The sequence below is a fragment of the Streptomyces sp. NPDC050743 genome (assembly GCF_044456925.1).
Taxonomy (GTDB): Bacteria; Actinomycetota; Actinomycetes; order Streptomycetales; family Streptomycetaceae; genus Streptomyces.
Map to the genome: position 1 here is coordinate 1 of NZ_JBITGJ010000064.1, position 48650 is coordinate 48650.

The 48650-nt window shown below is 71.6% G+C and carries 44 protein-coding genes and 5 pseudogenes; 23 read left to right on the top strand and 26 right to left on the bottom strand.

Features of this window, described 5'->3' with window-relative positions; genetic code table 11:
* On the top strand, positions 1-289 hold a 289-nt coding region (gene tnpA / locus ACIBJF_RS37840; protein WP_399180817.1), incomplete at its 5' end, for an IS200/IS605 family transposase.
* Positions 290-389: 100 nt separating this feature from the next.
* On the opposite strand, the pseudogene ACIBJF_RS37845 reads toward tnpA, so the two are convergent.
* Positions 390-659: pseudogene (locus ACIBJF_RS37845) on the bottom strand (LLM class flavin-dependent oxidoreductase); the annotation flags it as partial.
* A gap of 137 nt (positions 660-796) precedes the next feature.
* Positions 797-2455, bottom strand: coding sequence for a penicillin-binding transpeptidase domain-containing protein (locus tag ACIBJF_RS37850; RefSeq protein ID WP_399180818.1), 1659 nt, complete (start codon positions 2453-2455; stop codon positions 797-799).
* A gap of 253 nt (positions 2456-2708) precedes the next feature.
* Between ACIBJF_RS37850 and ACIBJF_RS37855 the strand changes: the two genes are divergently transcribed.
* Together ACIBJF_RS37855 and ACIBJF_RS37860 are read left to right on the top strand one after the other, a co-directional pair.
* On the top strand, positions 2709-5045 hold the full coding sequence (locus tag ACIBJF_RS37855; protein WP_399180820.1) for a glycosyl hydrolase family 95 catalytic domain-containing protein: 2337 nt from the start codon (positions 2709-2711) through the stop codon (positions 5043-5045).
* A gap of 24 nt (positions 5046-5069) precedes the next feature.
* The gene (locus ACIBJF_RS37860) at positions 5070-6968 is read left to right on the top strand and encodes a glycoside hydrolase family 97 catalytic domain-containing protein (RefSeq protein ID WP_399180821.1); all 1899 of its coding nucleotides are present in this window, start codon (positions 5070-5072) and stop codon (positions 6966-6968) included.
* Positions 6969-7065: 97 nt separating this feature from the next.
* Here the strand turns inward: ACIBJF_RS37860 and ACIBJF_RS37865 are convergent, their stop codons facing one another.
* A complete protein-coding gene (locus ACIBJF_RS37865) occupies positions 7066-7632 on the bottom strand; it encodes a TetR/AcrR family transcriptional regulator (RefSeq protein WP_399180822.1) in 567 nt (188 codons plus the stop codon).
* Between the two features lie 85 nt (positions 7633-7717).
* On the opposite strand from ACIBJF_RS37865, the gene ACIBJF_RS37870 reads away from it, so the two are divergent.
* Positions 7718-8641 carry an SDR family oxidoreductase gene (locus ACIBJF_RS37870; protein WP_399180824.1) on the top strand — a complete coding sequence of 308 codons (924 nt, stop codon included), beginning with the start codon at positions 7718-7720 and terminating at the stop codon, positions 8639-8641.
* 15 nt (positions 8642-8656) lie between these two features.
* Here the strand turns inward: ACIBJF_RS37870 and ACIBJF_RS37875 are convergent, their stop codons facing one another.
* The 5 genes and pseudogenes from ACIBJF_RS37875 to ACIBJF_RS37895 all read right to left on the bottom strand — a co-directional run bounded on the left by ACIBJF_RS37875 (position 8657) and on the right by ACIBJF_RS37895 (position 11659).
* A complete protein-coding gene (locus tag ACIBJF_RS37875; protein ID WP_399180825.1) occupies positions 8657-8788 on the bottom strand; it encodes a hypothetical protein in 132 nt (43 codons plus the stop codon).
* 8 nt (positions 8789-8796) lie between these two features.
* A pseudogene (locus ACIBJF_RS37880) lies at positions 8797-9334 on the bottom strand (AAA family ATPase).
* A gap of 37 nt (positions 9335-9371) precedes the next feature.
* Positions 9372-10043, bottom strand: a complete 672-nt coding sequence (locus tag ACIBJF_RS37885) for a hypothetical protein (RefSeq protein ID WP_399180827.1) — start codon at positions 10041-10043, stop codon at positions 9372-9374.
* 40 nt (positions 10044-10083) lie between these two features.
* Entirely contained in the window at positions 10084-10923 is an 840-nt protein-coding gene (locus tag ACIBJF_RS37890; protein ID WP_399180828.1) for an LLM class F420-dependent oxidoreductase, read from the bottom strand.
* A gap of 4 nt (positions 10924-10927) precedes the next feature.
* Positions 10928-11659 carry a TioE family transcriptional regulator gene (locus tag ACIBJF_RS37895; protein WP_399180830.1) on the bottom strand — a complete coding sequence of 244 codons (732 nt, stop codon included), beginning with the start codon at positions 11657-11659 and terminating at the stop codon, positions 10928-10930.
* Positions 11660-11761: 102 nt separating this feature from the next.
* Between ACIBJF_RS37895 and ACIBJF_RS37900 the strand changes: the two genes are divergently transcribed.
* The 3 genes from ACIBJF_RS37900 (at position 11762) to ACIBJF_RS37910 (ending at position 14736) form a co-directional block, all read left to right on the top strand.
* On the top strand, positions 11762-12919 hold the full coding sequence (locus tag ACIBJF_RS37900) for an erythromycin esterase family protein (RefSeq protein WP_399180832.1): 1158 nt from the start codon (positions 11762-11764) through the stop codon (positions 12917-12919).
* Positions 12920-13003: 84 nt separating this feature from the next.
* Entirely contained in the window at positions 13004-13402 is a 399-nt protein-coding gene (locus tag ACIBJF_RS37905; protein WP_399180834.1) for an ACT domain-containing protein, read from the top strand.
* 377 nt (positions 13403-13779) lie between these two features.
* Entirely contained in the window at positions 13780-14736 is a 957-nt protein-coding gene (locus tag ACIBJF_RS37910; protein WP_399180835.1) for a MerR family transcriptional regulator, read from the top strand.
* A gap of 39 nt (positions 14737-14775) precedes the next feature.
* Here the strand turns inward: ACIBJF_RS37910 and ACIBJF_RS37915 are convergent, their stop codons facing one another.
* Positions 14776-15429, bottom strand: coding sequence for a DUF7003 family protein (locus tag ACIBJF_RS37915; RefSeq protein WP_399180837.1), 654 nt, complete (start codon positions 15427-15429; stop codon positions 14776-14778).
* A gap of 166 nt (positions 15430-15595) precedes the next feature.
* Between ACIBJF_RS37915 and ACIBJF_RS37920 the strand changes: the two are divergent.
* Positions 15596-16578 (top strand): annotated as a pseudogene (locus ACIBJF_RS37920) (aldo/keto reductase).
* 32 nt (positions 16579-16610) lie between these two features.
* Here the strand turns inward: ACIBJF_RS37920 and ACIBJF_RS37925 are convergent.
* Both ACIBJF_RS37925 and ACIBJF_RS37930 read right to left on the bottom strand, forming a co-directional pair.
* On the bottom strand, positions 16611-17099 hold the full coding sequence (locus ACIBJF_RS37925) for a GNAT family N-acetyltransferase (RefSeq protein WP_399180839.1): 489 nt from the start codon (positions 17097-17099) through the stop codon (positions 16611-16613).
* Positions 17100-17150: 51 nt separating this feature from the next.
* On the bottom strand, positions 17151-18008 hold the full coding sequence (locus ACIBJF_RS37930; RefSeq protein ID WP_399180841.1) for an alpha/beta fold hydrolase: 858 nt from the start codon (positions 18006-18008) through the stop codon (positions 17151-17153).
* Between the two features lie 240 nt (positions 18009-18248).
* Between ACIBJF_RS37930 and ACIBJF_RS37935 the strand changes: the two genes are divergently transcribed.
* Positions 18249-18899 carry a hypothetical protein gene (locus ACIBJF_RS37935; RefSeq protein ID WP_399180843.1) on the top strand — a complete coding sequence of 217 codons (651 nt, stop codon included), beginning with the start codon at positions 18249-18251 and terminating at the stop codon, positions 18897-18899.
* Positions 18900-19043: 144 nt separating this feature from the next.
* Here ACIBJF_RS37935 and ACIBJF_RS37940 read toward each other — a convergent pair whose 3' ends face one another.
* Positions 19044-20000, bottom strand: a complete 957-nt coding sequence (locus ACIBJF_RS37940; protein ID WP_399180845.1) for a hypothetical protein — start codon at positions 19998-20000, stop codon at positions 19044-19046.
* A 102-nt stretch (positions 20001-20102) separates the two neighbouring features.
* Between ACIBJF_RS37940 and ACIBJF_RS37945 the strand changes: the two genes are divergently transcribed.
* Positions 20103-20618: a GNAT family N-acetyltransferase gene (locus tag ACIBJF_RS37945; protein WP_399180847.1), complete on the top strand. Its 516-nt coding sequence runs from the start codon at positions 20103-20105 to the stop codon at positions 20616-20618.
* Here ACIBJF_RS37945 and ACIBJF_RS37950 read toward each other — a convergent pair.
* Positions 20615-21823 (bottom strand): MFS transporter, encoded by a 1209-nt coding sequence (locus ACIBJF_RS37950; protein WP_399180891.1) that lies wholly within the window; start codon positions 21821-21823, stop codon positions 20615-20617. The two genes, ACIBJF_RS37945 and ACIBJF_RS37950, sit on opposite strands and share 4 nt — an antisense overlap.
* 56 nt (positions 21824-21879) lie before the next feature.
* Between ACIBJF_RS37950 and ACIBJF_RS37955 the strand changes: the two genes are divergently transcribed.
* Both ACIBJF_RS37955 and ACIBJF_RS37960 read left to right on the top strand, forming a co-directional pair.
* A complete protein-coding gene (locus ACIBJF_RS37955) occupies positions 21880-22476 on the top strand; it encodes a CGNR zinc finger domain-containing protein (protein ID WP_399180849.1) in 597 nt (198 codons plus the stop codon).
* Between the two features lie 106 nt (positions 22477-22582).
* Positions 22583-23322 (top strand): annotated as a pseudogene (locus ACIBJF_RS37960) (SDR family oxidoreductase).
* 60 nt (positions 23323-23382) lie between these two features.
* Here the strand turns inward: ACIBJF_RS37960 and ACIBJF_RS37965 are convergent.
* The gene (locus tag ACIBJF_RS37965) at positions 23383-24447 is read right to left on the bottom strand and encodes a YihY/virulence factor BrkB family protein (RefSeq protein WP_399180851.1); all 1065 of its coding nucleotides are present in this window, start codon (positions 24445-24447) and stop codon (positions 23383-23385) included.
* Between the two features lie 178 nt (positions 24448-24625).
* Here ACIBJF_RS37965 and ACIBJF_RS37970 point away from each other — a divergent pair, with 178 nt between their 5' ends.
* Together ACIBJF_RS37970 and ACIBJF_RS37975 are read left to right on the top strand one after the other, a co-directional pair.
* On the top strand, positions 24626-25018 hold the full coding sequence (locus tag ACIBJF_RS37970; RefSeq protein WP_399180893.1) for a DUF2267 domain-containing protein: 393 nt from the start codon (positions 24626-24628) through the stop codon (positions 25016-25018).
* Positions 25019-25144: 126 nt separating this feature from the next.
* Positions 25145-25699 (top strand): YdeI family protein, encoded by a 555-nt coding sequence (locus tag ACIBJF_RS37975; RefSeq protein ID WP_399180853.1) that lies wholly within the window; start codon positions 25145-25147, stop codon positions 25697-25699.
* Positions 25700-25826: 127 nt separating this feature from the next.
* Here the strand turns inward: ACIBJF_RS37975 and ACIBJF_RS37980 are convergent.
* A pseudogene (locus ACIBJF_RS37980) lies at positions 25827-26390 on the bottom strand (IS607 family transposase); the annotation flags it as partial.
* A gap of 34 nt (positions 26391-26424) precedes the next feature.
* Between ACIBJF_RS37980 and ACIBJF_RS37985 the strand changes: the two are divergent.
* Positions 26425-27483 carry a DUF3533 domain-containing protein gene (locus ACIBJF_RS37985; protein ID WP_399180855.1) on the top strand — a complete coding sequence of 353 codons (1059 nt, stop codon included), beginning with the start codon at positions 26425-26427 and terminating at the stop codon, positions 27481-27483.
* A gap of 86 nt (positions 27484-27569) precedes the next feature.
* On the opposite strand, the gene ACIBJF_RS37990 is transcribed toward ACIBJF_RS37985, so the two are convergent.
* Complete coding sequence (locus ACIBJF_RS37990) at positions 27570-29024, bottom strand: phytoene desaturase family protein (protein WP_399180857.1); 1455 nt, start codon at positions 29022-29024, stop codon at positions 27570-27572.
* 372 nt (positions 29025-29396) lie between these two features.
* On the opposite strand from ACIBJF_RS37990, the gene ACIBJF_RS37995 reads away from it, so the two are divergent.
* Positions 29397-29873: a GreA/GreB family elongation factor gene (locus ACIBJF_RS37995; protein WP_365328586.1), complete on the top strand. Its 477-nt coding sequence runs from the start codon at positions 29397-29399 to the stop codon at positions 29871-29873.
* Positions 29874-29884: 11 nt separating this feature from the next.
* On the opposite strand, the gene ACIBJF_RS38000 is transcribed toward ACIBJF_RS37995, so the two are convergent.
* From ACIBJF_RS38000 to ACIBJF_RS38010, 3 genes are all read right to left on the bottom strand, one after another.
* Complete coding sequence (locus ACIBJF_RS38000) at positions 29885-30097, bottom strand: hypothetical protein (protein ID WP_399180859.1); 213 nt, start codon at positions 30095-30097, stop codon at positions 29885-29887.
* A 20-nt stretch (positions 30098-30117) separates the two neighbouring features.
* Entirely contained in the window at positions 30118-32649 is a 2532-nt protein-coding gene (locus ACIBJF_RS38005; RefSeq protein ID WP_399180861.1) for an ATP-dependent Clp protease ATP-binding subunit, read from the bottom strand.
* 122 nt (positions 32650-32771) lie between these two features.
* Positions 32772-33710, bottom strand: coding sequence for a Dyp-type peroxidase (locus ACIBJF_RS38010; protein ID WP_399180863.1), 939 nt, complete (start codon positions 33708-33710; stop codon positions 32772-32774).
* A 684-nt stretch (positions 33711-34394) separates the two neighbouring features.
* Between ACIBJF_RS38010 and ACIBJF_RS38015 the strand changes: the two genes are divergently transcribed.
* Positions 34395-35324, top strand: coding sequence for a LysR family transcriptional regulator (locus ACIBJF_RS38015; RefSeq protein WP_399180865.1), 930 nt, complete (start codon positions 34395-34397; stop codon positions 35322-35324).
* A gap of 81 nt (positions 35325-35405) precedes the next feature.
* Here the strand turns inward: ACIBJF_RS38015 and fdhD are convergent, their stop codons facing one another.
* Together fdhD and ACIBJF_RS38025 are read right to left on the bottom strand one after the other, a co-directional pair.
* Positions 35406-36242: a formate dehydrogenase accessory sulfurtransferase FdhD gene (gene fdhD, locus ACIBJF_RS38020; protein ID WP_399180866.1), complete on the bottom strand. Its 837-nt coding sequence runs from the start codon at positions 36240-36242 to the stop codon at positions 35406-35408.
* 33 nt (positions 36243-36275) lie between these two features.
* Positions 36276-38567, bottom strand: a complete 2292-nt coding sequence (locus ACIBJF_RS38025) for an FdhF/YdeP family oxidoreductase (protein ID WP_399180868.1) — start codon at positions 38565-38567, stop codon at positions 36276-36278.
* A 180-nt stretch (positions 38568-38747) separates the two neighbouring features.
* Between ACIBJF_RS38025 and ACIBJF_RS38030 the strand changes: the two genes are divergently transcribed.
* Positions 38748-40010, top strand: a complete 1263-nt coding sequence (locus ACIBJF_RS38030; protein WP_399180870.1) for a molybdopterin molybdotransferase MoeA — start codon at positions 38748-38750, stop codon at positions 40008-40010.
* Between the two features lie 100 nt (positions 40011-40110).
* The gene (locus ACIBJF_RS38035; protein WP_399180872.1) at positions 40111-40482 is read left to right on the top strand and encodes a thioesterase family protein; all 372 of its coding nucleotides are present in this window, start codon (positions 40111-40113) and stop codon (positions 40480-40482) included.
* A gap of 12 nt (positions 40483-40494) precedes the next feature.
* On the opposite strand, the gene ACIBJF_RS38040 is transcribed toward ACIBJF_RS38035, so the two are convergent.
* The 3 genes from ACIBJF_RS38040 to ACIBJF_RS38050 form a co-directional block, all read right to left on the bottom strand.
* Positions 40495-40872, bottom strand: coding sequence for an NUDIX hydrolase (locus ACIBJF_RS38040; RefSeq protein ID WP_399180874.1), 378 nt, complete (start codon positions 40870-40872; stop codon positions 40495-40497).
* Positions 40873-40939: 67 nt separating this feature from the next.
* On the bottom strand, positions 40940-41821 hold the full coding sequence (locus tag ACIBJF_RS38045; RefSeq protein WP_399180876.1) for a diacylglycerol kinase family protein: 882 nt from the start codon (positions 41819-41821) through the stop codon (positions 40940-40942).
* A 48-nt stretch (positions 41822-41869) separates the two neighbouring features.
* On the bottom strand, positions 41870-43462 hold the full coding sequence (locus tag ACIBJF_RS38050; RefSeq protein ID WP_399180877.1) for an FAD-binding oxidoreductase: 1593 nt from the start codon (positions 43460-43462) through the stop codon (positions 41870-41872).
* Positions 43463-43583: 121 nt separating this feature from the next.
* Here ACIBJF_RS38050 and ACIBJF_RS38055 point away from each other — a divergent pair, with 121 nt between their 5' ends.
* Together ACIBJF_RS38055 and ACIBJF_RS38060 are read left to right on the top strand one after the other, a co-directional pair.
* Positions 43584-44183, top strand: coding sequence for a TetR/AcrR family transcriptional regulator (locus ACIBJF_RS38055; protein WP_399180879.1), 600 nt, complete (start codon positions 43584-43586; stop codon positions 44181-44183).
* The gene (locus tag ACIBJF_RS38060) at positions 44180-45766 is read left to right on the top strand and encodes a glycerol-3-phosphate dehydrogenase/oxidase (RefSeq protein ID WP_399180881.1); all 1587 of its coding nucleotides are present in this window, start codon (positions 44180-44182) and stop codon (positions 45764-45766) included. The genes ACIBJF_RS38055 and ACIBJF_RS38060 overlap by 4 nt, the downstream gene beginning before the upstream one ends.
* A gap of 75 nt (positions 45767-45841) precedes the next feature.
* On the opposite strand, the gene ACIBJF_RS38065 is transcribed toward ACIBJF_RS38060, so the two are convergent.
* Positions 45842-47293: a WGR domain-containing protein gene (locus ACIBJF_RS38065; RefSeq protein ID WP_399180883.1), complete on the bottom strand. Its 1452-nt coding sequence runs from the start codon at positions 47291-47293 to the stop codon at positions 45842-45844.
* 114 nt (positions 47294-47407) lie between these two features.
* Here ACIBJF_RS38065 and ACIBJF_RS38070 point away from each other — a divergent pair, with 114 nt between their 5' ends.
* Together ACIBJF_RS38070 and ACIBJF_RS38075 are read left to right on the top strand one after the other, a co-directional pair.
* Positions 47408-47827, top strand: coding sequence for a hypothetical protein (locus ACIBJF_RS38070; protein ID WP_399180885.1), 420 nt, complete (start codon positions 47408-47410; stop codon positions 47825-47827).
* 42 nt (positions 47828-47869) lie between these two features.
* Positions 47870-48133, top strand: a complete 264-nt coding sequence (locus ACIBJF_RS38075) for a transposase (RefSeq protein WP_399180887.1) — start codon at positions 47870-47872, stop codon at positions 48131-48133.
* A gap of 97 nt (positions 48134-48230) precedes the next feature.
* Here ACIBJF_RS38075 and ACIBJF_RS38080 read toward each other — a convergent pair.
* Positions 48231-48650 (bottom strand): transposase (locus tag ACIBJF_RS38080; RefSeq protein WP_399180889.1); only part of this gene is annotated, 420 nt, incomplete at its 5' end.

Sequence of the window (48650 nt, forward strand, 5' to 3'; positions counted from 1 at the left end):
GCGGGAGGTCTGCACGGACTTCGAGGCCGACCTCAAGCAGTTCAACGGCGAACAGGACCACGTCCACCTGCTCGTGCACTACCCGCCGAAGGTCCAGCTCTCCAAGCTGGTCAACTCCCTCAAGGGCGTCTCCGCCCGCCTGCTGCGCAAGGAGTACGACGCACACGTACGCCGGTACCTGTGGGGCGGACACTTCTGGTCCGGCTCCTACTTCGCCGGAAGCTGCGCCGGGGCGCCACTCACCGTCGTACAGCAGTACATCGAGCGGCAGCAGCGCCCCGTGAGCTGAGGTCAACAGTGCGGACCCGTGCCCCTGGTGCGGGTCACCCCTATTTTGAGATGGCCTTCACCATCCGCCCTGAAGGCCGGAGCACTGGCCAAGATCAAAGGTAGAAGGAGAGCGTCTCGGTCGCGGCCTCGCGTACCGCCTCGACGGCGGCGGTGACGACGCCGGGCACGAAGGCGACGACACGCGGCGCCGGCCGGCCCGCGGCCTCGGCCGCGGCGGTGACGGCGGGGACGATGCGGTCGGCCAGGGCACGCGGGCCGGCCAGCAGGGGAAGGATGCCGTCCGCCAGTTCGCCGGAGACGCGCAGGGCCTGCGGTCCCATGGCGGCGACCAGGACGGGCACCGGCGGCTCGGCGCCCGGTACCACGGCTTCACCCTCGCCCTCGTCACCGAGTGAGCAAGTGACCGGCGGGGCGAGCAACCGCCTGCCGGCGGCGGCACGCCGGGTGCGGCCAAGGACACGGCCCCCGGGCAGGAAGGATCACCATCCTGCCCGGGGGCCGACGTTCAGCTGCCGGTCAGCAGTCGTCGTACGACATAACCCGCCGAGTCCACGCCCGAGCTGCCGCCTTCGACGAGCGCCGCGACCGAGATGCGGGAGTTGTAGGCGGTCAGCCAGCCGTTGGTGTGGTCGGCTTCCTCCGCGGTGCCGGTCTTGGCGCCGACACCCACCAGTCCACCCAGGCGAGGTGCCGCCGTACCGCTGGTGGCGACGTCGCGCATCATCGACTGCAGATAGCCGGCCGTGCGGGCGGAGATCGGCCGGGACGCCGTCTGCTGGTGCTGGCCCGGCAGGATGATCGGCTGATGGAAGCCCGCGCCCCGGACGGTGGCCGCCACGGAGGCCATGAACAGGGGCGTGGCGGTGACCTTGCCCTGGCCGATGAACTGGGCCGCCTGGTCACCGCCCTGGACGTCCGGCGGGATGCTCGGGTCGGTGGTGGCGACCCCGCCGCCGATGGACCAGCTGCCCATGCCGAAGACGTTCACCGCCTCGTCGTTCAGGGCGGAGGCGTCTCCGTCGTGCACCAGGTAGCGGAAACCGTCCTTGATGAAGGACGTGTTGCACGACACCGTGAACGCCTGGGCGAGCGAGGAGCCGGGATTGGCCCGCACCCCCGAGTCGTTGTGGAACAACTGGCTGTTGGCCATCTGCGAGTCCTGGCACGGCGCCGGGCTGCTCGGTGTGAGACCCGCCTTGTCGAAGAGGGCCGCCGAGGTGATGATCTTCATGGTGGAGCCGGGGGACTTGATGCCGTTGATGGCGATGTCGCCGTCGTCGCCCGAGTGCGCGATCGCCAGGATGTGGCCGTTGCGCCAGTCCAGCGCCACGGTACCGGCGGGCTTCTGCTGGAGGTGGGCGTCCTTCACGGCGCGCTCGGCCACCGCCTGGAGGCCGGCGTCGATGGTGGTCCTGACGACCGCCGGGCGGCCCTTGGCGAAAACCTTCAGCGTCTCCACGCCCGTGCCGCCGCCGTCGACGACCGCCACGCCCGTCCCGGGGCTGCCGCCCGTGGGCTTCGCGTTCTCGCCGATCGTGGCGGCGATGCCCCGCAGTGACGCGAAGCCGGACAGGTCGGTCTTGCCGTCGCTCGCCACTACCTTGGTGCCGCCCGCGCCGGCCGGCAGCTTGCCCGCGGTCAGCGACTGGCCGTCGGCGAGGCCCGGGTAGAGCACCGAGTTGTTCCAGTGGACCGCCGACCGGCCGTTGGCGCTCTTCAGCACGGCCACCGCGCTCGGGTAGCTCCAGGTGCCGCCCGCGACCTCAGCGGTCACGTCGAAGGTGACCTTGGTGGCACCCGGCGTCACCGACGAGGCGCCCACCGACACGATGTGACCGAACGACAGCTTCTTCAGGTGCAGTCCGTCGGCGTACTCCCGCAGTGCCTGCGAGGCCGTACCCGGTACGTCGGTATCGCTTGCGGCGCCGTCCAGGTGCTGCCGGGACCAACTGTCCAGGAACGCGCGCGCCAGCTTCACCGCCTCGGCGTCCGACGGGGGCGTGCTCGACAGCGCCGACGGGTCGAACGCGCGCGCGTCCTGGGAGCCTGCGTCACCCGACGAGCCCGAGGTCAGGCTGTGCAGGATGTTGTACGTACCTAATCCCCCAAGAGCGAGCAGCGCGGTGCAGGTACCGGCCAGGCCGATCTTCACAGCTCTGTTCATGCGCAGGATCGTATGTATGTTCCATGAAAGCGCGTGCCGATCGTCGGTAGATCGTTATCGGAATGTCAAGCTTCCTCGCGGCACGGGCACGGGCTCGCCCGAAAGGCGCCGTCCTGACGCAACGCAACTACCGCCATACATCGGAGGTGTTGACCAGTAGCGGTTGCCGAAATCATTGACACACGCCCTAGCCATCCCTACGGTCCCCGATACACCCGATGTTTCGATGAGCCGTCAGGTTTGGAGGGCGCCGATGACCTCGCAGCCGGAGAAACGCTCACCGGTTCCCCGCAGATCCGTACTCGGCACCACGCTGGGCGGAGCGGCGGTGGCGGCGCTGCCCGGGACGGCCCGGGCGGCGCAGTCCGAAGGGACGGGGCCGTCCGGTGGCGCCGGATCGGCGGACGAAGGCACCGGCCGGCCCTGGAGACTGCGCGACACCATGACGTCCGACAGCGCGTGGGAACGGTTCCTGCGCGGCCAGGACCTGCTGTGGACCAGGCTGCCGACGCTCTGGTACGAGGGCCCGTTCCTCGGGGACGGACTGCTCGGCAGCATGGTCTACCAGGAACCGGGCGCCAACCGGATCCGTTTCACCGTGCAGCACGGCCGAGTCCAGGACCACCGGCCCGAGTTCGGCAGCGGGTGGGGCACCTGCCGGCTGCCGGTCGGACATCTCATGCTCGATCCGGTCGGCACCATCACCGCCGTCGACTGGCGGCTGAGCCTGTGGAACGCCGAACTCACCGGCACCGTCACCACCACCGCCGGCACCCTCACCCTCTCCGCCCTCATCCACGACGAGGTCTTCGCCGCCCGAGTGACGGCCACCGACGGCGAGAAGGTCACCTGGACGTTCCACCCCGAGGAGGCCATCAGCCCCCGGAAGATCCAGGAGGCCCCGCCCGCCGGCTACACCGGCAACCCGCCCTGGACCACCCGGACCACCGACGACGGCACCGCACAGGTGCTCCAGCCCCTGACCGGAGGCGGCCAGACCGCGACCTCCTACCGCCGTCTTGGCGACGACCTCCTGCTCAGCGTCGGGCACAGCTACCCCTCCGCCACCGCCGCCGAGGCCGACTCGCTGCGCAACCTGCGGCGCGCGCCCTCGTACGACGTCCTGCGGCGCCGGCACACCGGCTGGTGGCACGCGTTCTACCGGAAGAGCTTCGTGTCGTTCCCCGACCAGCGGCTGCAGAGCTTCCACTGGATCCAGCTCTACAAGGTCGCCTCCGCCAGCCGCGCGGGCGGCCCCGTGATGGCCACCTCCGGGCCGTGGCTGGAGCCCACGCCCTGGCCCGCCGTCTGGTGGAACCTCAACGTCCAGCTGGAGTACTGGCTCATCCAGGGCTTCAACCACCCCGAACTCGACTCGCTCGCCACCACGCTGCGCCAGAACCAGGAACAGCTCGTCGCCAACGTGCCCGCCGCCTACCGCTCGGACAGCTCCGGCATCGGCCGCAGCTCCGACATGTTCGCCGACCGCGAGGTGGGACAACCGGGCACCGGTGCCGAGACCGGGGACCTCACCTGGGCGCTGCACAACGTGTGGCTGTCGTACCGGCACTCCATGGACAAGTCCCTGCTGCGCGACACGATCTACCCCGTGCTGCGCCGGGCGATCAACTACTACCTGCACTTCCTCACCCCGGGCAGCGACGGCAAGCTCCACCTGCCCAGCACGCTCTCACCGGAATATCCCGTGGTGCCGCCGCAGGACACCAACTACGACCTGGCCCTGATCCGCTGGGGCTGCCAGACGCTCCTCGAGTCCGCTCAACTGCTGGGAATCGACGACGAGTCGAAACCGCGCTGGCAGGAGGTGCTGGCCCGGCTCACGCCGTACCCGGTCGACGACAACGGCTTCATGATCGGTGCCGACACCCCGTACGCCCAGTCCCACCGGCACTACTCGCACCTGCTGATGGTGTACCCGCTCTACCTCGTCAACTGGGACCAGCCCGAGAAGCGCGACCTGATCACCAAGTCGGTGGTGCACTGGCACGCGCTCACCGGAGCCCACCGGGGCTACAGCTACACCGGCGCCGCCTCGATCTACGCGATGACCGGGGACGGTGACACCGCGATCGGCTACCTGCGGAAGTTCTTCGACCCCAGCACCCGCTACCCGTGCCGCGCCAACACCCACTACACCGAGGCCGGTCCGGTGATCGAGACACCGCTGTCCGCCTCGCAGTCCCTGCACGACATGTTCTGCCAGAGCTGGGGCGGCGTGGTCCGGGTGTTCCCGGCCGTGCCGTCCGCCTGGAAGGACCTGACCCTGCACAACTTCCGCACCCAGGGCGCCTTCCTGGTCAGTGCCGTGCGCAAGGCCGGTGCCACCCGGTTCATCCGGGTCAGGAGCCTGGCGGGCGAGCCGCTGAAACTCCGGCACGGTCTGAGCGGGACCCTCACCGCGGTGCTGGACGACGGCACCCCGGCCCACACCCGGGACCTGGGCGACGGCACCCTGGCCATCGACCTGCCCAAGGGCCGCGAGGTGCTCGTGTACGCCGGTTCCCGGCCCGACCTCGTCATCGCCCCCGTCGCCGTCAGCGAGCCGGGCGCGGCGTGGGGCCTGCCCTAACCACCGACCAGAAGGAGGGTTCTCATGGTTGTACCACCGACCAGAGCGAGAGCCGTGGTCGCCGCGCTGTGCGCCGGGCTTGCGGCCACGCTCCTTACGACCGTGCCCGCCCGGGCCGAGCAGCACGAGCACGTCTGGGCCGTGTCCGAAGCGGCGCACGCGCCCCGGGCCCGGATATCCCTGGACGACAGCACCGGCACGCTGACCCTGTCGGAGTCCCGCGAGGGCCGCACGGTCATCGAGCCGTCACCCCTCGGAATCGTCACCGAACAGGCCGACCTGTCACAGGGGTTGCGCTTCGTGCGGCGCTACGACCGTACGATCGATGAGCGTTACCGGGCGAAGTCCGGAAAGCGCCTCGACCGCAGGGTCCATATGCACGAAACCCGGCTGTCCTTCGCCTCCGCCGCCGGCGCCCGCCTCGACCTCGTGGTCCGCGCCTCCGCCGACGGCGTCGCCTACCGGTACGTCCTGCCCACCGGGTACGGCGACGTCCTCGGCGAGACCTCCGCGTTCAACCTGCCGCCGGACGCGAGCGCCTGGCTCGGCACCTACCGGGTGGACAACGAGGGCCGGTTCAACCAGTACACCGCCGCGACCGCACCCACCGGCGAGTACTCCGACCAGGCCCTCTTCGCCACCGACGGCGGATACACCCTGCTTGCGGAGTCCGACCTCACCGGCACCTACTCCGGCGCCCGGCTCGCCCACACCCAGGGTACCGGCACCTACCGCGTCAAGCTCGCCGACGACCGGGTCCACACCGGCGGCCCCCTCATCACTCCCTGGCGCGCGATGGTGACCGGCGATCTCGCCACGGTCACCCGGTCCTCCTTCACCGACGACCTCGCCCCCGCTTCCCGGGTCGCCGACACCTCGTGGATCCGCCCCGGAACCGTGCTGTGGACCTGGCTCGCCGGCGGCCGCGAGGCCGGCCAGAGCCTCGCCGCGCAGAAGGCGTACGTCGACTACGCCGCCGAGCGGCACTGGCCGTACGAAGCCGTCGACGCCGGCTGGTACTTCAAGTCCGACGCCTGGGACACCACCGATCCTGACTGGCAGACGGACAGCTGGCTCCCCCAGCTCGTCGACTACGCACGCGCCAAGGGCGTCGGGATCGTCGTCTGGATCCACCAGCGCGACCTGGACACACCCGAGGAACGCGCCCAGTGGCTGCCCACTCTGGAGCGGTGGGGCGTCAAGGGAGTCAAGATCGACTTCATGAACTCGGAGTCGCAGTCGATGCTCCAGTGGTACGACACCGTCCTCCGGGAGACGGCCGCCCACCACCTCATGACCGACTTCCATGGCTCCACGATCCCCAAGGGCATCCAGCGCACCTGGCCGCAGGTGATGACCATGGAGGGCGTCGGCGGCGAGGAGAAGCGCACCAACACCGCCGTCCACCTCACCACCCTGCCCTTCACCCGAAACGTCATCGGCTCCATGGACTTCACGCCGGGCGGCTTCCAGCGCGTCGGCCAGCGCCCCGACTCCGACGCGGCCGAGGCCGGACTCACCGTCGTCTACGAGTCGGGGCTCCAGATGTTCGCGGGCACACCCGAGTCGTACGACGCCCGGCCACTCGCCCGCGGCTTCCTCGAACAGGTCCCGGCGGCCTGGGACGACACCCGGCTGCTCGCCGGCCATCCCGGTCAGGAGGCGGTCCTCGCCCGGCGCAGCGGCGACCGCTGGTTCCTCGGCGGGGTGTACGCGGGCGCCGCACGCACGGCCGAGGTACCGCTGTCGATCGGCCCTGGGCGCTGGCTGGTGGAGACGATCCGGGACGGCGCCGACGGACTCGTCCAGGACCGGCGGGTGCTGAGCGGCGGTGACACGTTCAGCGTCGACGTCACTGCGAACGGCGGTTTCGCCGGCATCGCCTGTCCCTGGCATCCGGGCATCACCACCTGCTACCGCTGAGCCCTCCCGTCCCCAACGGCCGAACTGCCCTGCTCCGACAAGGCAGTTCGGCCGCACGCACGAGGGGGACGGGGCAGCGCCGGCTGCCGTGTGCCGCCTAGACGCCCGAGGTCACGGCCTTCAGTTCGGTCAGTGACTCCCGGATCAGCTGCCGCATGGGGCGTTCCTCGCCCGGTGCGATCCAGCGTTCGAAGGCGACCTTGAAGACGGCGACGCCCGCCTCGGCGGCCAGGCTCGCGGTCGGCTCCGCGATGCCGCGGCCGCGCAGGCTGGCGGCGAGGGCGGCCGCCATCGAGGCGAGCTTGATCAGCTCGCGCTCCTGGAGTTCGGGGTTGGCGGTGATCACGGCATGGCGCCGGCGCGCGAACTCGCGCCGGTCGGTGAACGCCTCGGCGACCGCGTCCAGGCCGGCGGACAGCGCGTCGAGCGGCACCGCGCTCTCCGGGGCGTCGGCGACCGTGCGCACGATCAGCTCCTCCAGTTCACCCGCGCCGGAGAAGAGCACCTCGCGCTTGTCGGCGTAGTGCCGGAAGAAGGTCCGCTCCGTGAGCCCGGCCCGCTTGGCGATCTCCGCGACGGTGGTCTGCTCGTACCCGTACTCGGCGTAGAGCTCCAGTGCGGCTTTCGCCAGGCGTCCGCGCGCGTCCGGCTCCCATCTACCCATGCCGAGATCTTACGTGATGACAGAGACTGACATCAGGTGTAGCGTCTATGACAGTCACTGACATCGAACTGTCTGGGGTCTCCTCATGCGCATCTTCGTCACCGGCGCTTCCGGCTGGATCGGATCCGCCGTCGTACCCGAGCTCATCGAGGCGGGGCACCAGGTCGTCGGGCTCGCCCGCTCCGACGCCTCCGCCGCCGCGCTCACCGCGGCGGGCACGGAGGTCGTCCGCGGCACGGTCGACGACCTCGACCTGCTGCGGGACACGGCCGCCGCGTCGGACGGGGTGATCCACCTCGCCTTCAAGCACGACATCGCCTTCAGCGGCGACTTCCAGGGCGCCGCCGAGTCCGACCGCCGCGCCGTCGACGTCTTCGGCGAGGCGCTCGCCGGCAGCGACCGGCCCTTCGTCATCGCCTCCGGCCTGGCCGGTCTCGCACCCGGACGGGTGGCGACCGAGCGGGACATGGCCGCGTTCGACGGCTCGACCGTCTCGATCCGCGCCACCACCGCACAGGAGGTGCTGGCTTTCGCCACACGCGGCATCCGCTCCTCCGTGGTACGGCTCTCGCCGACCTGTCACGGCGAGGGGGACAACGGATTCATGTCGACACTGGTCGCCATCGCCCGCGAGAAGGGCGTCTCCGGCCACATCGGCGACGGCGCCAACCGCTGGCCGGCCGTCCACCGCCTCGACGCCGCGCATCTGTTCCGCCTGGCGGTCGAGCAGGCCCCGGCCGGATCGGTGCTGCACGGGGTCGCGGAGGAGGGCGTCGCGATCCGTGACGTCGCCGAGGTGATCGGCCGGCACCTCGACGTGCCGGTGGTCTCCGTGGCACCCGAGGCGGCGGCCGGGCACTTCGGCTGGCTGGCCGGCTTCATCGGCCTCGGCCTCCCGGCGTCGAGCGCGCTCACCCGCGAACTGCTGGGCTGGAAGCCGACCCACCCGGGTCTCCTCGAAGACCTCGACAAGGGCCACTACTTCCACGCCCCTGCCGCCGGCGTCTGACGGGACCTCGCCGCCTCACGGGAGGGCGATCGGCACATCGACGGGCTCGGCGGCCCGGCCCTGCATGCCGATCGCCACCGGGTCGGGGCCTGCGACGGCCGCCCAGGGGGCCTTCCCCACCTGCAGGTTCTCGAACTCGGGGAACACCGACGGAGTCAGAAGTCCCGGGGCGGAAGGGCGGCCAGCCCGGTGTCGTGCAGGATGCGCTCGACCGTCTCCGGCAGGGAGCTGTCGGAGCCGATGACCGTCTCCACTCCCCCGGGCAGCAGGTCGCCCTGCCGGTACCAGTCCCGCAGGTCGGCCTCGCTCACGTGGCCGGCGATCGGCTTGGTCGCGTGGCGGGCGAGGGTCTCGTCGAACGGCACGTCGAGGTAGTAGCCGTGGGTCGGCCTCCGGTGGTCGGCGCGCAGCCGGGCGAGCATGTCGCCGTAGCGGTCGGCGTAGAGAATGCCCTCGACGACCACGTGGTAGCCGGCGTCCAGGGCATAGCGGGCCACGGTGTCGATCAGGGCCGATGTTCGCCGCTCCCGGCCGGTCCCGTTCACGCAGCACGATGCGGCGGAGGTTGTCCTGTGACACCAGGGCCGGCCCACGGCCGAACCGGTCGCGGATGCCCGCCGCGACGGACGACTTGCCCGAGGCGCTGTTGCCGCACAGCACCACCAGCCGGGTCTGTTCGCTACCGACTCCCATCTGCCGCAGGGTACCGGCGGCGCCGTCCGGGCCAAGGTCACCAGTCGACGTGTGCGGTGATCCATCCGGCCAGGCCGTCCTCGTCGCCCGCCGGGGGCAGGTCCGGACCGCAGGCGAGTGGCGTGCAGGACAGTTGCAGATGCGTGAGGTAGCCGTACGGGCCGTTGTCGGCCGACGGTCCGAGGACGAGGGCGTGGGTGGGAGTGCGCCAGATGCGATGCGTCAGCGCGGGCCCCGTGACCACGGTGGCGGATGACACGATCGTCCGTCGAGCGGCGGCGCCCAGGCACTCGGTCACCGCCTGCGCCGCCTGGGCGAGCACGGTCTCGCAGTCCTGGTCCGTGCACGGCTCTCGGGTACTCCAGCCGGGCAGTCGCCGCCAGCCGTCCATGTAGCCGGACACCCACGCGTCGTTGCTCCGGGACTCGTCGTCCGGGTCGACGGGGTACATCTCGCCGAAGACGAGGAAGTACCGTGCGTCGAGGCTTCCGAACGGACTGATGCCGTCACAGCACAACACATGCTCGTGAGCGGTGCGGAAGGAGTCGCTGACCAGTTCTCGCTCCCAGTGCCAGCCACGGCGCCGTATCTCCTCGTCGACGGCCTCGACGTCGTCGGGGACGTGCGGCACGAAGGGCAGGGCGACGAACTCGGCGACGTCCTCCACGGTCAAGGCGCGGTGCGCGAGGGCATGTACGGGTATCGCCATGTGGATCACTCCAGAAGCAGTGCCGGCCGACGCGCCGGGGTCAGGCCAGCTTGGCCAACTCGACGGCCAGAGGCTCCAGTAAGTGCGGCGAGTAGGGCAACGGCAGGTAGGCGATGGCGAGTTCGGCGCCCTCGGCGGCGAACTCGGCGGCGCTCGCGGCGGCTTCGGCCGGATCGTCGGTGAAGCGGACCTGCGCCGAGAGGCGGATCTCCGCGGGGTCGCGTCCGATGCGGCCGCAGTGCTCGAACAGCACCTCGCGTGCCCTGCGGAACTGCGCCGGCGTCCCGGTGTCGAAGTTCCAGTGCTGGGCGAACCTCGCCACCGTCCGCAGCGTGCGCTTCTCCCCGCTGCCACCGATGCACAGCGGCGGATGAGGGCGCTGAACGGGCTTGGGGGCGCAGCGTGCGTCCGACAACTCGTAGTAGGCGCCCTTGAAGGTGGTGGTCGGCTCGGGGCCCAGGAGGCCGGTGAGCACCTCGCAGGCCTCCTCGAAGCGGTCGCTGCGCTGTCGCGGGGTGCCCAGTTCGATGCCGTACGCGCGGGACTCCTCCTCGTTCCACCCCGTTCCGATGCCGAGTTCCAGCCGCCCGTGGGAGATGACATCGAGGGTGGCGGCCATGTTGGCGAGGATCGCCGGGTGACGGTAGTGGATCCCGGTCACCAGGGTGCCCAGCCGTAGCCTGCGGGTGGCCTGGGCCAGTGCCGCCAGGGTGATCCAGCCCTCCAGGCGAGGGGTGGCCGGGCTGGTGCCGTGCATGGCCTGGAAGTGATCGGAGGTCCATCCGGACTCGAAGATCTCGATCTCGTCCGCCACGCGCCATACGTCCAGCATGGCCTCCCACGAGGTGCCCTGCGGCGAGGTCTTGAAAGCGAAGCGCATCGACTCAACTTAGCCCAGGCGTACGGCCGTCGAGGTGAGTCAGGTAGGCGTCGAGACGCGTGGCCGCGTGCAGCATGGCGAGGCCCTGTGCGGTGAGTCTGTCCTGCCAGGCCTCCAGGGAGGAGGCGAGTGCGTCCGTTCCGCCTGCGGTGCGGATCTGGTGGACCACGGTGGCGATGTGGTCGAGCGGATGGCCCCCGCGCCGCAGGAGGTGGGCGAGCTCGGCGTCGCGGATGTCGTCGGCTTGGAAGACGCGGTATCCGGTGGCCGGATCCCGGGTGGGGGCGAGGATGCCGGCGTCCTCCCAGTTGCGCAGGGTCGCCGGTGTGACGCCGAGGTGGTGCGCGAGTTCACCGACCGTGCGGGTGCCGGTATCCCGGGAGCGAGCCGGAGTGGCCTCTGATTCCGCCGTCAGGTGGGACATCGCGGTGCGTACCGCGGCGAGGGTGTCCCGGTCGCGGAGCAGCTGACCGTGGCCGCGGTCGATGATCGCCAGGGCCTCGTCGAGTGCGTCCCGGTGGAGGGCGTTCATGATCTGCCCACCGGCCGCGTAGCCGTACGCCGGGACGAGCGAGAGGTAGGCGCGCAGCGCCGCCGCGTGCGCCTCGGTGTAGATCCGGTAGCCGCTGGGGGTGCGCTCGGCGGGCGGGATGAATCCGTGCCGCTCGTAGTTGCGCACGGCCTGGGTCGAGATGCCGTGCTCGCGCGCGAGGTCGGTCGGTCGCAGGGTGCTCACCGGTTGAGACTTTAGCGCAAGCCTTGACCGCTACTACAGGCCGTATGGCCGTCGTAGCTTCCCAAAGCCTCAACCGACCTTTCCAGGATACGATTGAGGCTCATGAGTCAGGACATCCGAGACTTCGTCACCCCGTCATGCCACCTCTTGGCGCTGGGTGAGCCCACACACCAGGAACCGGCCTTCGGGCGGATCCGGAACGAACTCTTCGCCCAGCTGGCCGACCACGGCTTCCGGTCGATCGCGCTCGAGACCGACCGCGCCGCGGCGCTCGCCGTGAACGACTACGTCCAGGGGGGAAGCGGAGACCTCGACACACTCATGCGCGAAGGCTTCTCCCACGGGTTCGGAGAGCAGGACGCCAACAGGCGGCTGGTCGGCTGGATGCGCGACTACAACCGGCACCGGCCGCGGGCGGAACGCCTGGCCTTCCACGGCTTCGACGCGCCGTTGGAGAACACCTGCGCACCCAGCCCCCGGACCTATCTGGAACACGCCCGCGACTACCTGCGACTCGACCTCGACATCGCCGGCCTCACCGGCGACGACACACGGTGGAGCAGGCCGGAGGCCGTCCTGGACGCCGCCATGTCACCCGGCGCCACGGTTGAGGCCGAGCGGCTGCGGTCGATCGCGGACGACATGCTCACCACGCTCCACGCACGCGCCCCGGAACTGATCGCGACCACCTCCCGCGACGAGTGGTTCAGGGCCAGGACCCATCTCACCGCCGGCCTCGGCCTGCTGCGCTACCACAGGCAGTCGGCACGGCCCCTGGAACCGAGTCCCCGGATCGCCGGCCTGCTCGCCACCAGGGACGCTCTCATGGCCCAGAACCTCCTGGACATCCGGAGCACCGAGGAAGAGCGGGGAGCGACCCTGGTGTTCGCGCACAACCTCCATCTGCAGCGGAATCTCAGCATCTGGCAGCTGGAGGACCGGGGTGCCGAGTGGTTCTGCGCCGGCGCCATCGTGGCGTCGCTGGTGGGCGATCGGTACGTCTGTGTCGCCGGCAGCCTGGGGCGCAGCCAGGCCCTCGGGCTCGAGGATCCCGCGCCCGACACCTACGAGGGCCTCCTGCAGAGCCGTATCCCCGCCTGGGGCCTGGAGGCGGCCACCGCTCCCCCGTCCGCCGCCACTCGCACGGCCACACGCCCCCGGCAGGGCTACTTCCCCCTCGACCGGGCGACGCTCGACGCGGCGGACGCGGTCCTGCACATCGGCGACGGCACGACCGCCGGCACACCGGCAGCCATCTGACCGCGAACGGGAGGCGGTGGCGACGCCATGACCGGCAGCGCTCGCTTGCGGGGCGAGCGGCCGGTCGGCCCGTAGGGTGGAGTCGTGACCGGCGAGACTGATCTGCAGACACTGCTCAGCGGCATGCGACCCGAGCTGAATCCGGGTCGCTATGTCTTCACGATGGCGGAGGGCGGCGTGCCGTCCGGTGTCACCCCGGTGGTGACGGTGGCCGAACAGGAGGGCCTGACCCTCGTGGTGCCGCAGGCGGAGGCGGACGCGGCGGGGATGGCGTACGACTATGTGGCCGGGTGGATCACCCTGCGGGTCCACTCCGCGCTGGCCTCGGTGGGGCTGACGGCCGCCGTCTCCCGCGCCCTCGCCGACGCGGAGCTGAGCTGCAACGTCGTCGCCGGCTTCCACCACGACCACCTCTTCGTGCCCTACGACCGCGCCGCGGAGGCCGTCGACGTCCTGCGCCGCCTGACCCGCGACTCCTCCTGACCCGTCGAGGCCGGCTTCGCCGCATCCCGAGCCGGGGCAGGCACGCCCGCGGCGCTCCCTGCGCCCCGGTCGGCAGAGCGCACCTGGGGCAGGCTCTGCAGCAGGTGGGCGAGCAGCCGTGCCTTCAGCGCCGCCGCGCCGGGCAGTCGGGCGTGTCGGGCGACGGCGTCGGCCACCGCCGGCACGCCCTGCCGTGCAGCTGGGGAGGCTCTCGTCACCCCCCGGGTGTCTCGTGGCACCGGGCCTGGCGGGCTCGCGGCGCACCCCTTTACCCACCACCACCCAGGCTCAGCGCCCTGCGAACGCCGAACCCCGCCCCGGAACCCCTTGACCTTGCCGCTAGGGGCAGGGTTTAGCGTGTGGGCGGGGTGAGCGGCATGAGGATCAGTGAGCTGGCGCGGCAGGCCGGTACGACGACCAAGGTGGTGCGGTACTACGAGTCGCTGGGGCTGATCACACCCGAGCGCCTGGCCAACGGCTACCGGGACTACGGCGAGGACGACGTTCGCCTCGTGCGGGAGATCAGGACGCTCCACCGGCTCGGTATCCCCGTCGAGCGCACCCGGCCCTTCCTCGAGTGCCTGGCGGCCGGACGCGCGCACGCGGACGACTGTCCCGCCTCCCTCGCGAGCTACCGCGAGGCCATCGACGAGCTCACCGGGCGCATCGAGTCCCTGACCGCCCGCCGCGCGACGCTGATCGCCAACCTGAACGCGGCCGCCCACCGGGGAAGCGGCGTCGTGCCGGCCGAGGGCAGGGCAACCGGAGACGTGGACTATCTGACACTGCCCGCCGACCTGCCCGTCCCCGAGGACGACGGCGCGGCGGAGCACCTTCCGGGCATGAAGGTGCCGAGCCTCGCCCTCCTCGACACGGCGGGCCGAACGGTCCGACTGGACACGCTCGGCCCACGGCGCACGGTCGTCTACGTGTATCCCCTCACCGGCCGCCCCGGCACCGACCTGCCGGAAGGCTGGAACTCGATTCCCGGAGCCCGTGGCTGCACACCCGAGTCATGCGGCTTCCGCGACCACTTCCACGATCTGCTCGAAGCCAGCGCGGGCCGCGTCTACGGGCTGTCCAGCCAGGACACCGACTACCAGAGCGAGGTCGTGGAGCGTCTGGGACTGCCCTTCGACATGCTCTCCGACCCCGCCCTCGGCCTGGCCGACACGCTCGGTCTGCCCACGTTCGAGGCCGAGGGGATGCGGCTGTTCAGGCGCCTGACGCTCGTCCTGCGGGCCGGTGTCGTCGAGCATGTCTTCTACCCGGTCTTCCCACCGAACGAGCACGCCCAGCAGGTGCTGACCTGGCTGCGCGGGAACCCGCTGTAGCCACCGGGCCGAACCGCCGAGGTCGGTACGGCGGCCGGACTACAGCGTGCCCGCGTCGGGCCAGTGGGACCAGTGGGTGTTCGCCGGGAGCGTGGGCCGGTAGCGGTCCGGATCGCCGGAGGACAGGACCTCGGCGATCAGCCGGAAGGTCGCATGGCCGCTCGGCATGACGTCCCCGAGGTCTTCCGGCTGGTTCCACTCGTCCAGGCACAGCAGCACCGGCAGGTCGGAGGGGACGGCGGACCCGAGTTCCGCCGCGTCCGCGAGCAGCAGTTCCCTGTGCGCGGGCACCAGGCCGCGGAACACGTCCTCCAGCGGCGCACCGGCGTCGGCGTCGACCGTCAGCGGCGTGCCCCGGACGACCACCGGGACTTCCCCCGCGTAGACCTCGTCGCCGTCGGGATCGATGTCGTCCATGTTGTCCACCCGGTCGAGGAAGTCCCCGAAACCGGGCTTGCCGCGGGTCAGGCAGTTGCCGAAGCAGTGCAGGACATCGGTGAGGTTCCCGACGCGCGGGTTGTAGCCCAGCAACTCGGCGACCATCGCCCAGCGCGTGCCGTCGCCGAACAGGTGGATCCGCGTGTCGACGGGGTAGTAGTAGCCGTTCTGCAGATCGGGGAACTCGGCCGTGTCCGCACAGAGGTCGAACTGCTCGAGGATCGACGCGGTCGTCGGTGCTGTCGGTGTGGTCACGGGCATCAGGCTACGGCCCTCGTCGGCGGGAGCCCGCGAGGGCCCATGCCGTCCTCCTGTGCGGCCTCGTGCCGGTGCCGGGCCGGAAAAACGGCTGGAATGCCGGGTCCGACGGAGCGACACTCTGTAGGTCGTGCGTGGCTGCCGTGCAGGGAGGACCGAGCGGATGAGGACGACCCCCCTGGGGCGCAGCGCGGTGGAGGTCACGGAACTGGGCTTCGGCGGCGGCCCCCTCGGCGGCCTCTTCGCCCCGCTCGACGACGACACCGCGGCCAACACGCTGGCGGCGGCCTGGAGTTGCGGGATCCGCTACTTCGACACGTCACCGCACTACGGCATCGGGCACTCCGAGCGCCGGATCGGCGAGTTCCTCAAGGGCATGCCCCGGGACGGGTTCACCCTCTCGACCAAGGTGGGGCGGCTCTTCGTGGAGCAGGATCCCGCCGGGCGCCGGGACGAGCCCTTCCACGTGCCCGCCACACACCGCCGCGTGTGGGACTTCTCCCGCGACGGTGTCCTGCGCAGCGTCGAGGACTCCCTCGCGCGGATGGGCGTGGACCGCGTCGATCTGCTGTTCCTCCACGACGCGGAGGAGCATTTCGAGGACGCGCTGCGCGAGGGGTACCCGGCGCTGGCGGAGCTGCGTGCGCAGGGCGTGGTGGGCGCCGTCGGGCGGGCATGTACCACCCCGGCATGCTGACCAGGCTGGTCGAGGAGACCGATGTCGATGTGGTGATGCTGTCCGGCCGTTACACGCTGCTGGACCACAGCGCGCTCGACGACCTGCTCCCGGCCTGCGCCGCACGCGGGCTGTCCGTCCTCGCGGCCTCCATCTTCAACTCCGGTCTGCTCGCCACGCCCCGTCCCGCCGAGGGAGCGTCCTTCGACTACGCCCCCGCCGCACCGGAGATCCTCCGGCGCGCACAGGAGATCGCGGCCGTGTGCGAGGCACATGGCGTGACCCTCCCCCAGGCGGCGATGGCGTTCCCACTGCTGCATCCGGCGGTCGCCGGCATCGTGGTCGGGATGCGCTCGCCCGAGGAGGTGCGGGACGACATCGCCGCGTTCCAGGCACACGTCCCGGATCAGGTGTGGGCCGACCTGGTCGCGGCCGGCCTCCTCGACGAGCGGGCCCCGGTGCACGCCTGAGCGCGGCGTGACACGTCGTTCGCCTGCGGCGGTTACCGCTCTTCGTCCGCGCTCACGACACGGCGTGAGGGCACATGTGCGGACACCGGCTCGCGGACCATGAACACATCCACCGGGTCCTCGGTCTCGACACCGAATCCGTGTCGCTCGTAGAGCCGTTGGGCCCGGCTGCCGCGGAGCACGTTCAGCCGGACCCGGCTGCCGTCGTGGTCGCACCGCTCCAGCAGCAGGAGCAGCACGGCCGCTCCGATGCCCCTGCCCTGCAGGCTCGGGTCCAGGTAGAAATGCTCCAGCCAGTGAGCGTCGTTCGCCGGCCGCAGCGCCACGCATCCGGCGAGGACGCCGCCCACCTCGATCACCCAGGTGTGGTCGGGTGCGAACCCGTCCCGCAGCCGCTGCCGCACCCGGTGCTCGTCGTACCGCCCGAGACGTTCCAGGTCCGCTCTGAGCACCACGGCCCGCAGCTCGGCCACCGCCTCGACGTCCGCCGCCGAAGCGGGACGCATCGTCCAGTCCGCCATGATCGGGATGCTAGTGCCGCGGGAATTCCACGGCTTCGCCGACCGGCTTTTTCACGGACCCTGTGTATCCGCTTCTCGCAGGAACGCGGCGGTGGTCGCGACGAACCGGTCGGCGTCGTCCAGCCAGGGGAAGTGTCCCGCTCCGGGCTGTACGACCAGTTCGGCCTTCGGGAAGAGCGCGGCGAACTCGGCCATCGCGGGCGGCGGGGCGCCCGGGTCGACCTCACCCGCGAGCAGCAGCACCTGTGCCTCGAAGCGGGCGAGCGCGGCGCGGGTGGCATCGGGATCGAACGCGCCCTCGGCGCCGAACGCGGCCACCACGTCCCGGTTCAGCTGTGCGTCCTCCGCGGCCTTGTGCGCCTGGGCGACCGAGTCCCAACGGCCGTAGGAGAACGGCGCGATGGCCCGGAAGTTCTCGACCGTGGCCGCGCCCGCCCCGATCGCACGCAGGGCCGCGAACGCCTCCGGGAACCACGGCTCGTCCTGGCGGGGCCGTACCGTGTCACGCCGGAGCTGATCGGTGATGGTCAGGCCGACGGCCCGCACGCTCGGTGTGATGAGCGCGAGCCTGCCGATGCGTTCGGGGTGCCGAGCGAGGTACCGCAGGGCCAGATTGGCTCCGGCGCTGTGTGCGAGGACGTCGATACGTTCCAGGCCCAGGTGCCGGCGCAGGGCTTCCACGTCGTCGACGAGGCGGTCACAGCGGCATGCCGCGAGGTCCCGGGGCACAGCCGACCGCCCGGTGCCCCGCAGGTCCAGCCTGATCAGCTTCCGGTGTGCGGACAGTCCGCCCAGGTCGCCCAGGTACGACGACTGCTGCGGGCCACCCGGCAGACACACCACGGGTACGCCGTCCCCGGAGACGTGGTAGGCGAGTTCGGCACCGTCGTAGGCGATGAAGGATCCCATCGCGGCATTCTGCCGGGACCGCGCTCTTCCCGCATCCCGACCGTGCTCGGCAGGACACATGGGAGGGACGCGGATGGGCAAAACGGCACACTGTCGCGCGACGCACACGGTTCACTCAGTAGAAACCCGCCCGTCCATCCGTATCATCCATGTGTCGGGGGACCCGCAGGACAACTCCCGCTTCCCTCCTGCCGCAACCGCAGGCGACGGAGCGCACCAGAGTCACGATAGGAGCCACAGATGCCTGAGCCCACCGCACCCGTCACCGAGTTGACCTCCCAGTACGTCAGCCAGGTGACCAACGACCTCGAGCACAACGTCAAGGAACAGGAACGCATCACCGCCGAAATCGCGGCTCTCCAGGAGCAGTTGGCGGCCCTGCAGCACGACCAGACCATTCTGGTGAACATGCGGCAGGCGCTCGGTGTCGCGACCTCGCTGAGCGCACCCGCCCCGGCCGAGGGCGCCGTGGTGCCCGCGCCGCGGAAGAACTCCACCACCGCGTCCGACACGCGCCGCGCGCCGAAGAAGGCTGCCCCGGAGCAGTCCGGGCGCAAGAAGCAGCAGCCCGCCAAGAAGCCTGCGGCGCCGAAGCCCTCGGCGAAGAAGGCGACCGGCCCGTCCGCCCAGCCCACCCTCGTCGAACTGGTCCGCCGCCATCTCGCCGAGCAGCAGGAGCCCCGCTCCGCTGCGGAGGTCACCGACGCGCTCGACAAGGCACATCCCGACCGGGAGATCCAGACCAAGGTCATCCGCACCACCCTGGAGAACCTGGTGGCTCGCAACAACGCCCAGCGCACCAAGCAGGGCTCGTCCGTCTTCTACACCCTCGCCACCGCGTCCGGGTCGGCTGCGAACGCGGAGGAGTCCCGGCCTGACGCTGCCGAATGAGCCGTGACCGCTTCGCCCCGTCCTGCATCGAGAAGTGTCAACGGGTTCCGGACGGGGCGATCCAGCGCATCCGGCCTCCCTGTGACCACTGGTTGGAGTCCGGCTGAACCGAGATCAGTCAGAAGTCGCTTGCGCGGCTCCGGCTCACATACCGGCCGTGGCCTTCTGCCGGGTCTGGTCGAACTCGGTCACCGGATCGCCACCGGTGTGCCAGGGCCACGCGGTGACGACACCACCGATCTGCTCGAAGACGGCACGCGCCTCGGCTCGCCGGTCAGCGGCGACGAGTGCGTAGGCGAGGAGGTTGAGGTCGGCGAGCGCCTTGGCGTGGCGGAGGAACCCCGGCTGGATCCAGGTGTGCGCCGCGCGGTCGAGAGCCTGCGCGGCCATGTGCTGGGACCAGTGGTTCCGCGCGACCAGCGCCTCCAGCCCGCCGCGGTCGAGGATGGCGTGGTACTGGTGGATCTGAGCGGTGAGTTCGGTCGCCACGCACGGCGCGTTGGCGGGCATGCGGGCGCGCAGGGTGTCCACGAACTCCAGGACCTGGATGCGCGACCCGGCCTCGTCGGGGCTGAGGTAGGCCAGCATGTTCAGATACGCCTCGCGGTTCCAGCGATCGCGTGCGAGGATCTCGTTCCACACCCCGAAGACCTGCGACTGCTCCCGGCGTTCCAGGCGAGCCACGGTGAGGAGGGCCACCCATGGGGTGGGGTCTTCCGGGGCGAGCTCCGCGGCGCGCAGACACGCCTCGACGGCACCTGCGGCATCTTCCAGCACTCCCTGGGCGCGGGCCTGCGCGACCTGGCTCCAGGCCTGCAGGACGAGTGCGTTCGCATTGCGGGGCTCGCGGGTGCTCCAGGCTCGTGGCAGATGCGATCCGACGAGGTATCCCGCCAGGACGTCCAGACGATGGGTCCGGCGGTCCCAGTCGTCGGGGTCCTGCTCCAGGAGACGGGACATCTGCGCCACACACAGCTCGGTGGTCGCGATGGTGCCGGTCCTGGTGGTCGCCACAAGTGACTTCAGCAGCTTGCCCAGGTCCTCGTCATCGAGCTCGGGAGCCAGGCGGACCCTTCTGCGGCGACTGGAAAGAAATGCCATGTCGGGAGGCTAGGGCGGATCGCCGGGCGCGCAAGGCCTGGGCCGAGATCGTTATGGTTTACACGTACAACTTGCTTATACAACTTGCCTATATTGCCGTCCATGCCCGAGATACAGCTGCTGCGCCCGGCTCATGCTCCCGCGTTGTTCGCCTTCGAGCAGGAGAACCGGGCCTACTTCGCCGCGTCGATCCCTGACCGGGGTGACGACTACTTCGGCAGGTTCGACGAGCGGCTCCGTGCGTTGCTCGCCGAGCAGGAGGCCGGTGTCTGCTACTTCCATGTGCTGGTGGACGCCGAAGGCGAGGTGCTGGGCCGGATGAACCTCGTGGATGTCGCGGACGGCGCCGCCGACCTCGGGTACCGGATCGCGCAGCGTGCCGCGGGCCGGGGGCTCGCCACCTGGGGCGTGCGGGAGATCTGCGGCCTCGCCGCCAACCGCTACGGGCTGACGGCGCTCCGTGCCGCGACCACCCTCGACAACGCGGCGTCGCGGGCCGTATTGGACCGTTCGGGCTTCGCCGTCGTCGGCGAGACCCGGCTCTCCGGTCGCCCCGGCCTGTCGTATCTGCGCAGTCTTGCGGATTTCCCGGCTCCGCCGGGCGCGACGGCCCTCTAGTCGCCGCGGGAACAGGATCGCCCCGGCCGCCGCACGAAGTCCTCGGAGGCTTCGCCGGTGTGCCGTGGTACGGCGAAGAAGGCCGGCACCGCGCAGCCCGCCACGCCCGCTGCCGTCGCCAGTGTGCCGGGAAGGGACCAGCTCGCCAGCGGGCCGGCGAGCGCCGCGCCCGCCGCGAAAGCGGTGATCTTCAGGCTGGCCCCGGTGGTGAAGATCTGGCCGCGCAGCCGGTCCGGAGCCTCCCGGTGGCGTACCGCGAACAGGGCGGTGAGCTGCGGCCCTTCACCGATTCCGGCCAGCAGCAGGGCCGGCACGAGCGCGGCCGGGCGGCCCGTCGCCGCCAGGGCGAACGCGCCGGCCTGGATCAGGGCGCCGGCCCAGATGATCGAGTCGGGGGCGACGCGCTGCGGGAACCGTGCCAGTACGGCGTTGGCCACCAGGGCCGAGACGGCCGCACAGGACAGCAGCAGCGCGCCGCGCCCCGCTCCGCCGAGGGCACGTTCCCCCAGCAACGGCAGGCAGGCCGTCAGCATGCCCTGCGCGGCACAGCAGACGACCGAGGCCAGGGTCGCCCGGGCCAGCCGAGGCTTCTTCACGATGACCCGCGTTCCGGCGGCGAGGTCACCGACCAGCGCACCGGGCCGTCCTTCCCGCACCCGCGTGGAACGCGCCGGCAGGGTCCACGCCGCCGGCGCCGCCGCACCGATGAGCGCGGCCGACACCACGACGGCCGTCGACGCCCCCAGCACCTCGGCCAGGCCGCCGGCGAGGACCGGACCGGACAGGCTCGCCACGCCGAAGGTCATGGCGTCGAGCGCGTTGGCCCGCGGTAGCCGGTCCCCTGCCACCACCCTCGGCAGCTGCCCCGTCCAGCCGCCCGACAGGGCCGGACCCAGCAGCCCGGTCAGGACGGCGATCAGCACGGTGAGGGGGAACGGCAGCCGGCCGAGCACCACGAGGATCACCGCGAGGCCGGTCGCGTACAGGCCGAGCGCCGCGGCCAGCAGCCGTCCCGGCCGCCGTTGCCGGTCGAGCACCGCCCCGAGCACGGGGCCGCCTGCCGCCGCCGCGACCGTGACGCCCGCGAGCAGCGCCGACGCTTCGGAGGCCGAGCCGGCCTGGGCGTATCCCGCCAGCATCAGCGCCGGTCCCGACATCTCGTCCCCGACACGGGCCGCCGTCGCCCCCGCGACATAGCGGGCCATCGCGTAACGCCTTATCACGCTCATCACGTTACACAGGTAACTCAAAACTCCGCAATATGCGTTACAGTGCGCTGGTGTCTCCCAGCAACGACGACGTCGGCGACTGGTCCACCCGGCACTCCGTCCTGGCCATGGCCCGCCGCACCGCCGCTCTCGTCAACGCCCTCGCCGCGGACCGCCCCGACCCGGACCAGGTGGCGGAGGTGCTCCTCGCCCACGGGGAGGAGGGCCCCGTCGACCTCACCCCCCAGGACGTCGCGCAGATGCGCGAGGCCGCGGGCCGGCTGCGCGAGGTCTTCGCCGCCGAGGACGCCGGCGAGGCCGCCGCCGTCCTCAACCGCCTGCTGGGAGAACACACCGGGCCGCTCCGTCTCACCTCACACGGTGGCGCCGCGCCCTGGCACCCCCACCTCGACCGCGACGACGACGCTCCCTGGGGTGAGTGGTTGCTCGCCTCGTCCTGCCTGGCCCTGACCGTTCTGGTCTGGGACCGCCAGCTCCCGCCCGGCAGGATCTGCGCGTCGGCCGCCTGCCGGAACGTCTTCGTCACCCAGGGCCCCGGCCCCGAACGCCGCTACTGCTCCCGGCGCTGCGCGACCCGCGAGCGGGTCGCCGCCCACCGGCGCGCCCGTGACACGCAACCGCCCGGCTGACCGAACCGCCCCCGGCGGGAGGCCGTCGAGAGGTTGTCTTCCGGGACATCAGGTCGAGGTCCGTTCGCCGCCAGCCTTGCTCTCGCCTCGCCGGTGAGATGGAGGCATGACTTCACAGGCAACCCTTGACGGCAGGAAGGCCCTGGTCACCGGCGGCAGCCGGGGCATCGGCGCGGCGGCGGCACTGCGATTGGCGCGGATGTGGCCGTGACCTATGTGCACGCGAAGGAGGCGGCGGAGGACGTGGTGCGGGCCGCGGAGGCCATGGGGCGGCGGGCGGTGGCCCTGCGCGCCGACGCCGCGGACGCTGAGGAGGCGGCGGGCGCGGTGGGCCGTGCGGCCGAGGCGCTCGGCGGCCTGGACATCCTCGTGAACAACGCGGGCGTCGGGCTGATGCAGCCGCTGGAGAGCCTGACGCTCGCCGATGTGGACCGCCTGATCGCCGTGAACATCCGGGGGATGTTCCTGGCCGCCCAGGCCGCTGCCGCACTGATGGCGCCGGGCGGCCGGATCATCACCGTCGGCAGCTGTATCACCCACCACACGCCGGGCCCCGGCGCCGCTCTGTACGCGATGAGCAAGTCGGCCGTCATCGGGCTGACGAAGGCGCTGGCCCGCGAGTTGGGCGGGCGCGGGATCACGGCGAACGTCGTGCATCCGGGCCCCACCGACACCGACATGAACCGCGCGGACGGCCCCTTCGCGTCCGGTCAGGCGGCCATGACCGCCCTCGGCCGTTTCGGCACGGCCGAGGAGGTGGCGTCCGCGGTGTCCTATCTGGCGGGGCCGGATGCGGTGTACGTGACGGGAGCGGAGCTCTCCGTGGACGGCGGGTACGCGGCGTGAGCGAGCGGGGCGCACGCGTTCCGGGCCCGGTGCGCCCCGCGCCGGCCCGCCGGGCCTGGGTCAGGTCCCGTTCAGCCGGCGTACGTCGTCCTCGTCCCACTTCCTGGTGTCGCGCGGCTGGGTGTAGGGCTCGGCACCGGGCGGATGTCCGCCGGCGATGGCCCGCTGGCGCACGGTCTCCGCGTCGAATTCCAGGCCGAGCAGGATCGCCAGATTGCTGATCCACAGCCAGACCAGGAAGACGATCACGCCGGCCATGGTGCCGTAGGTCTTGTTGTAGGAGGCGAAGTTCGCGACGTAGACGGCGAACCCGGCGGAGGCGACCAGCCAGATCGACAGGGCGAGGACGCTGCCCGGGGTGATCCACCTGAAACCCTTGACCCTGGCGTTCGGTGTCGCCCAGTACAGGATCGCGATCATCACGGTGACCAGCAGCACCAGCACCGGCCACTTCCCGATCGACCACACCGTCAGGGCCGTGTCACCGATACCCAGCGCCTGACCCGCGTGCCGGGCGAGACTGCCGGTGAAGACGACGATCAGCGCGCCTGCCACGGCGAGCACCATCAGGACGACGGTGACGCCGATCCGCACCGGCAGGATCTTCCACACCGGGCGGCCCTCCGGCATGTCGTAGACGGCGTTGGCGGCGCGGATGAAGGCGGCCACGTACCCGGAAGCCGACCACACCGCCAGGACGATGCCCGCGACGGCCATGACCGAGCCGATGCCCGCGTGGTTCTGCAGCTGCTCCACGGCCCTGGTGAGGATGTCCCGGGCGGAGCCGGGCGCGAGGTGCCTGAGGTTGGCCAGCACCTTGTCGGTGACCGACCTGCCGGCGATGCCCAGCAGGGACACCAGTACCAGCAGCGCCGGGAACAGGGCGAGGACCCCGTAGTAGGTGAGGGCGGCGGCCCGGTCGGTCAGCTCGTCGTCCTGGAACTCCCGCAGGGAGCCCTTCAGCACCGCGACCCAGGCCCGCCTGGGCAGCTGCGCCGGTGTGTCGGGCGCGGCCCGCTCGACCTGCTGGTCGGGCCCGGCGTCCTCAGGCGCCGGCACCCGCGGCTCCGGGGCGTCCTCGACGCCGTGGCGGTGATCGTGCCCGGGAAGGTGCAGCTTCGGCATAGGGGTCGGGTAACCCGGGTCCGCGGTCTCAAGCGGGCGTGCCCGTCGGATTCGGCCGTGCATCCCCCGGCGGGCTGGGTACTGGGACGGGGCCGGACGTATGGGCCGGACGCCCTGGGCGCGGCTCGGGGCCGTGGACACGGCACAGCGGTGCGACGGCATCGAAGCGGAGGTGACCATGAGGTACGACGAGTTCCTCGCCCGTGTGCGCGAGCGCGGCGAGTACGCCAGCCAGGACGAAGCGGCGCAGGTCACAGAGGCCGTGCTGAGTGTGCTGGCGGAGCGGATCAGTCCTGGGGAGGTCGACGACCTCGCCTCCCAGCTGCCCGGACCGCTGGGCCCCGGCCTGTCCGAAGCGAAGCAGCCCCGGCCGGAGCGGTTCGGGGTCGAGGAGTTCCACCGCCGGGTCGCCGAGCGGATCGGAAGCAGGCCGCGCACGGCCCAGTGGGACGCCGGCGCGGTCCTGACCACGGTCGCCGACAGCGTCAGCGGCGGAGAGCTGAATCAGGTCTTCAGCCAACTCCCGTCGGGCTACGCCGCCCTGTTCGGCAGGACGGACCTGGCGGACTGAGCCCGGCACCCTGCGTCGGTGTCGGAGCGTGGCGCCTGATTGACGGTGCCACCAGGGTGGGTTTTGATGTGGCGCATGCCGGGCGCACAGCGGACGAGTGGAGCACAGGACGGGGCCGATCCGGTCATGGCCTTCGCCACGCAGGAGGCGTGGGAGAAGTGGCTGGAGGAGCATCACGCCGACGTGCGGGCCATCTGGCTGAAGATCCCGAAGACAGGCTCCGGACTGGACGGCGTTGGCTACGCGGAGGCGCTGGAGTCGGCGCTCTGCTTCGGCTGGATCGACGGGCAGAAGAAGAAGCTGGACGAGCAGCACTGGCTGCAGCGCTTCACCCCGCGGCGGCCGGGCGGCAAGTGGTCGAAGGTGAACCGGGAGAAGGCCACCGAACTCATCGAGCGGGGCCGGATGCGCCCTGTCGGTCTGCGTGAGGTGGAGAAGGCCAAGGCGGACGGTCGCTGGGAGGCGGCGTACGAGGGCCAGCGCACGGCGACGGTACCCGAGGACCTCCAGGCCGCCTTGGAGGCCTCTCCGCAGGCGCGGGACTTCTTCGCGACGCTGGACAGCCGCAACCGGTACTCGATCCTCTACCGCGTCCAGGACGCGAAGAGGCCGCAGACCCGGGCGGCGCGCATCGAGAAGTTCGTCGCCATGCTCGCCGCGCAGCAGAAGCTCTATCCCTGACCTCCGGCCCTCGGACCCACGCCGCTCCGGTCTCGGGTGGGCCGTCAACTCCGGCTTCGCCGAAGAGGTGTCCCGTCCGGTCCTGCTCCCAGCACGGGGCCAGGCGCCGGGAGATCGAGCTGCGCATCCCGTACATACGCCCGGCGAACGTGGTCACGAGCGAGACGAAGTCCTCCAGCAGCTCGTCTCGGCCGCCGAGCTTCTTCGGGTGCAGCACCTCCACGGCGACCCCGTACACGGCGAACAGCCGCTTGAGCCAGCCGACCCCGAACCGGGCGAGCCGGTCCTCATGGGTGACGCGCACAACACTCACACTGCCGTCCGGCACCATCGCCGATACCCGGTTCAAGCCAGGCCGGTTCTCCCGCAGGCCAGAGCCACGGTCCCGCACTACCTTGACGATCTCTCCGGTGGCTGTGGCCCGCAGTTCCTCCTCCCGAGCTTGCAGCGAGGACTCCTGCCCGCAGGAGCCAGAGACGCGGACATACAGAACCTCCCGGCGCGGGCGGGAAGTTGCCAAGTCGCTGCCGCGCTTCATGTTCTCAACATCGACGGAGGAGAAGCGACGTTCACGGCCGACCCACGTGAACGGGACCTTGCCGTCCAGAGCCCACTGGCGAAGCGTCATCGGGTGTATTCCGAGACGCTTCGCGGCCGTCGATATACGCAGCAACTCCATGCACGCAACCATACATGCGCAACACCAGGGATGATTAAGGAAGTTGGTGAGCCTCGCCGAGGCGAAGCACGAGCTGGGCCGGGCGAAGCTCTACGGCGCGATCGTGCTGCCCCCGGACCTCAGCAGGAAGCTGACCGCACTGGCCTCGGGGGCCGTGTCCGGTGCCGCCGTGGAGCGGCCGCAGATCACCGTCTACACCGACCCGCTGGCGAACACCTCCAGCGCATCCGTCGTGAACACGCTCGCGAACCGGGCACTCACACGGGCCGACCGGGCCGTCGGCAAGCAACTGCTCGCCGAGGTGACGGCGGCCCGGACCAAGGCGGCCCCGGCACATCACCGACCCGTGCCGGGCACCACGCGACTCGTGCTGTCCTCGCCCATGGACGTGCGGGTCGCGCCGTTCCAGCACGTTCCCGACGGCACCGGGAACGGCCTGTCGGCCTTCTACTACGCCCTGCTGCTCGTACTCGCCGGGTTCACCGGGTCCCTGATCGTCAGCAACCTGGTCGACGCCCAACTCGGCTTCGCACCGAAGGAGTTCGGTCCGCGCTACCGCATGGAGCCGCACTCGGGACGCAGCCGCCTGGCCACCCTCGCCCTGAAATGGGGGATCATGACGGGCGTCGCCGTGGTCGTCGCCACGGTCTACCTGGCCATCGCGGACGGGCTCGGCATGCCCCTGGACCACCCGTGGCAGCTGTGGGGGCTCAGCGTGCTCGCGATCACCGCCGTCGCCGTGGTCGTCCAGAGCGTCCTCGCCCTGCTCGGCGGCCTGGGCATGGTGGTCAACCTCTTCCTGTTCATCGTCCTGTCGGTCCCGAGCGCCGGTGGTGCGGCCCCGCTGGAGGCCACTCCGTCCGTCGTCCGCTTCCTCGGCACCTTCGAGCCGCTGCACCAGATCTACGTCGGCGTCCGCTCGGTCCTGTACTTCGGCGCCGTCTGGGACGCCGGCCTCGGGCGCGCGGTGACCGCCGCCGCGGCAGCCCTTCTCCTCGGCCTCGCCGCCGGTCTCCTCGGCACCCTCGCCTACGACCGAAAGGGCCTGGCGCGCCTCCACGGCACGCCTTCCGTGGAGCTGCCCGCGGCAGCCGGGGCCGCGTGACCGCCACCCTGGCCGCCACCCGACAAGCCCGCCCGCGTCGACTCCGGCCGGCGACACCGTCCCCCAGGCGGTGCCGCCGGCCGTCCTCATGCGCGCGGAGCGCTCAGGCGCATCAGACTGTCTGTCCGGACCCCCAGGTGGCGCAGTGCGGCCGCCGCGGCTCCGGCGCCGCACATGCCGTGCGCGCCGGGACCGGGCGGGGTCGCCGCCGAGCACAGGAACACACCCCGCAGGCCGGTCGAGTACGGCTCGATGGTCGGGCGGGGGCCCAGGAGGAGCTCGGGAGTCGTCCTGGCGCCGGTGATGATGTCTCCGCCGGCGAAGTTGGGATTGGCGGCGGCGAACCGGGCGGGTGAGGTGGCCCGGCGGCCCACGATGCGGTCGCGGACACCCGGGGCGAACCGCTCCAGCTGACGGAGTATCGCTTCGGTCGCGTCCCCGTCATAGCCGTACGGGACATGGGCGTAGGAGTAGACAGGGTGGACGCCGCCCACCGAACGGGAGGGGTCCGCCAGGTACTGCTGGCCGACCAGCACGAACGGGCGTTCCGGCATGCGGCCGGCCACGACGGCCTGCTCCGCGTCGGCCACCTCGGCGAGCGGGCCGCCGAGGTGCACGGTGCCGGACCGGCGGGCGTGCTCGTTCGTCCAGGGCACGCCGCCTTCGACGGCCAGGTCGAGCTTGAAGACGGCGGGGGCACGCCGGAACCGGCGGTAGGCACCGCGCACCCGGGCCGGGAGCCGGTCGCCGTAGAGGTCGACGACCTGGCCGGGATCGAGATCGAGGAGGGTGACGTCGGCGGGCGGCAGCTGCCGGTGGTCGGTGACCCGCACGCCGGTGTGGACGGTGCCTCCCTGCACCCGCAGCACGCGTTCCATGCTTCGGGTGATGGACTGTGAGCCGCCTTCGGCCACGGCCCAGCCGGCGGTGTGGCCGGCGGTGAGGATGCCGAGCCCGATGGCCGAGGTGAACGGGTGCGACAGCGGGCGGAAGGCGTGCGCCGCGACGCCCGCCCACAGGGCCCGCGCCCGCGCGGTGGTGAAGAGGCGGGCCAGGAAGGAGGCGGGAAGGGCCGTCGGCAGGCCGAAGCGGGCGAGCAGCAACGGGTGCGCGGGGATGCGTAGGAGGGGGCCCATCACATCGCGTGCCAGGGTGTCCCAGTGCCGTACGGGGGTGGTGAGGAGTGCGCGGTACCGGTTCCCGTCCGGACCGAGCATGCGAGCGGTGCCCGGCACGGAACGCAGCAGGACCCCGGCACTTCCGTCGTCCAGCGGGTGCACGCAGTCGATGTCGGGCAACAGCCAGCGCAGCCCGTGCCGTTCGAGGCCCAGCGCACGCAGCGCCGGGGAGCCGACAGCCATCGGATGGATGGCCGAGCAGTGGTCGTGCACGAGCCCGGGCAGGATCGCCTCGTGGCTGCGGGCGCCTCCGCCGACCTCGTCCGCCGCTTCCAGGAGCGTGACGTGAAGTCCCGCCCTGGCGAGGAGGGCCGCGGCGGCGAGGCCGTTGGGCCCGCCGCCGACCACCACGGCCGAGGTCATGCGGTGCACCTCGACGTGATCGCGGCCGTGGGGGCGGGCGGTGACGTCGTCGGCCTCATGCCTCCGAGTCTGGCATCAGTCTCATGCGCCTGAGGGTCGTCAGCACTGGGGCCGCTTGCCGTGATTGGCGCGATGGCTGCGCCGCGACTTCTTCTTGCGGCGTCGCTTCGAGGACATGGCAACCTCCTGGAGGGAGAGGAAAACCGGTGAGGAAAACCCCCGAAAACACCGTATATCGGGATACTCGGCACCTCCACCGCAGCCGCTGCCCCGACCCCGAGTGCACGGCGGCACACCCCCGGGGCTCTCGTTGATACGATGCGCGAAATGCCCGACTAATGAATATTCTCCCCTGGACCAGAGGAGCCGGAAATGACCGGTGACCCGGAGCCGATCGGTACCGCTGCCCGCCGCGCGCTGGAGCAGGAGCTGGCCGACCTGCGAGACGAGCGGCGACTCGTCGCCGGAATCCTGCAGGACCGCACGGACGTGGGCGACCAGGCAGACCAGGCCGAACAGTTGCAGCGCGCCAATCAGCTCGACCGCCTGGACCGTCGTATCGAGACCATCACCGAGCGGCTGCGCCAAGCGGACGTGGCGGGGCCCGCCCCCACGGACGTGGTCGGGGTCGGCAGCACGGTCACCGTCCGTTTCCCGGACGGCTCGGTGGAGACGCTCCAGATCGGCGAGCTCGCCGAGGCCCTGGACCAGAACCTGGTCACCTCCGACAGCCCGCTCGGCCGAGCGCTGCTCGGGCACCGCCCCGGTGACTCGGTCCACTTCGACACGCCGGACGGCCCGTCGAGCGTGGTCGTGGTGTCGATCGGGGACCAGAGCGCGCAGGGATGAACGCCGAGGAGTCAGTCCTCCTCGCGGTCGACCTCGGCGCGTTCCTCCTCGTACGGGATCCCGGTGTCCTCCCACTTCCCGACCGGCAGCCCGGCCTGCCGGCGGTCCTCACGGGCGCGCCGGTCGACTCGCGCCTCGTCGGGCCGGCGCGGCACAGCGCGGCCGTGGCCGGGGTCCGGGTTTCCCTCGGCCCGCTCGTCGGACTTGTGGTGGTGCTGGGCCATGGGGTCCTCCTGAGCCGCCGTCACTTGTGCGCCGACGCGGCGCCCGGCGCGGCAGCCTCGCCGGAGCCGCTGCTCTTGCGGACGGCGCAGTGGAGGGAGTCGTGTTGGACGTCGGCGACGATGGTGTCGCCGGGTTCGGCGTCGCCGCTGAGCAGCAGGGTGGCGATCCGATTGTCGAGTTCCGCCTGGATCGTGCGGCGCAGCGGACGGGCACCGAACTCCGGCTGGTGACCGTGTGCGATGAGCAGCTTCTTCGCCGCATCGGTCACCTCCAGCGTCATCCCCTGGGCGTGGACGCGGCGCTTGCTCTGGTCCAGCAGATGGTCCACGATCTCCCCGAGATCCTCCTCGGTCAGCCCGTGGAAGATGATGATGTCGTCGATGCGGTTGAGGAACTCCGGGAGGAATCTGGTCCGCAGGTCCTCCATCAACTCGTCCTTCAGCTCCGACACATCGCCCTTGTGGTCCAGGATGCGGTGCGCGCCGATGTTGGACGTCATGATGATCACGCAGTGCCGGAAGTCGACGGTGCGGCCCTGGGCGTCGGTGAGCCGGCCGTCGTCCAGGATCTGCAGCAGGGTGTTGAAGACGTCCGGGTGCGCCTTCTCCACCTCGTCGAACAGCACCACGCTGTAGGGCCTGCGGCGGACCTTCTCCGTCAGCTGGCCCGCTTCCTCATAACCCACGTATCCGGGAGGGGCACCCACCAGCCGGGCGACGGTGTGCTTCTCCTGGAACTCGCTCATGTCGAACCGGATCATCCGGTCCTCGTCCCCGAACAGCAACGCCGCCAGGGTCTTGGCGAGTTCGGTCTTGCCGACACCCGTTGGCCCGAGGAACAGGAAGGATCCCACCGGCCGGTTCGGATCCCCCATCCCCGCGCGGTTGCGCCGTACCGCCTGCGAGACGGCGGTGACCGCCTCGTCCTGGCCGACGATCCGCGCGTGCATCTCCTCCTCCAGCCGGAGCAGCTTCTCCCTCTCGCTCGCCGTCAGCTGTGACACCGGGATCCCCGTACGGCGGGAGACCACGTCGGCGATGTCGGAGGCCGTCACCGACACCACGCCCTCGCGGCGCTCCTCGATGCCGGCGAGTTCGCCCTCCGCCTCGGAGATCAGCCGCTTCAGCTCCGACGCCTTCTCGAAGTCCTCCCCGGAGACGGCCTGGTCGAGTTCACGGCGGAGCTGGGCGATGCGGTCCTCACGGCTGATCACCTCCGTGGACCGGCCCACGCTGCGCAGCCGCACCCGCGCACCGGCCTGGTCCATCACGTCGATCGCCTTGTCGGGCAGGAAACGATCGGTGATGTAGCGGTCCGACAGCTCGGCCGCGGCCACCAACGCGCCGTCGTCGAACCGGACCTGATGGTGCGCCTCGTAGGAGTCCCGCAGACCCTCCAGGATCTGCACCGTCTCCTCCACCGTCGGCTCGGGCACCATCACCGGCTGGAACCGCCGCTCCAGCGCCGCGTCCTTCTCCACGTACTTGCGGTACTCCTCGATCGTCGTGGCGCCCACGACGCGGAGTTCACCGCGCGCGAGGGCGGGCTTGAGCATGTTGCCCGCGTCCATCGACCCCTCCCCCGTCGCCCCGGCACCCACGACGGTGTGGAGTTCATCGATGAACAGAACGACCTGGCCCTTCGCGGCCTGGACGTCCTCGATGACCTTCTTCAACCGCTCCTCGAACTGGCCCCGGTACTGTGCCCCCGCGACCATCCCCGACAGGTCCAGGGCCACGACCCTCTTGTCCTTGAGGCTGTCGGGCACCTCACCGGCCACGATCCGCTGCGCCAGCCCTTCCACGATCGCCGTCTTGCCCACGCCCGGCTCACCGATCAGCACCGGATTGTTCTTCGACCGCCGCGAGAGGATCTCGACCGTCTGCTCGATCTCCTCCCCACGCCCCACGACGGGATCCAGCTTCCCGGCCTTCGCCTCCTCCGTCAGATCCCGCCCGAACTCGTCCAGCGTCGTCGCCGGCGCCTTCTTCCGTTCGGCGGCAAGCGCGTCGCTCCGAGCGGCCTGCTCGGTCAGACCGGCCAGTTTCCGCGTGTCCATGCCCTCGGCGCGCAGCAGCTTGGCAGCGCCCGTTTCGCTGTCGCCCAGCAGCGCGCCGAGGATGTGCTCGGGGCCGATGTACGACACACCGGCCGCCTGCGAGTGGGCGTACGCGGCGCCGAGTGTCCGCTTGGCCGCCGGGGTGAGGCCTGGTTGGGCGGAGGGCTCACCGGACTCCCGGGGGAGGATCTTGGCGAGCTCGGCCGCCAGCGTGTCGGGATCGACGTCCAGCTGGGAGAGCAGTCTCCGGGACGGTTCGACCTTGGTGGCCGCCCACAGCAGATGTTCGGTGTCCAGGTCGGACGTGCCGTCCTCCAGCGCGCGCCGCGCGGCCAGGTTGAGCAGTTCCTGCGACGACTCCGTCAGCAGCCGGCCGATGGGCACCCGCTGCACCGCGGGGGGCGATGACGCCGGAGACATCCCGAAGAAACGATTGAACAACTCGCTGAAGGGATCCGACGAACCGAACGGTGCACCGAACGACATCGACATGACGGCTCCTGGGCGCGGGGGAGGTCGATAAGGGTGGTTGTTCCGGGGTCCGTACTCACTGAACCTCGCAGCGCACGGCGCCGCAAACGGAAGGACCGCACTGACGTTTCTGTGACTCAGAGTTACGAACCGTGCGGGGCGGCGGGCAGGTCGTCGAGAAAGGTGACGGTGGGCACGTGGAAGAGGCAGCCGGTGACCGCCGTCGAGAATTCGAGAATCCGGTCGTTCCGGCCCGGATCCCTGCCGAGGAACATGTTCCTCAGCATTTCCTCCGTCACGTCCGGGGTACGGGCATAACCGATGAAGTAGGTACCGAACTCGCCTTGGGCGATTTTGCCGAAGGGCATGTTCTCCCGCACGATCTTGCGTTCGTCGCCGTTCTCGTCGGTGACGGTGGTGAGCGCGACATGGGAGTCGGCGGGCTTCACATCGTCGGGGAGTTCGATGTTGGCCAGTTTGGTCCGCCCGATGACCAGGTTCTGTTCCTCGACCGACAAGGCGTTCCAGGCGGTCATATCGTGCAGGTACTTCTGGGCGATCACATAGCTGCCGCCCGCGAATTCCGCGTCCTCCTCGCCGATGAACACGGCGTCGTCCGCGACTTTCCCCTCGGGGTTCTCGCTGCCGTCCACGAAGCCGAGCAGGTCGCGTTCGTCGAAGAATTTGAAGCCGTGCACCTCGTCGACCACGGTGGCCGCTCCTGCGAGTCGCTCGCCCACCAGCCGGGCCAGTTCGAAGCAGAGATCCATACGGTGGGCGCGGATATGGAAAAGGAGGTCGCCCGGTGTGCCGAGCGCTCGATGGCGTGGGCCGACCAGGTCCGTGAAGGGGTGCAGCTGCCGTGGGCGCGGGCCACTGAACAGCCGGTCCCATGCGCGTGATCCGATGCCGACGACACAGCTGAGTTCCTCGGCCGGCTCGCGGAAGGCCACCGAGCGGCGCAGCCCCGAGACGTCCTCGAGCAGGCCTCGGACCGTCTCCTCGCCGCCCGGCGCGATGGTGACGACGAGGAACAGTGCCGCCCTGGCCGGCGAGACGATGACGGGCTGCGGTTCGACCACGGGAGTCCGCCTCCTCATGAGGTGCTGGAGACATGAGGTCCTTGGAGACCAAGCCGTTCCAGCATGGCCCGACCGAGCCGACTCGGCAGGTCGTAGGCGGGCCGCCGAGCGGGCCGGGGGAGGGACGGGCCGGGACGGAGGGAAGGCGGACAGACGGGGGGTGGACAGGCGGGGGGGTGGACAGGCGGGAGGGGGCGGACGGGCCGTGAATGGGCTGCGGGCCGGGACGGACGGATGGATGGAGGGGCAAACCGGCCGAGGGGCCCAGGAAACGGACCGGCCAGAGGGCAGAGGGGCCGGGACGGGCGTGGACAGGCGCGGACGGGCTAGGGCGCCGGGAGAGCCGGACGGAGAGCCGAACCAGCCGACGGACCCACGAACGGACCGACCACAGGACGGACAGGCCCAAGGGCAGACCGGCCGGGACGGACGCGCACGGGCTGCGCGCCAGGACAGCCGGACGAAGGACCGGACCAGCCGACGGACCCACGAACGGACCGACCACAGGACGGACAGGCTCAGGGCCGTACCCGCCGCGACGGGAGCTTACGGGCTGCGCGCCGGGAAAGCCGGGCGGAGAGCCGGACCGGCCGACGGGCCGCGAACGGACCGGCCAGAGGACGGACGGGCGGCGGGCGGCGGGCGGGATTGGCTTTGTGGGGTGCGGTCGGGTACACCCGTGCCGTGCTCTTTCGTCAGCTGGAATATCTCGTCGCCCTCTCCCGGGAGCGGCATTTCGCCCGTGCCGCCCAGGCCTGCTACGTCTCCCAGCCCGCTCTGTCGGAGGCGCTGCGCAAGCTGGAGGAGGAACTCGACGTGCCGTTGGTGCGGCGCGGCCGCAAGTACGAGGGCCTCACCCCGGAGGGGGAACGCATCGTCGTATGGGCGCAGCGGATCCTCGCCGACCGTGACGCCCTCAAGGAGGAGGTCGACGTCCTGCGCACCGGGCTGAGCGGCAGGATGCGGATCGGTACGGTGCCCACCGCGTCCGGTGCCGTCGCCCAGTTGACCGGCCCGTTCTGCGCGGCGCACCCGCTGGTCACGGTCGAGGTCATAGCGGACATGCAGTCGGTGGACATCCTGCGGCAGCTGCAGAACTTCGAGCTCGACGCCGGGGTGACCTATCTGCGCGAGGACGTGTCGGACGGTGCCTTCCACACGGTTCCCCTGTACCAGGAGCGGTACGTCCTGCTGCTCACGGCCGCCGACGGCCTGGCCCGCCGTACGTCGGCCACCTGGGCCGAGGCGTCGCGGCTGCCCCTGTGCATGCTGACCCCGGCGATGCAGGGCCGCCGAGTGCTGGACGAGCTGTTCGCGCAGGCGGGGACGCAGCCCTCGCCCCGGCTGGAGACCGACTCCGTGGCGGCGCTGTTCGCCCACGTCAGGACGGGCCAGTGGGCGGCCATCGTGCCGCATGCCTGGCTCCATGTGTTCGGCGTCCCGCACGGCATGCGGGCGGTGCCGCTGGTCGAGCCCGCCGCGGCCGTACCCGTGGGTCTGGTGATCGCCGCCCGGGAGCCGGGTTCGGTGATGGCGAGGGCGCTGACGGACATCGCCCGCACCACGGACGTGGCCTCGGCCCTGGAGCACATGCCGGGCGATCCGGGACGTTAGCCGACGGCGCCGGACGCGGATGCCAATGCCGCACACCCCGGTGTGCGCTGCCGTCTGCCTGGCGCGCCCGGCCGGCCCGCGTCAGCCCACCGGCTGCGGCTGGAGCCGCTCCGCACCGGCGTACACGTTCATCGACGTACCGCGCAGAAAGCCGACCAGGGTCAGCCCGCTCTCGGCCGCCAGGTCCACGGCCAGCGACGAAGGCGCCGACACCGCCGCCAGCAGGGGAATCCCGGCGAGTACCGCCTTCTGCACCAGCTCGAAGGAGGCGCGGCCGCTGACCATCAGCACGGTGCCGCGCAAGGGCAGCAGACCCGAGCGCAGGGCGTGTCCGACGATCTTGTCCACGGCGTTGTGCCGGCCCACGTCCTCCCGCAGGCACAGCAGCTCGCCGTCGGCCGTGAACAGTCCGGCGGCGTGCAGGCCCCCGGTGCTGTCGAACACCTTCTGCGCCGCCCGCAGCTTTCCGGGCAGGGAGGCCAGCAGCTCCGGGCCCACGCTCAGCGGGTCCTCGGCCACGGACCACCGCGTGGCCATGCGCACGGCGTCCAGGCTGGCCTTGCCGCACAGGCCGCAGGAGGAGGTGGTGTAGAAGTTCCGCTCCAGCGATGCCTCGGGCAGGGCCACGCCGGGGGCCAGGGCGACGTCCACGACGTTGTAGGTGTTGCCGCCGTCCGCCGTGGCACCGGCGCAGTAGCGGATCCCGGTCACGTCCTCGGCGGCGTGGACGACGCCCTCGCCTGCGAGGAAGCCGGCCGCGAGGTCGAAGTCGTCGCCGGGGGTGCGCATGGTCACGGTGAGGGGGCGCCCGCCGACCCGTATCTCCATCGGTTCCTCGGCGGCCAGGGTGTCCGGCCGCGCGGAGGGCGCTCCGTCGCGGATCCGCAGCACCCGCCGCCGTACCGTCACTCGCCCCATGGACATACTCCTCTCCTGGGGATCCCGGGTTGCTCAGCCGACTGCGCGCGTGGGCTCCAGGCGGATCAACACCCCTTTGGACGTGGGGGTGTTGCTGATGTCGGCGACGCTGTCCAGCGGCACCAGGACGTTGGTCTCGGGGTAGTAGGAGGCGGCGGAGCCGCGGCTGGCGGGGTAGGCGACGACGCGGAAGTCCTCCGCCCGGCGTTCCAGCCCGTCGTGCCAGACCGCGACCAGGTCCACCCGGTCGCGGTCGGCGAACCCGAGGGCGGCCAGGTCGGCGGGGTTGACGAGCACCACGCGGCGGGCGTTGTGGATGCCGCGGTAGCGGTCGTTCATCGCGTACGGGATGGTGTTCCACTGGTCGTGGGAGCGCAGTGTCTGCAGCAGCAGATGGCCCTCGGGGATGTCCGGCATCGTGAACTCGTTGACGGTGAAGACCGCCTTGCCGCTCGGGGTGCGGAAGACGCGCTGGTTGACCGGGTTGGGCAGCCGGAAGCCGCCTGGCCTGGCCACCCGGGCGTTGAAGTCCTCGAAGCCCGGTACGACGCGGGAGATGCGGTCGCGGACGGTGGCGTAGTCCGCCTCGAACTCCTCCCAGGGGATGGCGGGTGTGTCGCCGAGGGTGCGGCGGGCCAGCCGGCTGATGATCGCGACCTCGCTGAGCAGGTGCGGGGAGGCAGGCGTCAGGCGGCCGCGGGAGGCGTGCACCTCGCTCATGGAGTCCTCGACGGTGATGAACTGCTCGCCGGACGCCTGGATGTCGCGGTCGCTGCGGCCGAGGGTGGGCAGGATGAGGGCGGTGTCACCGCAGACCGTGTGGGAGCGGTTGAGCTTGGTGGAGATGTGCGCGGTGAGCCGGCACCGCCGCATCGCCTCCTCGGTGACATGGCTGTCGGGGGTGGCCCGGACGAAGTTGCCGGCGACGCCGAGGAACAGCTTCGCGGTGCCGTCGCGCATGGCACGGATGCCGTCGACCGAGTCCAGTCCGTGCTTCGCGGGCGGGGTGAAGCCGAACTCCCGGCCCAGGGCGTCGAGGAACGTCTGGGGCATGCGCTCCCAGATGCCCATCGTGCGGTCGCCCTGGACGTTGCTGTGGCCCCGCACCGGGCACACGCCGGCGCCCGGCCGGCCGATGTTGCCGCGCAGCAGCAGGAAGTTGACCACCTCGCGGATGGTGGGGACGCCGTGCTTGTGCTGGGTGAGACCCATGGCCCAGCACACGATGATCTTCTCGCTCTGCAGCACCCGGTCGTGGACGCGCTCGATCTCCTCGCGCGTGAGCCCGGTCGCGGTGAGGATGTCCTCCCACGGGACCTTCCGGGCGTGCTCGGCGAAGTCGGCGAAGCCGGTGGTGTGGGCGCTGATGAAGGCGTGGTCGAGGACGGTGCCCGGGCGCTCGTCCTCGGCCTCCAGCAGCAGCCGGCCCAGCGCCTGGAAGAGGGCGAGGTCGCCGCCGGGGCGGATCTGCAGGAACTGGTCGGCGATGGCGGTGCCCCGGCCGACCACTCCGCGCGCCTTCTGCGGGTGCTTGAAGCGGATGAGCCCTGCCTCCGGCAGCGGGTTCACCGCGATGACCTTGCCGCCGTTGCGCTTGGTCTCCTCCAGCGCGGTCAGCATCCGCGGATGGTTGGTGCCCGGGTTCTGTCCGACGACGAAGACGAGGTCCGCGGTGTGGATGTCGTCCAGGGAGACGCTGCCCTTGCCGATGCCCAGGGTCTCCATCAGCGCGGACCCGCTGGACTCGTGGCACATGTTGGAGCAGTCGGGCAGGTTGTTGGTGCCGTAGGCGCGGGCGAAGAGCTGCAGCAGGAAGGCGGCCTCGTTGTTCAGCCGGCCGGAGGTGTAGAAGAGGGCCTCGTCCGGGGAGTCCAGCCGGCGGAGTTCTCCGGCGAGCACGTCGAGCGCCTCGTCCCAGCCGATCGGTTCGTAGTGCTCGGCGCCGGGCCGCTTGATCATGGGTTCGGTCAGCCGGCCCTGCTGGTTGAGCCAGTAGTCCGACTTCGCGTCCAGTTCGGCGATCGAGTGCCGGCGGAAGAACTCGGCGGTGACGCGGCGCGAGGTGGCTTCGTCGCTGATGTGCTTGGCGCCGTTCTCGCAGTATTCGTTGAGGTGCCGCTTTCCCGGTGCCGGCTCGGGCCAGGCGCATCCCGGGCAGTCGAATCCCTTGACCTGGTTGATGTTCAGCAGGGTCAGCGCGGTGCGTCGTACCGTCGTCTGTCCCAGCGAGTACTCCAGTGCGTGCGTCACCGCCGGGACACCGGTCGCCCAGCGCTTGGGCGGGGTGACCGAAAGATCGTCGCCGGGGTCCTCGATACCGCTCATTGTCCGGTCTGCCTCTTTCTCCGATGGGCACTGCGGGGCAGCATCCGCCTCTTTCCCAAGGCACGTCAAAGAGGTGTATTCGATGGCGTGATAAGCGCGGGTTATCAGATAAGCGCCGCCTATCGGCAGACAAGCGGTACCTCTTTGACTTCCTCGGACGGCTCACCAACGATGACCCGCATGACGGCATCCCGGACGCGCCCGGCCGACGGCACGGCAGCGCACGGACCGCGGGCCGAGCCGGACTCGCTCCGGGCCGCGCGGTCCTGGGAACGGGCCCGCTCGATCGCCCGGTCCTGCGCCGAGCGGCCGCTGCCCGCGGTCCCCCGCACCCTCACCGACGCGCTGGGCCACGCACTGGCCGAACCGCTCGTCGCGCTCACCGACCTGCCGCCGTTCGCGACCGCCGCGATGGACGGCTGGGCCGTGGCCGGTCCGGGCCCGTGGCGGCTCGGCGACGCCGGTGTCCTCGCCGGCCGGGAACCCGGGCCCCTTGCGCCGGACTCGGCCGTTCCCATCGCCACCGGCGCCCCCGTGCCTCCCGGCGCGACCGCCGTACTGCGACGCGAGCACGGCGAGGCGGACCCCGGGCGGGGCCTGCTGTACGACCGCTCCCCCACGCCGGTGCCCCAAGGCCGCGACATCCGGCCGCGCGGCCAGGAGTGCCGCTCCGGTGAGCCGCTGCTGCCCTCCGGCACCACGGTGACCGAGCGGGTGCTGGGCCTGGCGGCGGCCGCGGGGTACGACCGGTTGACGGTGCACCGTCGGCCGAGCGTCGAACTGCTGGTTCTCGGTGACGAGTTGCTCCAGCGGGGCGTGCCGCGCGGCGGGCGGGTCCGTGACGCGCTCGGGCCGCTGCTGCCGCCGTGGCTGCAGGCGTGTGGCGCCGAGCTGATCGGCCATCGTCTGCTCGCCGACGACCTCGCCGCGCTCCGGGAGGCCGTGGGCCGCTCGCCCGCCGATGTCGTGGTCACGACGGGGAGTACCGCCGCCGGACCGGTGGACTTCCTGCACGACACGCTCCGGGCGGTGGGCGCCCGGCTGCTCGTGGACTCTGTGGCCGTGCGGCCGGGTCACCCGATGCTGCTCGCCGAGCTGCCGGCCACGGCCGACGGCCGGGCGCGCCGGCTGGTCGGGCTGCCCGGCAACCCCCTCGCCGCGGTGGCCGGCATGGTCACGCTGGCCGAGCCGCTGCTGCGCCGGCTCGGCGGGCACCGCGGCGCCGAGCCGGTCCGGCTGGTGGCCGGTTCCGCCCTGCCCGGGCATCCGTGCGACACCCGGCTGCTGCCGGTGTTCACGGCGGGGCAGGAGGTGACGCCGCTGCCGTTCGACGGTCCGGCGATGCTGCGCGGCCTTGCCCTGGCGGACGGCCTCGCGGTGGTTCCACCGGGCGGCGTGCCGGCCGGCGCGGGCGTGGATGTGGTGGAACTGCCGGGCAGGTGAGCCGGTCCTGCCGTCCCGGCCGACGAACGAGAGCACGCCCGGCCCTCACCCACGGCAGAGTCGTGCGGTGTGCCGGGCCCGCCGGCGCTAGCGTGAGGGCATGCGCCACGAGGTGACCGACGCCGACACCGCGGTGCGGGTGGGCAGCGGTGACGTGCCCGTTCTCGCCACGCCACGGCTGATCGCGTGGATGGAGGCGGCCACTGTGCGGGCCGCCGCGTCCTTCACCGAGTCCGGCCAGACCACCGTCGGCACCGAGGTGCGGGTCCGGCATCTGCGGGCCACGCCGGTCGGCGGCCGGGTGGAGGTGAGCGCCGAACCCTCCGCCGCCGTCACGGGCGGACGGCTCACCTTCGTGGTGCGGGCCGTCGACGGTTCGGGCCGACTGGTGGCCACGGGTGAGATCGACCGGGCGGTCGTCGACCGGCAGCGGTTCCTGGCGCGCACGGCGGACCCGGCGGCGGACCGCTGACCGGCAGGCCCGTCACACGGGCGTGTGTCCCTGAAGGTACTCGTGCACGACCGCCGGGAGTGCCACGTCGATGGTCTCGGGTATCGGCGCCCAGTGCACCTGTTCCGGCGCGAGGCTCGCACCGTCCGACGGGGTCTCGCTCAGCAGCTGGCACACCACCGCCGACGCCGCGTCCGCCGGTGTCCCCTCGTGCGGGATCAGGGGTTCCGTGCCGTCGACGAGGTAGCCGGTGAGTTCGTAGACGACGCGTGCCGAGGTGGCCTCGGCCGGCTCGGCCGGTCCGGGCGTACCGGACGGCAGTGCCCAAGTGCCGCCGTCGTCCACGAGCAGGAGCCGTCCGTCGTACAGCACGACCGCCTGCACCACACCCTCGGCGGGTTCCAGCGTCATGAGCGACCAACCCCTCCCCCGGCGCGCCCGGCCGGGTTGCCCTCCCCCTACCCAGCCGAGCGAGTGGTCAGTACAGCATGGGCAGGTCTCCGGGTCGCACCCGCACCGTGACCGGCAGGGTGGCGTCGACCTCGCCGTCCGCGCCGTAGGGGACGGGCCTGTTCGCCTCGATGCGCAGTTCCCTGCCGCGCAGCACGCGCACCTCGGGGCGGTGCACATGACCGCCCGTCTTCAGCTCGTTCATGAGGGTGAAGAACAGCCGGCGCGGTGCCTCCCGGATCAGCACCACATCCAGCAGGCCGTCGTCGACGCGTGCGTCGGGGGCGATGAGCCGACCGGAGCCGTAGTAGGGGGAGTTGGCGGCCACGACGGTGTAGCCGCGGTGGGTGTGCTCCTCGCCGTCGACGGTGACGCGGTAGTCGGCCGCCCGCCAGGTGGTGACGGCGCGCAGGCCGCCCGCGTAGTAGGAGGCGGAGCCGCGCAGCAGCCGGGCGTGGTTGGCGTGCCGGTTGGCCACCGCGTCGACGCCGGCGTAGACGCTGCCCAGGACGACCGTGCGCGGGTGGACCGCCGACTCCACCTCGATGGTGTCGACCGGCCGTGGCTCGGCGGTCAGCAGGATGCCGGCGAGCGCGGCGGGATCGGCGGGCAGCTTCAGGGCGCGGGCGAAGTCGTTGCCGCGTCCGGCGGGCACCAGGCCGAGGACGGTTCCGGTGCCGCTGAGCGCGCCGCCGATGCCACCGGCGATGCCGTCGCCGCCGACGGCCAGGACGATACGGCCGCGCTCGCCGGCGCGGCGGGCGATGTCCTGGGCGTGGGCGAGGCTGTGGCTGTACTCCGTCTCCAGCTCTGCCCCGGCCTCGCGCAGCAGCCGGGCCAGGTGCAGCAGTGTCGCCGCCCCGGTGGAGCCGCCCGCGGTGGGGTTGACGACGGCGGTGAACTGTCGCATCGGTGTGCCTCCGAAGCAGGCGGATCGGGTGGGGTCGGTCGGAGCGGGTCAGTCGGTGGGGAGCAGGACGCCGGGGTTGAGCAGGCCCTCGGGGTCCAAGCGGCGCTTGACGGCGCGCAGGGCCGAGATGCCGAGCGGTCCGGCCTCGCGGACGTACCAGTCGCGGTGGTCGGTGCCGACCCCGTGGTGGTGGGAGATGGTGCCGCCGGCCGCCAGGACGGCCTCGTTGGCCGCGTGCTTGGCGGGCGTCCAGTGGGCCACCGGGTCCTCGCCCTGGGCGCTGACGACGGTGAAGTACAGGGAGGCGCCGTTCTCGTAGACGTGGGAGATGTGGCACATCACCAGGGGTGGGGTGCCGGCCTCGGCGAGGGTGTCGGTGAGCGCGGTGCGTACGGCCTTGTAGAGGTCGGGGATGCGGGACCAGAAGGCCGCGGTCTCCAAGGTCTCGGCGAACGCGCCGACGTCGAGCAGAGCGTCGCGCAGGTAGGGTGCCGAGAAGCGGCCGTGGGCCCAGCGTTCGCCCGGTTCGGCGCCGAGGAGCGTGCCGCCGCAGGCGGTGAGGACGGCCGCCGCCTGCTCCCGGCGCTGTGCGGTGTCCTCGGCCGTGCCCTCGTAGCCGGTGATGGCCAGGCAGCCCGCTCCGCTCTGCGACAAGTCGCCGCCGATGGCCTCCGGTTGGGCCAGGCCGATGAGGGTCTCGGTCTCGTCGGACAGCCGCAGCACGGTCGGCCGGGGTCCGTCCTGGGCGAGCCTGCGCAGCGCGGCGGCGCCCTCCTCGAAGGAGGCGAACCGCCAGCCCTCGTAGATCCGCACCTGCGGCACCGGCCGGATCCGTACGGTGACGGAGGTGATGACGCCGAAGGCGCCCTCGGAGCCGAGGATCAGCTGGCGCAGGTCGGGTCCGGCGGCGGAGCGCGGGGCACGGCCGGTCTCGATGGTGCCCTCGGGGGTGGCGAGGGTCAGGCCGAGGACCATCTCGTCGAAGCGGCCGTATCCGGCGGAGGCCTGTCCGCTGGAGCGGGCGGCGGCGAAGCCGCCAATGGTGGCCCACTCGAAGGACTGGGGGAAGTGGCCGAGGGTGAAGCCCTGTTCGGCGAGCAGGGCCTCGGCCTCGGGGGCGCGCAGACCCGGCTGGAGCACGGCGGTGCGCGAGACCGGGTCCAGGTCGAGCAGGCCGTTCATGCGGCGCAGGTCGAGGGCGATGAACGCGGTGCGCTGGGGGGCGAGTCCGCCGACCACCGAGGTGCCGCCGCCGAAGGGGACCGCGGCGAGGCCGTGGGCGGCGCAGGCGTGCAGTACGGCGAGAACCTCGTCGTGGGAGGCGGGCAGGACCACGGCCTGCGGGACGTCCGCGAAGTCGCCGGCGCGGATGCGCAGCAGGTCGGGGGTGGACTTGCCGCGGGTGTGACGGACGCGGCTCTCGCCGTCGGTGCGGACGTGGTCCTCGCCGCCGACTGCCTCGGCGAGCGCCTTGAGCGCGGCGGGGGCGGCCGTGGTGGCGGGCAGCTCGATGTCCTCGAGGGTGAGGGCGGCCGTGGTGCGGGGCTTGACGCCGAGCAGGTCGCGCAGCAGTCCGGTCACCGAGTCGGGCAGCGGTGCCGCCTTGGCCGGGTCGCCCCAGCCGTTCCACAGCATGTCCATTGAACGGTCGTCCTCACAGGTCGGTGTGCTCGGTGTGCTCGGTTCGCGCGACGGCCGGCGGGCCGTGCCCGGGGCGACGGTGTCCGCTTCGCCCGACGCCCGGGGCGTTACACTGTGACACATGACGCCTATTCGTCACAACGGTTCGGACAACGATCATGTGCTCGACGCCGTACGAGACTGTGTGCTGGCCGTCGGCGTCCGCCGCACCACCCTCGCCGACGTGGCCCGCCGCGCCGGCGTCTCGCGGATGACGCTGTACCGGCGCTGGCCCGATCTGCGCACCCTGGTGGGCGATCTGATGACCCGCGAGTGGATCGACGTGGCCACCCGGGCGATCCCCGAGCCCGCCTCCGGCACGGACACCCGCACCCGGATCGTGGACGGACTGGTCGCGGGCGTCGAGACCTTCCGGGCGCACCCGCTGTTCCGCAAGATCGTCGACGTCGATCCGGAACTGCTGCTCCCCTATGTGCTCGACCGGCGCGGAGCGAGCCAGGAGGCACTGCTGGCACTGTTGGCCGATGGGCTGCGCGACGGCCACGCGGACGGCTCCGTGCGCCCCGGGCATGTCGAACGGCAGGCCCGCACGCTGCTGTTGACGGTGCAGTCCTTCACCCTGTCCCTGCGCACGATGACCGACGAGGACGATCCGGAGCTCGACTCCGCCGCCTTCCTCGGCGAGTTGCGCACCCTCCTGGAGAGGACCCTCACGCCATGAGCCACACCCGGGCCGACGCCGGCTCGTCCCTCAGCGCACACCGCCGGAGCCGGGAACTGGCCGAGGCCGCCGACGGCAGGGTCGCCGACGTCCTGGTCGTCGGGCTCGGCGCCACCGGGGCCGGAGCCGCGCTGGACGCGGCGGCCCGCGGGCTCGACGTCGTCGCGGTGGACGCCCACGACCTGGCCTTCGGCACCTCCCGCTGGAGCTCGAAGCTCATCCACGGCGGGCTGCGCTATCTGGCCTCCGCGCAGTTCGACGTGGCGCACGAGAGCGCGGTCGAGCGCGGGGTGCTGATGACCCGGACAGCCCCGCACCTGGTGGCCGCCCAGCCGTTCGTCCTGCCGCTCACCCCGCTGGTGTCCCGGGCCCAGGCCTCGCTGGCGTGGGCCGGGTTCCGGGCCGGGGACATGCTGCGGCTGGCCGCCCGGACCCCGCGCCAGGTCCTGCCCGCCCCGCGCCGGCTGTCGGCGACGGAGGCCCGGCACCTGGCGCCCTCGGTGCGCTCGGCCGGGCTGCGCGGCGGACTGCTGTCCTGGGACGGCAAGGTGACCGACGACGCGCGGCTGGTCACCGCCCTGGCCAGGACGGCCGCCGCGCGGGGCGCCCGGGTGCTGACCCGGACCAGGGTGCTGGAGCTGACCGGCACCGGCGCCCGGATCCGCGACGAACTCACCGGCGAGGAAGGCGAGATCAGGGCCCGGGCGGTCATCAACGCGACCGGAGTGTGGGCGGGCGAGCTGGTCGAGGGCATCCGGATCCGGCCCTCCCGCGGCACCCACCTTGTCCTGCGCTCGGAGCGGCTCGGCACCCTGCCGGCCGGCCTGCACATCCCCATCCCCGGCGAGACCAACCGCTTCGTCCTGGTCCTGCCCCAGGGCGACGGCCGGGTGTACGTCGGTCTCACCGACGAGCCGGTCGAGGGCGGGATCCCGGACGTACCGGACGTACCGGAGACCGACATCGGCTTCCTGCTGGACGTGCTCGGCTCGGTCCTGGACACGCCGGTGGCCCGGGAGGAGGTCGTCGGCGCCTTCGCCGGACTGCGCCCCCTGCTGGACACCTCCGGGCACGACGGCCGGGACGGCTCGCCCGCCCGCACCTCCGACATCTCCCGCCGGCACGCGGTACTGACGTCCCCCGACGGCATCACGACGATCGTCGGCGGCAAGCTCACCACCTACCGGCGCATGGCCCAGGACGCCGTGGACGCCGCCACCGCCGCCGCCCGGGGTCTTCCCGCCCCGCCCTCCCCCACCGCCGCGCTGCCCCTGGTCGGCGCCGCCGCACCCGCCCGGCTGCGCACCCTGTCCGCGCCGTCGCGCCTGGTCCGCCGCTACGGCACCGAGGCCGAGGCCGTCCACGCCCTCGCGGCCGAGAACCCCGCGCTGGCCGAGCGGCTCCTGCCGGGCCACCCGGTGACCCGCGCGGAACTGCTCTGGGCGGTACGGCACGAGGGCGCGCTGGACGAGTCGGATCTCCTGGACCGCCGTACCCGCATCGGACTGGTACCGGAGGACCGTGCCGAGGTGCTCTCCGTGGCGCGGGAGGTGCTGGCGGAGGCGGCGAGCGCACGGCCCTGAGGGCTTGCGTCCGGCTGTGCCGGAAAGCACAAGCACCCTCAATGCCAGGGCAGCGAGCGGCAGTTGCCGAGGGCGTCACAGCAGGCGGCGGATGTCGCCGCGGACGCGGTAGAAACCGCCTGCGGCCGGGTGCAGGGCGTCCACGACGTAGCGGGCGCCCGGCTCCCGTATCGCCCGCGGGAACTGGACCTTCCAGGAGGTGTCGTAGCCCTCGGACACGACATGCACCCGGAGGCGGCCGCCGTCCTGCACGCACTCGACCACGACGGCTCCGGCGGGAGCCTGAGTGACCGTGGCCACGGCGGTGGCGGCGGTGGCGGGTTGGTACGTCGGCAGGGCCGCGGCGAGCTTGACGTCCCGCGCCACCGGCACCGTGCCCTGCTGGGCCGCGGCGATGGCCGTCTCGCTCGCGTCGACGCACACCAGCGAGCCGTCGGTGGTCACCAGGTACAGCCGCTCGTCGCGGTACTGCATCGACAGCGCCGAGCCGCCGCCCGTGCCGAGCTTCCACAGGCGCGTGCCGTCCTGGTCGAAGCAGTAGACGGACGACGCGGCGTCCCCGGCGAAGACGAACCGACCGCCGGGGGACGTGGCGCAGGAGTAGACCGCGCTGTCGCAGGCGTACGTCGCCTCGATGGCGCCGGTCGCCTTCGACAGCCGCTGGACCACGCGGTGACCGGTGCCCGCGTACACGGCGTCGTCCTCCTGCCAGCCGAACAGCACGCTGCCCCGGGTGGCCGTGTGCCACAACTCGCCGCTGCCGTCGGGTGCGTAGGCGGTGACGCCCCGGTGGTGGCCGTGGTAGACCGCGCGGTCGTCGGCGCGCACCATCCAGGCGTGTTCGCCCTGGCTGCGGCGGGCCCACTGGTGTTCGTCCTCGTGGTCGATGACGGTGAGCCGGCCGTCGCGGTCCGAGACGTTCAGGATGCCCTCGTGGATGTCGAGCCAGAAGATGTCGACGTCGGCGGCTATGTCGTACGCGGCGAAGGGCAGCTTGGAGGAGAGGTCGTAGACCTTGCCGTCGTCACAGCCCGCGTAGATCCAGAAGTCGTCGGCGACCAGGCACTTCACCCCGTCCGGCAGGCCGAACCGGGCGAGGACGGCGCCGTCGTGGCCCAGGGTGTAGACGTCACCCGCCTGGTTGCCGACCCAGCACTGCTCGTCGTCGACATGGATGCCGAAGGCGGCCGAGCCGGTGCGGAACCGCCACAGCACGGGCGCCACCGCCCGCGCGGTGGACGGGGCCGAGACGACCTGGCGCCGGGTCACCGGACGCGGGGCGCGCCGGCCCTGGACCGCCGGGGCGTATCCCTTGCGGACCTTCTCCCCCACCTTCTTCGCGGCAGCCGCCCTGGCCTTCTCGGCGGTCGGGAAGGTCGTCGTCTGGGTCTGCCCGGCGGCGCCGATCCTGCCGTACCGCACCGTCACCACGGTTTCGTCGACGGTCACCTCGTAGAACTTGTGGGCGCCGCCGCCCTCCTGCGACAGCTCCAGATACGTCGTCGACACCGCGGACGCCGTGGTCATGGCAGACCCCTCCCCAGGACGGACCCGCGGCCGTTCCGGCAGGTCCTCACTGATCGAACCGTAAGGGCGACCACTGACAATCGGGCCGCCGCGCCCAGCGGTTACAGGGCCGTGGTGACGGATGACGAAGTCGTGGAGGCGGTGCGGCGACAGGTGCTCGGACGGGTCTTGCCGCCACCCGCGACGCCGCATGCCCTCGCCGAGGCGGAGGCGGTCATCGGGTTCCCGCTGCCCTTGTTGCCGCGGCGCCTGTACACCAAGGTGGCCAACGGAGGGCTCGAAGCTGTACCAGGATCCCCGGACCCGACCGGCGCGATCCCGGCCGGTTTGGTCCTGCTCTACGACTGGGGCTGCACCATCTGGTCGCTCGCCGACTTCCGCGACGCCACCGCCCCTATGTGGTGCACCCACGACGGGGAGGTCCGGCCCCAGGGGATCACCTTCGCGGTATGGCTTCTCGGCACGGGCACCGGAACTCTGACGGTGGAAAAGGTCCTGGAGACACAACCCGCCCGGCAGACCGCGGCCGACTAGGGTGTTTCGCTTAGATCATCGGTTCGTTGGTCCGGTGCGTCGTTGACTGATGCGCAGTGGGCACGGATCGAGCCGTTGCTCCCGGACCGGACGCCGATGCGGGGTGGTCGCTGGAGGGATCACCGGGAGGTGATCGACGCGATCGCCTTCAAGTTCCAGACGGAAACGCAGTGGGTGTGCGCCTGCCGGAGGAGTACGGAAGCTGGCGCGGCGTCTACAACCGGCTGCGGATGTGGGCCGTCGACGGCACCTGGGAGCGGGTGGCCCCGGCCGGCGAACCCGACGACCATGCGCACCTGCTCGTGATCGTCACGCGTTACCAAATCCGCAACAGAGCCCGGAAGTTGGACCAGAACCCGCTCTGGCATACACAGCCACGCAGGCGCCGACCCATCTGGGGTCTTCAAAGTTGAGCGGTGCGGAGGTATCCGCGGGCTCGGCGGGTGGTGACGCAGCGTGTGCGTAGCCGCTGGTTCGTAGCGTTGCGGAACCCGAAGGCGGCGCGGGCGACGAGCTTGATCACGCGGTTGATGCCCTCGCTTTTGGCGTTGCTGTGTCCGGTGTCGATGAACGCGGCGATCTCGTTCCACCAGCGGTCCACGGTGGTGGCGAGGGTACGCACTTCGGGGATGTCGGCGTCCGCGCACCAGGTGAGGAACTTGTAGCGGGCCCGGCCAATGCGGTGGCGGTCGGCGCCGGTGCGGGCCAGAGCGAGGAGGGTGCGCAGGCTTTCCTTGGCGATCCAGGCGGTCAGCAGCGTCTGTCCGATCTTCCCCTCGTCCAGCAGCGGGTTCCACATCTTCGCGAACTGATCGTCGGTGAG

Excerpts from the sequence above, each read along its gene's own strand:
- ACIBJF_RS37975 (WP_399180853.1), top strand. The coding sequence starts at position 25,145 with ATGGCCTTCGCCACGCAGGAGGCGTGGGAGAAGTGGCTGGAGGAGCAT.
- ACIBJF_RS37945 (WP_399180847.1), top strand. The coding sequence starts at position 20,103 with ATGCCCGAGATACAGCTGCTGCGCCCGGCTCATGCTCCCGCGTTGTTC.
- ACIBJF_RS38050 (WP_399180877.1), bottom strand. The coding sequence starts at position 43,462 with ATGGACATGCTGTGGAACGGCTGGGGCGACCCGGCCAAGGCGGCACCG.
- ACIBJF_RS38060 (WP_399180881.1), top strand. The coding sequence starts at position 44,180 with ATGAGCCACACCCGGGCCGACGCCGGCTCGTCCCTCAGCGCACACCGC.
- ACIBJF_RS37860 (WP_399180821.1), top strand. The coding sequence starts at position 5,070 with ATGGTTGTACCACCGACCAGAGCGAGAGCCGTGGTCGCCGCGCTGTGC.
- ACIBJF_RS38025 (WP_399180868.1), bottom strand. The coding sequence starts at position 38,567 with ATGAGCGGTATCGAGGACCCCGGCGACGATCTTTCGGTCACCCCGCCC.
- ACIBJF_RS37995 (WP_365328586.1), top strand. The coding sequence starts at position 29,397 with ATGACCGGTGACCCGGAGCCGATCGGTACCGCTGCCCGCCGCGCGCTG.
- ACIBJF_RS37855 (WP_399180820.1), top strand. The coding sequence starts at position 2,709 with ATGACCTCGCAGCCGGAGAAACGCTCACCGGTTCCCCGCAGATCCGTA.
- ACIBJF_RS37965 (WP_399180851.1), bottom strand. The coding sequence starts at position 24,447 with ATGCCGAAGCTGCACCTTCCCGGGCACGATCACCGCCACGGCGTCGAG.
- ACIBJF_RS37890 (WP_399180828.1), bottom strand. The coding sequence starts at position 10,923 with ATGCGCTTCGCTTTCAAGACCTCGCCGCAGGGCACCTCGTGGGAGGCC.
- ACIBJF_RS37865 (WP_399180822.1), bottom strand. The coding sequence starts at position 7,632 with ATGGGTAGATGGGAGCCGGACGCGCGCGGACGCCTGGCGAAAGCCGCA.
- ACIBJF_RS38040 (WP_399180874.1), bottom strand. The coding sequence starts at position 40,872 with ATGACGCTGGAACCCGCCGAGGGTGTGGTGCAGGCGGTCGTGCTGTAC.
- ACIBJF_RS37910 (WP_399180835.1), top strand. The coding sequence starts at position 13,780 with ATGAGGATCAGTGAGCTGGCGCGGCAGGCCGGTACGACGACCAAGGTG.
- ACIBJF_RS38005 (WP_399180861.1), bottom strand. The coding sequence starts at position 32,649 with ATGTCGATGTCGTTCGGTGCACCGTTCGGTTCGTCGGATCCCTTCAGC.
- ACIBJF_RS37870 (WP_399180824.1), top strand. The coding sequence starts at position 7,718 with ATGCGCATCTTCGTCACCGGCGCTTCCGGCTGGATCGGATCCGCCGTC.
- ACIBJF_RS38035 (WP_399180872.1), top strand. The coding sequence starts at position 40,111 with ATGCGCCACGAGGTGACCGACGCCGACACCGCGGTGCGGGTGGGCAGC.
- ACIBJF_RS37900 (WP_399180832.1), top strand. The coding sequence starts at position 11,762 with ATGAGTCAGGACATCCGAGACTTCGTCACCCCGTCATGCCACCTCTTG.
- ACIBJF_RS38055 (WP_399180879.1), top strand. The coding sequence starts at position 43,584 with ATGACGCCTATTCGTCACAACGGTTCGGACAACGATCATGTGCTCGAC.
- ACIBJF_RS37935 (WP_399180843.1), top strand. The coding sequence starts at position 18,249 with ATGCCTGAGCCCACCGCACCCGTCACCGAGTTGACCTCCCAGTACGTC.
- ACIBJF_RS37930 (WP_399180841.1), bottom strand. The coding sequence starts at position 18,008 with ATGGGATCCTTCATCGCCTACGACGGTGCCGAACTCGCCTACCACGTC.
- ACIBJF_RS37885 (WP_399180827.1), bottom strand. The coding sequence starts at position 10,043 with ATGGCGATACCCGTACATGCCCTCGCGCACCGCGCCTTGACCGTGGAG.
- ACIBJF_RS37955 (WP_399180849.1), top strand. The coding sequence starts at position 21,880 with ATGCGTTACAGTGCGCTGGTGTCTCCCAGCAACGACGACGTCGGCGAC.
- ACIBJF_RS38045 (WP_399180876.1), bottom strand. The coding sequence starts at position 41,821 with ATGCGACAGTTCACCGCCGTCGTCAACCCCACCGCGGGCGGCTCCACC.
- ACIBJF_RS37970 (WP_399180893.1), top strand. The coding sequence starts at position 24,626 with ATGAGGTACGACGAGTTCCTCGCCCGTGTGCGCGAGCGCGGCGAGTAC.
- ACIBJF_RS37850 (WP_399180818.1), bottom strand. The coding sequence starts at position 2,455 with ATGAACAGAGCTGTGAAGATCGGCCTGGCCGGTACCTGCACCGCGCTG.
- ACIBJF_RS37940 (WP_399180845.1), bottom strand. The coding sequence starts at position 20,000 with ATGGCATTTCTTTCCAGTCGCCGCAGAAGGGTCCGCCTGGCTCCCGAG.
- ACIBJF_RS38065 (WP_399180883.1), bottom strand. The coding sequence starts at position 47,293 with ATGACCACGGCGTCCGCGGTGTCGACGACGTATCTGGAGCTGTCGCAG.
- ACIBJF_RS37990 (WP_399180857.1), bottom strand. The coding sequence starts at position 29,024 with ATGACCTCGGCCGTGGTGGTCGGCGGCGGGCCCAACGGCCTCGCCGCC.
- ACIBJF_RS38000 (WP_399180859.1), bottom strand. The coding sequence starts at position 30,097 with ATGGCCCAGCACCACCACAAGTCCGACGAGCGGGCCGAGGGAAACCCG.
- fdhD (WP_399180866.1), bottom strand. The coding sequence starts at position 36,242 with ATGGGGCGAGTGACGGTACGGCGGCGGGTGCTGCGGATCCGCGACGGA.
- ACIBJF_RS38030 (WP_399180870.1), top strand. The coding sequence starts at position 38,748 with ATGACGGCATCCCGGACGCGCCCGGCCGACGGCACGGCAGCGCACGGA.
- ACIBJF_RS37950 (WP_399180891.1), bottom strand. The coding sequence starts at position 21,823 with ATGGCCCGCTATGTCGCGGGGGCGACGGCGGCCCGTGTCGGGGACGAG.
- ACIBJF_RS37925 (WP_399180839.1), bottom strand. The coding sequence starts at position 17,099 with ATGGCGGACTGGACGATGCGTCCCGCTTCGGCGGCGGACGTCGAGGCG.